This is a genomic window from Streptomyces lucensis JCM 4490 (assembly GCF_014650035.1).
GTDB classification, from domain to species: domain Bacteria; phylum Actinomycetota; class Actinomycetes; order Streptomycetales; family Streptomycetaceae; genus Streptomyces; species Streptomyces lucensis.
The window spans coordinates 343,417-395,779 of the sequence record NZ_BMUE01000008.1 but is presented as its reverse complement, the minus strand read 5'-3'; the positions used below and the strand labels follow the sequence as shown (position 1 = coordinate 395,779).

General features: G+C 73.6%; 40 protein-coding genes (1 of these 40 cut by a window edge). 25 read left to right on the top strand and 15 right to left on the bottom strand.

What is annotated here, in order from left to right:
- The 13 genes from IE177_RS20850 to IE177_RS20790 all read left to right on the top strand — a co-directional run.
- Positions 1 to 465 (top strand): sigma-70 family RNA polymerase sigma factor (locus IE177_RS20850; RefSeq protein WP_190016845.1); only part of this gene is annotated, 465 nt, incomplete at its 5' end.
- Between the two features lie 65 nt (positions 466 to 530).
- Positions 531 to 1,043, top strand: coding sequence for an ATP-binding protein (locus IE177_RS20845; protein WP_373305128.1), 513 nt, complete (start codon positions 531 to 533; stop codon positions 1,041 to 1,043).
- Positions 1,044 to 1,426: 383 nt separating this feature from the next.
- A complete protein-coding gene (locus tag IE177_RS20840; protein ID WP_229816183.1) occupies positions 1,427 to 3,013 on the top strand; it encodes a PP2C family protein-serine/threonine phosphatase in 1,587 nt (528 codons plus the stop codon).
- Complete coding sequence (locus IE177_RS20835) at positions 3,010 to 4,080, top strand: cobalamin B12-binding domain-containing protein (RefSeq protein WP_190016843.1); 1,071 nt, start codon at positions 3,010 to 3,012, stop codon at positions 4,078 to 4,080. The genes IE177_RS20840 and IE177_RS20835 overlap by 4 nt, the downstream gene beginning before the upstream one ends.
- A 47-nt stretch (positions 4,081 to 4,127) precedes the next feature.
- Entirely contained in the window at positions 4,128 to 4,472 is a 345-nt protein-coding gene (locus IE177_RS20830) for an STAS domain-containing protein (protein WP_190016842.1), read from the top strand.
- Between the two features lie 148 nt (positions 4,473 to 4,620).
- Positions 4,621 to 8,790 carry a SpoIIE family protein phosphatase gene (locus IE177_RS20825; protein ID WP_190016841.1) on the top strand — a complete coding sequence of 1,390 codons (4,170 nt, stop codon included), beginning with the start codon at positions 4,621 to 4,623 and terminating at the stop codon, positions 8,788 to 8,790.
- Positions 8,790 to 9,098, top strand: a complete 309-nt coding sequence (locus IE177_RS20820) for an STAS domain-containing protein (protein WP_190016840.1) — start codon at positions 8,790 to 8,792, stop codon at positions 9,096 to 9,098. Before IE177_RS20825 ends, IE177_RS20820 begins: the two co-directional genes overlap by 1 nt.
- A gap of 113 nt (positions 9,099 to 9,211) precedes the next feature.
- A complete protein-coding gene (locus IE177_RS20815) occupies positions 9,212 to 10,405 on the top strand; it encodes a carboxylate-amine ligase (protein ID WP_190016839.1) in 1,194 nt (397 codons plus the stop codon).
- A 235-nt stretch (positions 10,406 to 10,640) separates the two neighbouring features.
- Positions 10,641 to 12,425 (top strand): N-acetylglutaminylglutamine amidotransferase, encoded by a 1,785-nt coding sequence (locus IE177_RS20810; RefSeq protein WP_190016838.1) that lies wholly within the window; start codon positions 10,641 to 10,643, stop codon positions 12,423 to 12,425.
- Complete coding sequence (locus IE177_RS20805) at positions 12,398 to 14,722, top strand: prolyl oligopeptidase family serine peptidase (protein ID WP_190016837.1); 2,325 nt, start codon at positions 12,398 to 12,400, stop codon at positions 14,720 to 14,722. Before IE177_RS20810 ends, IE177_RS20805 begins: the two co-directional genes overlap by 28 nt.
- A gap of 51 nt (positions 14,723 to 14,773) precedes the next feature.
- A complete protein-coding gene (locus tag IE177_RS20800; protein WP_190016836.1) occupies positions 14,774 to 15,577 on the top strand; it encodes an alpha/beta fold hydrolase in 804 nt (267 codons plus the stop codon).
- On the top strand, positions 15,577 to 16,917 hold the full coding sequence (locus IE177_RS20795; protein ID WP_190016835.1) for a SpoIIE family protein phosphatase: 1,341 nt from the start codon (positions 15,577 to 15,579) through the stop codon (positions 16,915 to 16,917). The genes IE177_RS20800 and IE177_RS20795 overlap by 1 nt, the downstream gene beginning before the upstream one ends.
- Entirely contained in the window at positions 16,914 to 17,249 is a 336-nt protein-coding gene (locus IE177_RS20790; RefSeq protein WP_190016834.1) for an STAS domain-containing protein, read from the top strand. Before IE177_RS20795 ends, IE177_RS20790 begins: the two co-directional genes overlap by 4 nt.
- Before the next feature lie 272 nt (positions 17,250 to 17,521).
- Here IE177_RS20790 and IE177_RS20785 read toward each other — a convergent pair whose 3' ends face one another.
- The 7 genes from IE177_RS20785 to IE177_RS20760 all read right to left on the bottom strand — a co-directional run bounded on the left by IE177_RS20785 (position 17,522) and on the right by IE177_RS20760 (position 27,150).
- The gene (locus IE177_RS20785; protein ID WP_190016833.1) at positions 17,522 to 18,181 is read right to left on the bottom strand and encodes a DUF5825 family protein; all 660 of its coding nucleotides are present in this window, start codon (positions 18,179 to 18,181) and stop codon (positions 17,522 to 17,524) included.
- 69 nt (positions 18,182 to 18,250) lie between these two features.
- The gene (locus tag IE177_RS20780) at positions 18,251 to 20,206 is read right to left on the bottom strand and encodes a RiPP maturation radical SAM C-methyltransferase (protein WP_190016881.1); all 1,956 of its coding nucleotides are present in this window, start codon (positions 20,204 to 20,206) and stop codon (positions 18,251 to 18,253) included.
- 92 nt (positions 20,207 to 20,298) lie between these two features.
- Positions 20,299 to 20,424: a hypothetical protein gene (locus tag IE177_RS35480; RefSeq protein ID WP_268253179.1), complete on the bottom strand. Its 126-nt coding sequence runs from the start codon at positions 20,422 to 20,424 to the stop codon at positions 20,299 to 20,301.
- A gap of 58 nt (positions 20,425 to 20,482) precedes the next feature.
- Positions 20,483 to 22,276, bottom strand: coding sequence for a S9 family peptidase (locus tag IE177_RS20775; RefSeq protein WP_229816182.1), 1,794 nt, complete (start codon positions 22,274 to 22,276; stop codon positions 20,483 to 20,485).
- Positions 22,273 to 23,649, bottom strand: a complete 1,377-nt coding sequence (locus tag IE177_RS20770) for an MFS transporter (RefSeq protein WP_229816181.1) — start codon at positions 23,647 to 23,649, stop codon at positions 22,273 to 22,275. The genes IE177_RS20775 and IE177_RS20770 overlap by 4 nt, the downstream gene beginning before the upstream one ends.
- Positions 23,650 to 24,286: 637 nt before the next feature.
- The gene (locus IE177_RS20765) at positions 24,287 to 25,531 is read right to left on the bottom strand and encodes an LmeA family phospholipid-binding protein (RefSeq protein ID WP_190016832.1); all 1,245 of its coding nucleotides are present in this window, start codon (positions 25,529 to 25,531) and stop codon (positions 24,287 to 24,289) included.
- Between the two features lie 101 nt (positions 25,532 to 25,632).
- Positions 25,633 to 27,150, bottom strand: a complete 1,518-nt coding sequence (locus IE177_RS20760) for an MFS transporter (RefSeq protein ID WP_190016831.1) — start codon at positions 27,148 to 27,150, stop codon at positions 25,633 to 25,635.
- A gap of 243 nt (positions 27,151 to 27,393) precedes the next feature.
- On the opposite strand from IE177_RS20760, the gene proP reads away from it, so the two are divergent.
- From proP to IE177_RS20735, 5 genes are all read left to right on the top strand, one after another.
- Positions 27,394 to 28,890 carry a glycine betaine/L-proline transporter ProP gene (gene proP / locus IE177_RS20755; protein WP_190016830.1) on the top strand — a complete coding sequence of 499 codons (1,497 nt, stop codon included), beginning with the start codon at positions 27,394 to 27,396 and terminating at the stop codon, positions 28,888 to 28,890.
- A gap of 216 nt (positions 28,891 to 29,106) precedes the next feature.
- Complete coding sequence (locus IE177_RS20750) at positions 29,107 to 29,529, top strand: hypothetical protein (RefSeq protein ID WP_229816180.1); 423 nt, start codon at positions 29,107 to 29,109, stop codon at positions 29,527 to 29,529.
- 12 nt (positions 29,530 to 29,541) lie between these two features.
- Positions 29,542 to 30,372 carry an ATP-binding cassette domain-containing protein gene (locus IE177_RS20745; RefSeq protein WP_190016828.1) on the top strand — a complete coding sequence of 277 codons (831 nt, stop codon included), beginning with the start codon at positions 29,542 to 29,544 and terminating at the stop codon, positions 30,370 to 30,372.
- Positions 30,372 to 31,673 carry a DUF7224 domain-containing protein gene (locus tag IE177_RS20740; protein WP_190016827.1) on the top strand — a complete coding sequence of 434 codons (1,302 nt, stop codon included), beginning with the start codon at positions 30,372 to 30,374 and terminating at the stop codon, positions 31,671 to 31,673. The genes IE177_RS20745 and IE177_RS20740 overlap by 1 nt, the downstream gene beginning before the upstream one ends.
- Positions 31,674 to 31,726: 53 nt before the next feature.
- Positions 31,727 to 32,368, top strand: coding sequence for a hypothetical protein (locus tag IE177_RS20735; RefSeq protein ID WP_190016826.1), 642 nt, complete (start codon positions 31,727 to 31,729; stop codon positions 32,366 to 32,368).
- Positions 32,369 to 32,393: 25 nt separating this feature from the next.
- On the opposite strand, the gene IE177_RS20730 is transcribed toward IE177_RS20735, so the two are convergent.
- Positions 32,394 to 33,236 (bottom strand): restriction endonuclease, encoded by an 843-nt coding sequence (locus tag IE177_RS20730; protein ID WP_190016825.1) that lies wholly within the window; start codon positions 33,234 to 33,236, stop codon positions 32,394 to 32,396.
- A 246-nt stretch (positions 33,237 to 33,482) separates the two neighbouring features.
- Here IE177_RS20730 and IE177_RS20725 point away from each other — a divergent pair, with 246 nt between their 5' ends.
- Positions 33,483 to 35,219, top strand: a complete 1,737-nt coding sequence (locus tag IE177_RS20725) for a SpoIIE family protein phosphatase (protein WP_190016824.1) — start codon at positions 33,483 to 33,485, stop codon at positions 35,217 to 35,219.
- 165 nt (positions 35,220 to 35,384) lie between these two features.
- Here IE177_RS20725 and IE177_RS20720 read toward each other — a convergent pair whose 3' ends face one another.
- The 3 genes from IE177_RS20720 to IE177_RS20710 all read right to left on the bottom strand — a co-directional run bounded on the left by IE177_RS20720 (position 35,385) and on the right by IE177_RS20710 (position 37,052).
- The gene (locus IE177_RS20720; RefSeq protein ID WP_229816179.1) at positions 35,385 to 35,804 is read right to left on the bottom strand and encodes an ATP-binding protein; all 420 of its coding nucleotides are present in this window, start codon (positions 35,802 to 35,804) and stop codon (positions 35,385 to 35,387) included.
- 106 nt (positions 35,805 to 35,910) lie between these two features.
- Positions 35,911 to 36,396: a peptidase inhibitor family I36 protein gene (locus tag IE177_RS20715; protein WP_190016822.1), complete on the bottom strand. Its 486-nt coding sequence runs from the start codon at positions 36,394 to 36,396 to the stop codon at positions 35,911 to 35,913.
- A gap of 218 nt (positions 36,397 to 36,614) precedes the next feature.
- Positions 36,615 to 37,052: a GNAT family N-acetyltransferase gene (locus tag IE177_RS20710; RefSeq protein WP_190016821.1), complete on the bottom strand. Its 438-nt coding sequence runs from the start codon at positions 37,050 to 37,052 to the stop codon at positions 36,615 to 36,617.
- A gap of 268 nt (positions 37,053 to 37,320) precedes the next feature.
- On the opposite strand from IE177_RS20710, the gene IE177_RS20705 reads away from it, so the two are divergent.
- From IE177_RS20705 to IE177_RS20680, 6 genes are all read left to right on the top strand, one after another.
- A complete protein-coding gene (locus IE177_RS20705; protein ID WP_190016820.1) occupies positions 37,321 to 38,469 on the top strand; it encodes a DUF3103 family protein in 1,149 nt (382 codons plus the stop codon).
- A gap of 66 nt (positions 38,470 to 38,535) precedes the next feature.
- Positions 38,536 to 40,248 carry a serine/threonine-protein kinase gene (locus IE177_RS20700; protein ID WP_229816178.1) on the top strand — a complete coding sequence of 571 codons (1,713 nt, stop codon included), beginning with the start codon at positions 38,536 to 38,538 and terminating at the stop codon, positions 40,246 to 40,248.
- A gap of 364 nt (positions 40,249 to 40,612) precedes the next feature.
- On the top strand, positions 40,613 to 41,299 hold the full coding sequence (locus IE177_RS20695; RefSeq protein ID WP_190016818.1) for a FadR/GntR family transcriptional regulator: 687 nt from the start codon (positions 40,613 to 40,615) through the stop codon (positions 41,297 to 41,299).
- Entirely contained in the window at positions 41,296 to 42,735 is a 1,440-nt protein-coding gene (locus tag IE177_RS20690; protein WP_229816177.1) for a tocopherol cyclase family protein, read from the top strand. The genes IE177_RS20695 and IE177_RS20690 overlap by 4 nt, the downstream gene beginning before the upstream one ends.
- On the top strand, positions 42,732 to 44,579 hold the full coding sequence (locus IE177_RS20685; RefSeq protein ID WP_190016817.1) for a GMC family oxidoreductase: 1,848 nt from the start codon (positions 42,732 to 42,734) through the stop codon (positions 44,577 to 44,579). The genes IE177_RS20690 and IE177_RS20685 overlap by 4 nt, the downstream gene beginning before the upstream one ends.
- 9 nt (positions 44,580 to 44,588) lie before the next feature.
- Entirely contained in the window at positions 44,589 to 45,707 is a 1,119-nt protein-coding gene (locus IE177_RS20680; protein WP_373305126.1) for a PP2C family protein-serine/threonine phosphatase, read from the top strand.
- On the opposite strand, the gene IE177_RS20675 is transcribed toward IE177_RS20680, so the two are convergent.
- From IE177_RS20675 to IE177_RS20660, 4 genes are all read right to left on the bottom strand, one after another.
- Positions 45,697 to 47,871, bottom strand: a complete 2,175-nt coding sequence (locus IE177_RS20675) for a bifunctional serine/threonine-protein kinase/ABC transporter substrate-binding protein (RefSeq protein WP_190016816.1) — start codon at positions 47,869 to 47,871, stop codon at positions 45,697 to 45,699. The genes IE177_RS20680 and IE177_RS20675 overlap by 11 nt on opposite strands.
- Before the next feature lie 10 nt (positions 47,872 to 47,881).
- Positions 47,882 to 50,125, bottom strand: coding sequence for a bifunctional serine/threonine-protein kinase/ABC transporter substrate-binding protein (locus IE177_RS20670; RefSeq protein WP_190016815.1), 2,244 nt, complete (start codon positions 50,123 to 50,125; stop codon positions 47,882 to 47,884).
- On the bottom strand, positions 50,125 to 50,748 hold the full coding sequence (locus IE177_RS20665) for a hypothetical protein (RefSeq protein WP_190016814.1): 624 nt from the start codon (positions 50,746 to 50,748) through the stop codon (positions 50,125 to 50,127). The genes IE177_RS20670 and IE177_RS20665 overlap by 1 nt, the downstream gene beginning before the upstream one ends.
- Positions 50,749 to 51,068: 320 nt before the next feature.
- Positions 51,069 to 52,363 carry the 3' end of a helix-turn-helix transcriptional regulator gene (locus IE177_RS20660; protein WP_229816176.1) on the bottom strand. The gene runs 1,594 nt beyond the window's last position, so 1,295 of the gene's 2,889 nt are visible here — the last part of the coding sequence; the start codon falls outside the window, past its right edge — the gene reads right to left on this strand; the stop codon is at positions 51,069 to 51,071.

Below are 52,363 nucleotides of genomic sequence, written 5' to 3'. Positions count from 1 at the left end.
TGGGCGGTGCATGTGCCGCGGCGGTTGCAGGAGGCGCGGGTGCAGTTGGCGCGGGCGACGGAGGAGTTGCGCAGCCGGCTGGGGCGGACGCCGACGACGGGGGAGTTGTCGGAGTTGATGTGTCTGTCGGAGGACGAGGTGGTGGAGGCGCGGTTGGCGGCCAATGGCTACAACTCGTCTTCGTTGGACGCGGCGATCGGTGGGAGTGAGGAGGGGGAGAGTGCGCTGCAGGATTTCATCGGGTGTGAGGATGCGGCGCTGGAGTTGGTGGAGGACTTCCATGCGCTGGCGCCGATGATCGCGGAGCTGGAGGAGCGGGATCGGGTGATCCTGCACCTGCGGTTCGTGGAGGAGTTGACGCAGGCGCAGATCGGTGAGCGGCTGGGTGTTTCGCAGATGCATGTGTCGCGTCTGCTGTCGCGCACGCTCAAGCGGTTGCGGGAAGGGCTGCTGACCACCCGCTGACCCCCGCCGCCCAAGGGACGGAATCGGTGGGAATGAAGGTCACGCGCCCGGGCACAAGCAGTCGGGTGAACGTTTCGACAACGGCTCGTACGACGTCCGTGCCCCGGCTCCGCGGCAGCTGGGCGCCGGACGCCGCGCCGATCCGGACCACCGTCGCGCTGGACGGGAACGCCGGCTGCATCGCCGAGGCGCGACGCCGCGCGGCGGGCTTCCTCACCCGTGCGCGGGACGGGCACGGCCTGCCGGTGTCGGCCCGGGCGCTGGACCTGACCCAGCTGGTGGTCAGCGAGCTGGTGACCAACGCCTGCAAGTACGCCCCTGGCCCGGTCCTGGTGGACATGCTGATCACCGGCGGACTGGTCGAGCTGTCGGTGTCGGACGGGGATCCGGCGCTGCCGGTCGCCCGGGCCGCGGAACCCGGCCGGGTCGGACAGCACGGCCTGGAGATCGTCATGGCCGTCGTCCGCGAGTTCGAGGCGCGGCGCACCCCCCTGGGCAAGCGGATCACCGTCCGCGTATCCCTCGACGACGACGATTCCGGCGCTGCCGGCTCGCTGCGGCCGGGCGGAACGCCTTGACGGGGCGCCGCCCGTCTGCCCGCCCCCGCCGGCTGGACGGCTACCCTCTGCCGCCGCCGGGCCGGTCGAACAGCTGGACGTCACGACACCCTGAAAGGGGACTGATCATCCGGGACGGCGACGGTGCGACGGCCGCGCGCCGGCGAACCGCTGCTGAACGGGGGGACCGTCCGCGCACCGGCACCCCCGCCCGTGGGCGGTGGCTTGCGTTCGCAGGACCGATGCGGGACTGTTGTCGGACGGCATCATTCGCCAAGATCAGGAAGGTGGTGGGGCGCGCACCCTGCGTGCCCCTTCTCGTGTGCGCTTCTAGCGGCTCCTCTGCAAGCCCGCGCAACGCCGCTGACAAGGTCGGTGCGACGTGGGGCGAGGCCCCTTGTCCCGTGCTGGTCGTAGACCCTCACGGGGATCTGGTGCGGATCAACCGGGCCGCCCGGACGCTGCTGCCGGGAGCCGGTCACGGGGACAGCCTCCACGACGTGGTCCCGTCCTGGTTGTCCGACGCCCATCAGCGCCTCGTGCGGAGGCAGGGCGACGCCTCATCCGTCGCGCCACCGAGCGGCGCCATCGACGAGCGCCTCTTCGAAGCCCACGCCTCGGCGTCGGCCGACGGGGACGTGGTCTGGTGGCTGGTCGACGACACCGGCCGGCACCTCGCCGAACAGGCACTGCACACCGCCCAGGAGCGGACGGACATCCTGGCCCAGGTGTCCAGCGCCCTGCTGTCGACCCTGAACGCGGACCGCTGCATGGAGATGGCCGCGGCCATGGCCGCCGAACACATGGCCGAGGCCGCGGTGGTCCTCTCCCCGCCGCACGGCCGGCGCCACACCCTGACCTACGCCGTGCGCGGCGGACCCGCCACCCGGGTGAACCGGCAGATCGATCCGCGCGGCGTCCCCGGCCTCAGCGAGGCGCTGCAGGGCTTCCCGCCCGTTCCCGCCCGCTGGATCAACCCCGACGACATACCGGACTGGCTGCTCCCGGACGGCTTCTCGGCCGCCGGCTCGGTCATCGTGACCCCGCTGCCCGGCCACGGCGTACCGGCCGGAGCGCTGGTGCTGCTGCGCTCCAGCACCGACAAGGGCTTCTCCGAAGGGGAGGAGATCTTCGCCCGCCTGTTCGCGGCGCGGGCCGGAGCGGCCCTGTCCGCGGCGCGGCTGTACACGGAGCAGGCGGCCATCACGGCCACACTGATGCGGGAACTGCTCCCGCCGGTGCTGCGCCGCACCCACGGCGTGGAGTACGCGGCGGGCTACCGGCCCGCCAAGGACAACGAGCGGGTCGGGGGGGACTTCTACGACTTCCACCCCGCGGCCGAGCCCACCCAGGAGACGCTCGTCGTGCTCGGCGACGTCGCGGGCAAGGGCCTCGAGGCCGCCGTGCTGACCGGCAAGATCCGCAACACCCTGCACGCGCTGCTGCCCCTGGCCGCGGACCACCAGGAGGTACTGGACCTCCTCAACGGAGCGCTGCTCAGCTCCCATCACACCCGCTTCGCCACCCTGGTGCTGGCCTCCGTGAGCCGCCGCGCCGGACGCGTGCGCCTGCGGCTGACCAGCGCCGGGCATCTGCCGCCCCTCGTCGTCCGCTCCGGCGGCGAGGTCGAACAGGTCCCCACCCACGGCACGCTGATCGGCGCGCTCCCGGTGGTGACGGCGCGCACGGTCGAGACGACGCTCGCGCCCGGGGACACGTGCCTGCTGTACACCGACGGCATCACCGAGGCCCGCGGGGGCCCGCTCGGCGACGAGTTCTTCGGCGAACCGCGGCTGCGGCGCGCGCTGGCCGAATGCGCGGGGCTGCCCGCGGAGGCGGTTGTGGAGCGCGTGCAGATGCTCGCCTCCCAGTGGGTGGGAGCGGGGCACCACGACGACATGGCCACGCTCGCCGTCGGCGCCCCCAGGACCGGCCCGCTCACGGTGGTGGGCGGCACCGCCCGGCATCCCCTCCCCAGGAGCGGCCGGTGACCCACCCCGCCACGACGGCCGAGGTCCGCGAGCGGCTGTGGGAGGCCGTCGCCGCCGGTGACGAGTACGACGCGGTGCGCACCGTCCGCGCCGCGCTCGCCGACGGCACCGACGAGGAGAGCCTGCTCCTGGACGTCATCGCGCCCGTCCAGCACAAGGTCGGCGAGGAGTGGGCCGCCGACCGCTTCACCGTTGCCCAGGAACACGCCGCCACCGCCATCAACGAGCGCGTCGTCGCCGCCCTCGCGCACCACCGGCACTGGGACACCGGACAACGGGGGCGGGTGACGGTCGCCTGCGTGGACGGCGAGTGGCACGCCTTCCCCGCCCGGCTCGTGGCCGAGGTGCTGCGCCTGCGGGGCTGGCGGGTCGACTACCTCGGCGCGCAGACCCCCACCCCGCACCTGATCGCCCACCTGCATCACACGGACCCGCAGGCCGTCCTGCTGTCCAGCTCCCTGCCCACCCACCTGCCGAGAGCGCACAGCGCCATCACCGCCTGCCAGGCCGTCGGCGTACCGGTCCTGGCCGGCGGCCCCGCCTTCGGCCCCGGCGGCAGATACGCCCGCGCGCTGGGAGCCGACCTCTGGGCAGCCGACGCCCGCGAGGCCGCCGCGGCACTGGAGGCCGGACTCGCCCGGCCCGCCCCGTCGGCCGTGCGGCAGGTGGTCGACGACCTCCCGCACCTGGCCGACCAGGAGTACACGATGACCGTCCACTCCCGTGGACGACTGGTCAAACAGACCCTCACGGATCTGGAGGACCGCTTCCCCGCGATGCGCGGCTACAGCGACATCCAGCGGGAGCGGACCGCGGAGGACATCGCCCACATCGTCGACTTCCTGGCCACCGCGCTGTACGTCGACGACGCCGAGGTCTTCACCGCGTTCCTCACCTGGACCGCCGGCATACTGCAGGCGCGCCGGGTCCCGGCACGCTCACTCCTCGCCGGACTGGACGCCCTGATGGAACAGGCGCGTGATTTCCCCCGCACCCTCGGTCTGCTCCAGGACGGGGCTTCGGCGGTGCGCTCCCATCCCGTCCCCCGACCCGACACCCGCGTATGATCGAACATCCGCCCGCAGAATTCGGCCTCACCGTGGTGAGCGAGCCCATGACGTTGACGTTCCACGTCACGGGCGAGCTGGACTACGACACCAGCGGCGACCTGGTGCACTGCGTCGTCGAGCACATCGACCGCCATCCGGGGCCCCGTGAGGTGCGGCTGGACTTCCGCGCCCTGACCTGGATCGACTCCTCGGGGCTCTCCGCCCTGCTCATGATCCACCGGCGGGCGGGCGCCGCGGGCGCCGAACTGCGCCTGGACAACCGCCCCGGTTTCCTGGACGACCGGCTCCGCCTCACCAATGTGCTGGAGCACCTCATCGGGTGCGCGCAGCCACTCGACGCCGGCACGCCCGAGGCCGACGGCGACGCCACCAGGGCCGGCGTCACCTGAGTCCCCGCCGCCGTGCGTTCACCGCGCTTGCGGTCGTGAAGGATGGAATCCTGCGCACGGGGCAGACGGACGCGCGGGACTGCGGGTCGCGCCGGCTCAGCCGAGCCACCTGGCCGACGCGACCGTGACGGGGGAGAACGGAGCCGACATGAGTGAGAGGGCCGGCGTGGGGGCGGGCGGCGACGCGCGGCGCACCGCGGGTACGCGCGAGGTGTTCGCCGACGGCGGCCGGACCGGCGCCGACCTCGCCGCCGTCGACTGGGCGGCGACCCCACTGGGCCCGCCGGACCGGTGGCCGCAGAGCCTGCGCACGGCCGTCAGCATCATGCTCTCGTCACGGTTCCCCATGTGGATGGCGTGGGGACCCGACCTGACGTTCTTCTGCAACGCCGCCTACCGGCGCGACACCCTGGGCCTCAAGTACCCCTGGGCGCTGGGCCGGCCCGCGCGTGAGGTGTGGGCGGAGATCTGGCCCGACATCGGCCCGCGCATCGAACGGGTTCTGGGCACCGGCGAGGCCACCTGGGACGACGCCCTCCTGCTCTTCCTGGAACGTTCCGGCTATCCCGAGGAGACGTACCACACCTTCTCCTACAGTCCGCTGCGCGACGACGACGCGCAGGTCGTCGGCATGCTCTGCGTGGTCAGCGAGGACACCGACCGGGTCGTGGGCGAGCGGCGGATGGCGACACTGCGCGACCTCGGCTCCGACCCCACCGTCGTGCGCACCGAGGAGGAGACGCTCGCCTTCGCCTGCCGGCAACTGGCGCGCAACGCGCGTGACCTGCCCTTCACCCTGACCTACCTCTTCGCACCGGAGGAAGGCGCCCGGCTGGCCGGGAGCACGGGCCTGCCCCCCGGGCACCCCGCCGCCCCGGCCGTGCTGCCGGAAGGCGCGACCGGCCTGCTGTGGCCCGCGGCCGCCGCGGGAAGCGGTGAGTCCGTGTGCGTGCCGCTGACGGACGACCGTTTCGGAACCCTGCCCGCGGGCGACTGGCCGGAGCCGCCCACGGAGGCCCTCGTGGTGCCGCTGCAGCAGCAGGGCGGCGAACCGTACGGGTTCCTGGTGGCGGCCCTGAACCGCTACCGTCCCCTCGACGACGCGTACCGGGGCTTCATCGGCCTGACGGCCACGCACCTGGCCTCCGGAATCGGCAGTGCGCGCAGCTACCGCGCACAGCAGCGGCGCGCGGAGGAACTGGCCGAACTCGACCGGGCCAAGACCACCTTCTTCTCCAACATCAGCCACGAGTTCCGCACTCCGCTCACCCTCATGACCGGCCCCGCCCAGGAGCTGCTGACCCGGCTGGCGGACGCGGAACCCTCGGTGCGGCAGGACCTGGAGGCCATACACCGCAACGGGCTGAGGCTGGGCAAGCTGGTCAACACGCTGCTCGACTTCTCCCGCATCGAGGCCGGCCGGATGCAGGCCCGGTACGAGCCGGTCGACCTGGCCGCCGTCACCGCCGAGCTGGCCAGTGTCTTCCGCTCCGCCGTCGATCGGGCCGGACTGGCCTTCCACGTGGACTGCGCTCCTCTGCCCCAGCCGGTCCACATCGACCGCGGCATGTGGGAGAAGGTGGTCCTCAACCTGCTCAGCAACGCCCTGAAGTTCACCTTCGACGGCACCGTCACGGTGACCGTGCGCGAACGGGACGACGCGGCCGAGGTGCTCGTCGCGGACACCGGCACGGGAGTACCGGCCGCCGAGATGCCACGGCTGTTCGAGCGGTTCCACCGCATCAGCGGCAGCCGGGCCCGGTCGAACGAGGGCAGCGGCATCGGTCTCGCCCTCGTCAGGGAACTGGTGCTGCTGCACGGCGGCACCATCACCGCGGACAGCGAGGAAGGCAAGGGCACCTGCTTCACCGTCCGGCTGCCCTTCGGCACCGCGCACCTTCCCGCCGACGCGGTCGTCGCGGCCGGACCCCACGTGCCCGCCGTGACGGCAGCCCCTTACGTACTGGAAGCCCTGCGCTGGCTGCCGGAGAACGACACCGCGGCGCAGCAGGCGGGCGTCGGCACCGCGCCGGCGGCGCCCCCCGCACCGCAGACCGCCGGAAAGCCGGCCCACGTGCTGATCGCCGACGACAACACGGACATGCGCGAGTACCTCACGCGCCTGCTGACCCAGGCCGGCTACCGGGTGTCCGCCGTCGCCGACGGGGACCAGGCCCTGCGGGCCGTACGCGGCGCGCCGCCCGACCTGATCGTCAGCGACGTCATGATGCCCCGCGTCGACGGACTGTCGCTGCTGAACGCCCTGCGTACCGATTCCCGCACGGCGTCGCTCCCCGTGCTGCTCCTGTCCGCCAGAGCCGGTCAGGAAGCGGCCATCGAAGGCCTGCGGGCCGGAGCCGACGACTATCTCGTCAAGCCGTTCGCCGCCGCCGAGCTGCTGGCACGGGTGCGCGCCAACGTGGAGCTGGCCCGGCTGCGCGGACACCACGTGCGGTGGCGCACCGCGCTCGTGGACTCCCTGCAGGAAGCCTTCTTCGTCTGCGACGGGAACGGCGCCGTCATCGAGATCAACGCGGCCTTCTCCGACATCCTCGGCTACGGTCCCGAAGGGCTGCCGTACCGCCCCGTCCACCCCTGGTGGCCCGACGCGGCAGCGGATCCGGACGGACACCGCGCGGTCGCGGACGCCCTCACCGCCGTCCTGCGGGAGCGGCACGGCATCCGTACGGTGCCCGTCGTCCACCGGGACGGGCGCCGCCGCTGGATCGCGGTGAGCTTCACGCGCACCCAGGACCCCGACACCGGGCGCCGCGTGATCGTGGGCACCTTCCGTGACGTCACGACCGAGCACTACGCCGTCCAGCGGGAAAGCGCGCTGGCCGCCCTCGGCACCCGTCTGTCCCGGGTGACCAGCCTGACCGACACCCTCGCCGCGGCCCTCGACCAGCTCAGGGAGCTGTGGCGCGCCGACAGCGTCATGGCGGTGGTCCTCGGCTCCGGCGACCGGCCCTCCGTCACCGCCACGACCCCGGCCGACTGGCAGGAGCTGCCCGAGCCGCGCCGGCGCGCGATCACCGAGCTGCACCGGCGCCCCCTGCTCACCTCGGCGTCCGACGCCACCGGGGGAGGGATCCTGCTGGAGCACCCCGAAGGCCCGATGGCGCTGTGGGTGGAGACGGGCCGTCACCGGCCCTTCGGCGACGAGGACCAGCTGCTGCTCGCCGTGCTGGCCGGACAGCTCGCCCAGGCCCTGGCCCGGGCCCACCAGTTCGACCAGCAACGCGTCACGGCGCTGGCCCTGCAGCGTGCCATCCTCGGCCCGTCGGAACTCCCCGGCGGATTCGCCGTCCGCTACGAACCCGCCACACCGCCGCTGGAGGTCGGCGGCGACTGGTACGACACCATCGCGCTGCCCGACGGCAGGATCGGCATCGTCGTCGGCGACTGCGTCGGCCGCGGGCTCGAGGCCGCCGCCGTGATGGGCCAGCTCCGCAGCGCCTGCCGGGCCCTGTTCCTGCAGGACACCGGCCCCGGCCGCACCCTGGCCGCCCTGGACCACTTCGCCACCGGTGTCGCCGCCGCCGTGTGCACGACCGTCTTCTGCGGTGTCCTCGACCCGGGCTCCGGTGTTCTGACCTACGCGAGCGCCGGTCACCCGCCGGGCATCCTCGCCGGTCCCGACGGCGCCACGAAGCTGCTGGAAGAGGGCCGCTCGCTGCCCCTCGGCGTGCGGCCCGGACGCGTGCGGCCGGAGGCGACCACCGTCCTGCCGGTCCGCTCGACCCTCCTGCTCTACACCGACGGACTCGTCGAGCGCAGGCGGCAGGCCCTGAGCACGGGGATCCGCCGGGCCTGCGACGCCCTCGTGGCCGGCGGCGACGTCCCCCTGCAGGAACTCGCCGCTCACGTCACGGACCGGCTCGCGCCGCAGGACGGCTTCGAGGACGACGTGGCCCTGCTGCTGTACCGGTACCCGGCCCCGCTCACCCTGTCCTTCCCCGCCCGGCCGGGGCAGCTGGCGCCGGTCCGCCATGCCCTGCGCACCTGGCTGGAGAACGCCGGTCTGGCGCCGAAGGCCGCGATGGACGTCCTGATGGCGGCGGGGGAGGCGTGCGCCAACGCGGTCGAGCACGGCCACCGTGACGCCCCAGGCGCCTCCATCGGTCTGCGGGCCGAGGCCTCCGCGCACCGGGTCCGCCTCACCGTCGCCGACAGCGGGCGGTGGAAGGAGCCCCAGCCCGAGGCCAACCCGCTGCGCGGCCGGGGAATCAGCCTCATGCGCAAGCTGATGGACCACGTGACCATCGAGCCGGCCCCGGCCGGAACCACTGTCGACATGCACACGAGGATCCGCTGATGCCCACTGCGCTCACCATCACTCCGCAGAGACGGCGCGACGGCACCGTGCTCCTTACCGTCGCGGGCGAGATCGATCTCAGCAACAGCGCGGAGCTGGCCCGGACACTGGACCGGTTCTCCGGCGGCGTCGTGATCGATCTGACCGCCGTCGACTACCTGGACAGCGCCGGTCTCAACGTCCTGTTCGCCCACGCCGAGCGCCTGGAGCTGATCGCACCGCCGCTGCTCCAGCCGATCCTGACCGTCTCCGGACTGGCGGACCTGAGCACCGTGCACGCCCCGCCCGGGGACGGCCCGGCGGCCTGACATCGCTCACGCACCGGCAATGCGTACTAACGTATGAATTGTCACGCTTGCCAAGAGCAACTCTGGGAACTCGGGGCTCATGGACCGCCTGTCAATGTCAGGGGAGTGATGTCGTGACAGCGCGCCTCGGGGCCGAGGAAGAGTTCCATGTCGTGGACGTGGAGAGCGGGCATCTCGTACCACGGGCCCACGAACTGCTCGGCCGTACGGACAGACCCGGTTTCACCGGTGAACTGCAGCAGTCGGTGGTGGAGAGCAACAGCGGTGTGCACGACACCCTCGACGGGCTGTGGAAGGACCTCGCCTCGTCCCGGCGCCGCCTCGACACGGCGGCGACCGCCCTCGGCCTCGCGGTCGTGGCCGCCGGGACCGTACCCCTGGCCGATGTCGCCTCCCAGCACGTCACCGCCGATCCCCGCTACCGGCGCATGGCCGACGACTACCGCCGGCTCTCCGACGAACAACTCATCTGCAGCGCCCAGATCCATGTCGACGTACCCGACCGGGACACCGCCGTCCGCGCGATGTGCCTGGTCTCGCCCTGGCTTCCGCCGCTGCTGGCCCTCTCGGCCAGCTCGCCGTTCTGGCTGGGCTCCGACACCGGCTACGCCAGCTGGCGATCCATGCTGTGGCAGCGGTGGCCGACCGCGGGGCCGGCCGGCTGCCACCGGGACGCCGCCGACTACGACAGGTCGCTCGCGGAACTGATCCGCTCGGGCGTCATCAGCGACGCCGGCATGATCTACCACGACATACGCCCCTCGGCCCACCAGAGCACCCTGGAGCTGCGGATCTGCGACGCCTGCCCCCGGGTGGAGACCGTGGCGCTGGTCGCCGGGCTGTTCCGCGCCCTGGTGCACCAGGCCCGAGAGCGCCTGGAACGTGCGGACGGACCCCTGTGCGACGGCCGTCACGACTGGCTGAGGGCCGCCACCTGGCGGGCCGCCCGCTCCGGCCTGGAGGGACACCTGGTCGACCCGGTGACGCGCCGCGCGGCGCCGGCGCCGGCCGTGCTGACCGGCATGCTGGCGAGGCTGCGCCCCGCGCTCGAGGCGACCGGCGACTGGGAGAGCGTGCACGCCCTGCTGGAGGAGGCACTGGCCGTCGGTACGGCGGCGCACCGGCTGCGCCGGGCCACCCGCACCGACGACCTCCTCGCCGGCGTCGACCTGATGGCGGCCGAGACCCGCGGTGAACGCAGGACGCCCCGCCCGGCGGCCCGCTCCCGGCGCCCGGCCGCCCGGCCGGACACCCTCGGCGCCCATCCGCACGCCGACAGGTCCGCCGCCGCGACACCGAGCTCATGATGTGCCCATCCGACCGGCGGTCCCATGACGGGTCCCGCCTCGCGCCCCGGACGACCGCCGGTCAACGCCCGATCGAGGAAAGCCACTTCCCCATGCTCACCAAGCAGGATCCCCTGACACCCGGCCATCCGCTCCCGGAACACCGCGCGTGCGGGACGGGGCCGCCGCCCGGACGACGCGGCCGCCGCGCGCGCCGCACGACGGGCCAGGCGATCCGGGGAAGGGGAAGCAGCTGATGTGCGGACTGAGCGGAGAGATACGGTTCGACGCCGAGCGGCCGGACGTCGCGGCGGTGGAACGGATGACCGACCGGCTGGCACCGCGCGGACCCGACGGCCGGGGCGTGTGGTCGCAGGGACCGGTGGCCCTGGGACACCGCCGCCTGAAGATAATCGACCTGTCGGAGACCGGCGCCCAGCCCATGGCCGACCCCCGTGCGGGGATCGTCGGCGTCTTCAACGGCTGCGTCTACAACTACCGGGAGCTGCGCGCGGAACTCCGCGCGCTCGGCCACGAGTTCTTCTCCGGTTCCGACACCGAGGTGGTGCTGCGGGCCTACCAGCAGTGGGGCGTCGACTGCGTCCGGCACTTCCTCGGCATGTTCGCCTTCGCCATCGTGGAACTCCACAGCGGACGCGTGGTGCTGGCCCGTGACCGGCTCGGCATCAAACCGCTCTACCTGGCGCAGACGCCCGACCGGCTGCGCTTCGCCTCCTCGCTGCCGGCCCTCCTGGCCGCCGGCGACGTGGACACCTCCCTGGACCCGGTGGCCCTGCACCAGTACTTCAGCTGGCACGCCACCGTGGCGGCACCCCACACCGTCCTGAACGGCGTGCGCAAGCTGCCTCCGGCCACCGTGCGCGTCGTCGAACGGGACGGCACCCACCGCGACCACCGCTACTGGCAGCCCCCGTACACGCGCCGCCCGGAACACGCCGGGATGAGCGCGCAGGACTGGACGGACGCGGTGCTGGACGCGCTGCGCACCGCCGTACGCCGCCGGATGGTGGCCGACGTCCCGGTGGGCGTGCTGCTGTCCGGCGGTCTGGACTCCAGCCTCATCGTCGCCCTGCTCGCCGACGAGGGACAGCACGACCTGGCGACCTTCAGCGTCGGATTCGAGTCCGAAGGGGGCGAGGAGGGGGACGAGTTCGTCTACTCCGACCTCGTCGCCCGCCACTTCGACACCCACCACCACCAGCTCATGGTGCCGTCCGACCGGGTGTCGGGGGCACTGGAGTCGGCGGTGCGCGCCATGAGCGAACCCATGATGAGCCATGACGTGGTGGCCTTCCACCTGCTGTCCGAGCAGGTCGCCAAGGAGGTGAAGGTCGTCCAGAGCGGCCAGGGCGCCGACGAGGTGTTCGCGGGATACCACTGGTACCCGGCCATGGCCGGCGTGCCCCGGCAGCGGGCCGCCCAGGCGTACGCCGACACCTACTTCGACCGCTCCCACGCCGAGCTGGCCCGCATCCTCGAGCCGCCTCACCTGCCGGAGCGGGACACCTCCACCGAGTTCGTCCGCGCCCACATGGCGGCCGACGGGGCGGAGACGGCCCTGGACGCCGACCTCCGCCTGGACACGCACGTGATGATGGTCGACGATCCCGTCAAACGCGTGGACAACATGACGATGGACTGGGGCCTGGAGGCCCGGGTGCCCTTCCTGGACCACGAGCTGGTCGAGCTGGCCGCGGCCTGTCCGCCCGAGCTCAAGCTCGCCGACGGCGGGAAGGGCGTCCTCAAGGCCGCCGGGCGCAAGGTCCTCCCGCGCAAGGTCGTCGACCGGCCCAAGGGTTACTTCCCGGTCCCCGCGATCAAGCACATGGCAGGACCGGTGCTGCAGCGGGTCCGCGAGGCGCTCACCGCCCCGGAGGCCCGGAAACGCGGCGTCTTCCGCCAGGAGTACGTCGCAGAACTGCTCGCGGCGCCCAACGCGCACCACACCCGGCGAGGAGCGAACGCACTGTGGCAGGTAGCGCTGCTGGAGACATGGCTGCAGACGCACGGCATCCACTGACCCCGACGGTCCGGGGCGAGGAGGGGACGGGGACCGCGCCCGCCGCCGCACCCGCCCCGGACACGCGACCCCCCGGCCACGAGTGGCCCCAGGCCGCCGCCCGGCCGCGCGGCCGGGCGCGGCCGGAGCCGGCCGGGGGACCGCCGGCACCGCATCCGCCGCCGGAAACAGCCGGGGGAGCCACGGCCCCGGCGGCCCAGTCGGCGCCGGAGCCGGTGGCCCTGCCGGACTCGGCCGCCCCGCACGACGTGCCGCAGCGGCTCGTCGCCCACGGCTGCTGGTACCCCTCGACGGACCCCGACGGCCGGTACGTCGCCTTCATCTGCGACCGCACCGGAGTACCGCAACTGTGGGCCGGACCCGTGGACGGGGACCAGCCGCACCTGCTGGACGCCGACCCCGACCCGGTGACCGAGGTGTCCTGGTCTCCCGACGGCCGCTGGATCGCGTACACCACCGCACCCGGCGGCGGTGAACTCACCCGTGTCCTGTGCGTGCGCCCCGACGGCACCTCGCGCCGTCTGCTGGCCGGCGGCGAGCCCGGCGTCTCCGCGCACCTGGGCTGCTGGTCACCCGACAGCTCGGCCGTCGCGGTCACCATGACGGAGCCCGCGCCCGCCGGCCTCGCGCGCACGGGCCCCGACCGGCCGGCCGCCACGACGGAGCCGCCGGTGCCGGCCCACTCCGGCGGCTGGACGGAGCGCGACGGCCGCGCGGTCCTGCTGGGCGCCGCGCCGCTCGCGTCCGTGCCCCACCAGGAGCCGCAGCGGACGGTGCTCCACGGCGGCCTCGGAGCACCCCCGGACGAACAGGAGCACAGGACCCTCGCGGCCTACCTGGTCGACCCAGAAGGCGGAGCCGCACCGGTGCTGGTCGCGAGCGAGGGCGGGGCGCCGACCCTGCGGGTGTGCGCACTGAGCCGGGACCGCTCGCTCGCCCTGGTGCGCCGGGGACCGCGAGGCCGCCGCGAGGCACTCGTCGTACGCCTGCGGGACGGCACGGTCACCGGCTCCGTCCGCGTCGCGGACGGCGACCCGTGGATCGGCGGCTTCGCGCCGGACGGCCGCACCCTGTGGCTGCGCAGCGACGCCGGGCGCGAGTTCGCGGCACTGGTCGCGGTCAGGCTCGGCCCGCGGGGGCAGTGGCTGGGTCACCGGGCCGTCGCGGCCCGTCCCGGCTGCGATCTGGAACTGCTGGCCCTGGGCAGGGATGGGCGCAGCGCCGTGCTGTCGTGGAACGCGCGGGGTGTCAGCGAGCTGGAGATCGTCCCCCTCGATCCGGCCGCACCGGCCGTGCGGGGCACGGGCCCGCACGAGCCGTCCGCCGCGACGGGCCCGGCCGTCGAACTGCCGCACGAGGTGATCACGCGGCTGGTGCCCACCCCGTCCGCCGACGGCCCCGTGCTGGCGCTGTCGGGCTCCCGGCGCCGGCCGGGAGTGTGGTGGCTGCACCAGGGCGCGGCGCTGCGCACCCCCTGGTCCTCGCGCGACGAGGACGCCGTCCCGCCCGGCCGCCCACCCGTGCGGCCGGTGCCCCTGCGCCCCGTCGCCCGGGACGGGCTGCCCCTGGGCGGCTGGTACTACCGGGCGCCGGGCCGCTCCGCGCAGGAGCCGGCCCCTTGCGTCCTGCACCTGCACGGCGGCCCCGAGGAGCAGGAACGCCCGATGCTGGATCCGCTCTACCACGAACTGCTCGGCCGGGGACTGGACGTCTTCGCCCCCGATGTACGCGGCTCCTCCGGATACGGCCGCTCCTTCGTCGACGCGGACCTCGGCGAGGGCCGCTTCGCCGCGCTCGACGACGTCGCCGACTGCGCGGCCCACGTGGTGGTGGCGGGGCTGGCCGACCCGCGGCGCCTCGCGGTGATGGGGCGTTCGTACGGCGGCTATCTGACGATGGCCTCTCTCGTGTGGCATCCGGAACTCTTCCGCGTCGGTGTCGCGGTGTGCGGGATGTCGGACCTCAACACCTTCTTCGCCGGCACCGAGCCCTGGCTCGCCGAGTCGGCCGCGCACAAGTACGGGCACCCCGAACGTGACCGCGACCTGCTGCGGGCCCTGTCTCCGATGAGCCGTGTCGACGCCCTGCGCGCCCCCGTGCTGGCCGTGCACGGCGAGCACGACACCAACGTGCCCGTCCGGGAGTCGGAGCAGTTCGTCAGGGCGGCGAGGGAGCGGGGGCTGGAGGCCGAACTCCTCCTGCTGCACGAGGAGGGCCACGAGTTCCGCCGCGCGGACAACCGCCGCCTCTTCCGCCGCTCGGCCGCCGACTGGATCCAGCGGCATGTGGCGGTCTGACGCGTGAGGCCGGTATCCGGGCGACCGGAGCCGGATGGCACCATGGTGGTCATGGACGTTCAGCGCCGCAACAACATCACGGTCACCGGTCCGGCCGACGCCCCCGCGGTGGTGCTCGCGCACGGGTTCGGATGTGACCAGAACATGTGGCGCCTCATCGTGCCGGCGCTGGCCGCGCGCCACCGCGTCGTGCTGTTCGACTACGTCGGCTCCGGCGGCTCGGACCTGTCGGCCTGGTCCGAGGAGCGGTACTCCTCGCTGGACGGCTACGCCCAGGACGTGGCCGACGTCTGCGAGGCGCTGGACCTCGAGGACGCGGTGTTCGTGGGGCACTCGGTCAGCGCCATGGTCGGGGTGCTGGCCGCGCGGATCGTGCCGGAGAGCATCGGCGCGCTGGTGATGGTCGCCCCCTCGCCCTGCTACATCGACGACGAGGGCTACCGCGGCGGCTTCGCCGCGGAGGACATCGACGAGCTGCTGGCCTCCCTGGAGTCCAACTACCTGGGCTGGTCCTCCGCCATGGCGCCGGTGATCATGGGCAACCCGGACCGGCCCGAGCTGGGACAGGAGCTCACCAACAGCTTCTGCGCCACCGACCCCGACATCGCCCGCGTCTTCGCCCGCACCACCTTCCTGACCGACAGCCGGGGCGACCTGGAGTCCGTGACCGTGCCGACCCTGGTCCTGGAGTGCGCCCAGGACGTCATCGCCCCGCGCGAGGTCGGCGCCTACGTGCACGCCGCGATCCCCTCCTCCCGCCTGGTCACCCTCGACGCCATCGGCCACTGCCCCCAGCTGAGCGCTCCGGAGGCCACCGCCCGGGCGATCCTGGACTTCCTGGACACCCGGCCGTGATGTGCCGCACGGGCGACTCGCCCGACCCGGCCGGTGCCGGAGGCCGCGCGCGCACGGCGGCCGCCTTCAGCGCGCTGCTGGAGGACAGCGCCGAGGAACTGTACGAATCGGCGCCCTGCGGGTATCTGTCCACGCTGATGGACGGCACCATCGCCAAGATCAACCGCACGTTGCTCGACTGGCTCGGCCTGGAGCGCGAGGACGTCGTCGGAAGCATGCGCTTCACCGACCTGCTGACCGTCGGCGGCAAGCTCTACCACGAGACGCACTTCGCTCCGCTGCTGCGGATGCAGGGCGAGCTGCGGGGCATCGCCCTGGAGATCAGGAAGGCCGGGGGCGGCCGGCTGCCGGTGCTGGTCTCCTCCGTGGTCAAGTACGGCACCGAGGGCCAGCCGCTGCTGATCCGCACCACGGTCTTCGACGCCTCCGACCGGCGCGCCTACGAGGAGGAGCTGCTCCGCCGCCGTCAGGACGCCGAACGAGCCCGCGCCGAGGCCGAGCGGGCGCGCGCGGAGGCGGAGGAGGCCCACCGGCAGGCGGAGGCCGACCGGCTGCGGCTCGCCGACGCGCTCGCGGTCCTGCAGCAGTCGCTGCTCCCGGAGATCCTGCCCGTCGTGCCCGGCGTGGAGACCGCGGTCCACTACCACACGGCCTCTCCCGACCAGCTCGGCGGCGACTTCTACGACGTGTTCCCCGTCGACGGCACGAGGTGGGCCTTCTTCCTCGGCGACGTGTGCGGCAAGGGCCCCCAGGCGGCCGCCCTCACCTCGCTGACCCGCTACACCCTGCGCGCCGCGGCCCACCACAATCCGGTGCCGGCCGCCGCGCTGACCACGTTGAACACCGTCCTGCACGACCGGTACACCGCCGGCGGCGACCCCCGGTACTGCACGTGTGTCTTCGGCATCCTCGAACCCGGTGCCGACGGAAGCGCGGCCGTGCACCTCGCCTCCGGCGGCCACCCCCCTGCCATCGTCCTGAGGGCCGACGGCAGGGCCGAACTGCTGCCCACTCCCGGCGGACTGCTGGTCGGCATCCTGCCCGACGCGCCGTTCGTCACCGCCACGGCCACGCTGGCGCCCGGCGATACGATTCTGCTCTACACCGACGGGCTGACCGAGGCCCGCACCGGTCCCACCCGTGACCACCTCTACGGCGAGGACGCGCTGCTCGCCTTCGCAGCCGATCAGGCGCCCGCGGCACCCGGAGAGGTGATCGAAGCGCTCACCGACCTGCTGCGGGGCTTCGGCGACGGCCTGGACGACGACACCGCCCTGCTGGCCCTCGGCGTCCCCGCCACCCCGTCTCCCACCGGCCCGGCAACGAATCACTCACGATGACTCCGCTGAACATCACACACCGCGACGCCGCCACCGGCCCCGTTCTGCACGTGGCCGGCGAACTCGACTACGACCAGGCCGCCGCCCTGCGCCGTCAGGTCGAGGACGTCGGCCTCGGGCCGGGACAGTGCCTGACCCTCGATCTGGCCGGCCTGGAGTTCTGCGACTCCACCGGCATCACGGTGCTGCTGGCCGCCTGGCAGCACGCGCGGTCCGCCGGCGCCGACATCGTGCTGGCCGCCGTCCCGTCCAGTCTGCGGCGCGTCTTCACCATCGTCGGCCTCGACCAGGTCTTCAACCTCGAGGCCGGCACCGACGCGTCCGGTGCCTGACGCGGACGGGCCACGCCGGCACGGCCCCCGGCGGCCCGTCCGAAGGGCCTGTCCGACGATTCCCGCCCGCCCCGCGGTGCCCGGCCCCAGGGCCTCTCTTCCGGATCTTGCCGGCGTCGCGGGGTCCGGCACGCACACCTGCGGCGTTGTCGTCACTCGCCGACGCTCCGCGTCGACTCCCTCCTCCGCCTTGCAGCCGCACGCACCAGACCCCGCTCGGGTCGGTCGGAAGTCGCCGTCGACCGGAGCCGGCCTGATCCGAAAGAGAGACCCTAAACGGCCATCGCCTCCTGCAGCCATCGGGTGACGCGGTAGGGGAGCCACCAGACCAGGTCGTCCGCCCGCAGGACGAGGTGCTCGGCGGTCAGCTCCGCCAGGATGTCGGCGGCGATGTCCGAGTGGCGGGCGCCCCGGTCGAGCCGGGCGACGGCTTCCGGGTAGCGGGGGTCGTCGGCGGTGAAGCGGCGCAGGTCGCCCCAGCGCCGGTCGCGGATCTGCAGGAAGCCAGGACCCTGGCGCCACACCAGCTTGCAGAGGTAGTGGCGGGTCCGCCAGGCGTGCAGTGCGGTACCGGCGTCGGCGGGACCCGTGACCGTATGGGGCGGCTGCAGGTGGGACAGCACCTTCCAGGTCTGTTCGGCCCTCCCCGGCGGCAGGCGCAGGTCCCAGTCGACCTGGACCGCCCGTGCGGTCAGGTCGCGGACCAGGCACAGTCTGTCGATCGCGGCCCGGGCCGCGCCCGGCCCGGGCGTGACGAGGTCCACCGGGCTGTCGAGTTCGGCCCGGCGCGCGCCCATGGCCCACAGCCGTTCGGCGGCGCCGGGGTCCGCGGCGAGCGGAACGCGGCCCAGGGACATGCCCGGCAGCGACCGGGCCTGGGCGTCGTGGTCGCGCCAGGCCAGGACGGCCGGGGACGGTGTACTGGAGGACATGGCGGCTCCTCTGGGCTGACCGGGACGTGGGCGGTGTCGGGGGAGAGGACGGGGCGGCGGCCGCGGGCCTCAGGGCAGGGCGGGAGCCGGGGCGGGCCGGGCCGTCGTGGCGTGCCCCTCGGCCGGTGCCGGCGCGGGGCGGGCGTGCAGGTGGCTCATGTAGTCGAGGCGCAGCAGGTCCTGGTTGACGGAGGCGGGCGCGATGTGGACGTACTGGCCGGCGTCGGTGAAGGTCACGCCCAGCGCCGACCATTCGTCCAGGAGTTCCCGCACCTGCCGCGCGGTGCGGTCGGCGAACGCGGGGTCGGCGGTGGCCTTGCGGTGCAGCGCGGCGGGGGAGTGCGGCTGGTCGAGGAGCCGGAAGACGGCGACGCCGAACGGGTCCGTCAGGCGCTTCGTCCGCCACTGGAACGAGTGCCGCCGGCTGACCAGGACGATCTCGTCACCGAGGTCGGTGTGGGTGAGCCGGGCGTCGGTGTGGTGCTTCTTCCACGCGGCGATGGCGTCGTTCAGCCGGGTCACCGTGTCCTCGCCGATGCCGCGTTCGGGCGCCTGGAAGACGTAGGCCAGGTCGTGCAGCTCCTCCTCCGGCAGGTCGTAGGTGAACAGGTAGTGCTCCTCCGGGCGCAGGCCGGTGAAACCCAGCTCGGGCCGGTCGAAGTAGGGGCTGAAACGTTCGATGGCGATCCGCGCCGACAGGTCGACCGGCGGGTTCAGGTGCTCCAGCGCGGGCAGCTGGCCGATCACGGGGTCGTAGTCGGCGTCCGTCTCACCCGGGAAGCCGTGCAGGTAGTTCCAGGAGACCGACAGCCCCGTCTCGGCCGCGTCCCGCAGCATCCGCACGTTCTGGCAGCCGCTGACCCCCTTGTCCATGAGGTCGAGCACCCTGCTGTTGAGGCTCTCGATGCCGGGCTGGACGTAGATGAGGCCGGCGTCGGCGAGGACCTGCAGCTGCGGTCGGCGCATGTTCGCCTTGATCTCGATGTGCATGCGCAGGTCGTAGCCGCTGTCGATGATCCTCGGCAGCACGGTGGACAGGTACCGCATGTCGAGGATGTTGTCGACCACGTACATGTCCAGGACCCGGTGGCGCTCGGCCAGGTCCATGATCTCCCGGTAGAAGGTGTCGGGGCTCTTGCTGCGGAACTCCATGAACGAGCCGTTCAGACCGCAGAACGTGCAGTGGTGCTTCTCGCCCCACCAGCAGCCGCGGGCGCCCTCGACCACCAGCTTGGGCTCCACCCAGTTGCGGGCCACGGACGCGGCCAGACGCTCGAAGTAGCCGCTGTAGTCCGGAGGGAGGATGGCGGCGGGGGGCAGGGGGCCGGCGGGCATCGGGTTGGCGACGGACGTGCCGTCGCTGCGGTGGCACAGCCCGGGTATCCCGGCCGCCGCGCCGGTCGCCGATCCGTCGCGCAGCGCCTCCAGCAGCCGCGGGAAGGCGTCCTCGCCCTCACCGCGCACCACGAAGTCGACGAAGGGGAAGTTGCGGTGCACGGCCGCGCCCTGTTCCGCGTCGCAGTTGGCGCCGCCCATGACCGTCACGACCTGCGGGGCGAGCCGCTTGATGTGCCGGGCCACCGCCAGCGCGGCCGTGTTCTGCTGGAAGGTGGACGTCAGCCCCACGACGTCGGGGGCGAGGTCGGCCACCCGCTGCGCGATCTCCTCCACGAACTCCGGAACGACCGCGTGCAGCCGGCGGGTCATCCGCATCCGTGAGGAGCGCAGCCTGCCGGTCATCACCTCGGTGAACTCGGCTTCCTTCCAGGCGGGATCGTCGTAGAGGGCGCTGGAGAACACCCAGTCGCCGCAGCCGAGGAAGTAGGAGGACAGCGCGTAGTACTCGTAGTCCTCGGCGGAGAACTCGGTGCGCCGGGTGATCCAGTCGGTGAACTCGAGGTTGGCGTGCAGCACTTCACAGGTCGCGCCCGGGACACGTTCGTCGACGCTGCGTTTGAGGATGCCCAGGGCCAGGGAGGGCAGGTCGATGGGCGACCACGGCATGTTGAGCAGGAGAACGCGCACGGACGGCTCCTTGGATGAGAGCGCGGGCGGAGGGCGGGGAGGGACGGCGAGCCCGGCCGGCCCGCGAGGAGGCGGGCCGGCCGGGCGGTGCGTCACTCCTCGGTCTCGTCGCCCTCGTCGGCGTTGCGGAACGGAACGGTGATGGTGATGCCGATGCCCGGCTTCCGGTTCTCCTCGTCGCCCGCGAGCGGGTCGTTGTGGATGATGTCCTTCTGCACGGTGCTTCTCCTTCTTTAGGTGGTGGGAGTGCTGTGCGCACCCGGTCCCGCTGTGGTCTCAGCGGGGCCGGGGTCCTCCCGCCGGTCGGGGAGGACGTCCAGGGGCGCGGGGGGCCGGGTCGGGCAGCCGCGCGCGCAGGAAGGACAGGGCCCGGCGCAGGACGGCGACGTGCGCCGCGCCGTCGTACCCGTCGTGACCGGTGTCGAGCCACATGGCCTCGTGCGCCACGCCCGCGGCCGTCAGCGCGTCGAGGTAGGTACGGATCTGTCCGGGCGGGCATTTGGTGTCGCGGGTCGCGCCCACGACGAGCAGCGGATCCGTCACGCAGGCCGCGTAGGTGAGCGGGGAGCTGCCGGTGTAGCGCTCGGGCACGTCGTCCGGGGTGCCGCCGAACATCCGGATGTCCAGGGCCCGCAGCGCCGGTGTGGTCGCCCGGTGCGCGGCCGCCCAGTCCGCCACCGGTTTCACCGCCACACCGGCCTGCCACAGCCCGGGCCGGCGGCCGAGGGCGAGCAGCACCAGATAGGCGCCCCAGGACACCCCCCACAGCGCGGTGGCGTCGCCGGCGACCAGTCCGCTGGAGACGAGGTCGGCGCGGACCGCGGCCAGGTCATCCACCTGCGTGTGCCCCACCCCGGCGGGAGAGGCGCGCCGCCAGCGGGGTCCGTACCCGGTGGAGCCCCGGTAGTTGACGCGGACGACCGCGTAGCCCGACGCGACCAGCGAGTGCACCGTGCCGTCGTAGGCGTCCCGGTCGTGGTCGGCCGGCCCGCCGTGGACCAGGAAGACTGCGGGCGGCGGAGCGGTGCCGGCCGGCTCGGGCAGGCTCAGCAGGGTGTGCACACGCCCCCATGGCGTGTCCGTCCAGCGGTCGGTGTGCCGGCCGGGAACGACCACGGCGGGGGCGGCGGGCGGCAGGGCCACGCCGTCCGTGGCGCACAGGACCGGTGAGCGGGCGGTGCCGGTCCACAGGTAGTCGACCGCTCCCAGGGCTCTGGGCGCGGCGTCCAGCAGGGTGCCGGCGGGCGTGGGCACGAGGGCGCGGCGCCGGGAGCCGAGGTCGACGCGGTGCAGCAGGGAGCGGCCGTGGCGGTCCTGGCGCACCAGCACCTCCCGGCTGTCCGGGTACCAGCGGGCGGTGATCTCCGTGTCGAACGCGCACCAGCGATGGGTGCGCAGCCCGCGCCCCCGGGTCCAGGTGGCCAGGGCGTACCGGTCGCCGAGATCGCGCACCAGGAGCAGCTCGCCGTGCCCGGCCACGGCGGTGAAGCCCTGGCACCACAGCCCGGCTCCGGCTCGGCCGGGGCCGGGCAGGGTGGCGACGGTCCGGCCGTCGCGCGCGACGACCGAGACGGCCGCCTCCTCGCCGGCCGCCGCGGCGAGGGCGATCAGTTCGCCGTCCGCGCTGATGCCGCCCAGCCGGTACGACCGGGGCATCCGCAGCACCGCGTCGGGGGCGCGGCCGCGCCGGCCGACCGTCACCACGGTCCGCTCGCCCCGGGCGACCGCCGTGGCGACCGTCCCGTCCGCGCTCACGCCCAGCCCGCGCGGCGGGCCGGCCGGTGCGCCGGGCAGGCCCGGCAGCCGCGGGCCGCCGTCGAAGTGCCGGAACCACCAGCGGCCCTCTCCCGCCGCGTCCTCGTCGAACCACCACACGTACCCGTCGGCGTCCATCGCCCGGTGGACGGTGCCCCCCGTGCTGTCGGTCACCTGCTGGACCCGGCGGGTGACGGCGTCCCACGTGAACACCTCGCAGCGGCCGTCGGCGTCCCCGGTGAAGACCATGCGGTGCCGGTCGGCCGGGCACACGTCCGGCAGGGTGGCCACGAAGACCTGGTACGCGTCGGTCATGGCCGGCCCCCTGGAGCGGACCCGCCCGCAGGGGCGCCGGCCGCCCGCCCGTCCCCCGGCGCGGGCGGGCGCAGCACGGCGGCCCCGCAACGCTGGGTGTGCACGGCCAGCACGGCCAGCACGGCGCCACAGGCGAGCGCCGCGGCCCTGCCCCCGCCCCAGTGCACCAGTGCGGCCGCGCACGCCGGTGCCAGGGCCGCGGCCATGGTGGCGCCGGCGGCCAGTACGGCTCCTGCCCGCGACTGCAGCTCCGGGGGTGCGGCGAGGACGGCCGCGGCGCCGAGCACCACCGTGACGACGGGCAGTACCGCGCACAGCGCGGAGAAGCTCAGCGCCCACAGCCACGGCCCCCCGGCCACCGACAGGGCGGCGCACGGCACCAGGAGCAGCCAGGTGGCCGCGACCAGCGACCGGCGCGCCCCCAGGCGCCGCACCACGCGCGCCGCCACCAGCGAACCGGCCAGTCCGGCGGCTCCGGAGGCCGCGAGCACGCCGCCGGTGACGGCGCCGCCCGAGCCGTCGCCGAGCACGAACACGGCGGTGTAGAAGAGCAGGGCGAGCACGCCGCTCGCCACCGACGACCACAGCAGCACCAGACGCAGCGCGGGGGAGCGGACCACCACCACCAGACCGGCCCGCAACTCGCCCGTGAACACCCGCCGGGGCGCGTCGCCGGTGCCGCCGGACGGCCGCCGCGCTCCGGCGGCCGGCCGGGCGGACACGGCCGGCCCGTCGAGCCGGCCGCGCAGGGCCCGTGCCCCCAGCGCCGCCACCGCGTAGGTGACCGCGTCCACGGCGAACGGCAGGAAGCGGCTCACGCCGAACAGAACACCGCCCAGCGCCGGCCCGGCCACCAGCGCCGCCTGATCGCCCGCCTGAAGGCCGGCCACCGCCCGCGGCATGTCGTCCGCGGCCGCCAGCCGGGACAGCGAGCCGCGCGCCGCGGCCTCGTACGCCGTGGCGCACAGTCGCTCGGTGAGGGCCAGGCCCAGCAGGGCCCACAGCGGCGGGTGCCCGAGGCAGGCGACGGCCAGTGCGGCCATGGCCAGCGCCGCCACTACCGCCGACGCGGTCATGACGGCGCGCCGGTGTCCCCGGTCGGCCGGCACGGCGACCAGCGGCCCCAGCAGCACGCCGGCGACGGCGGCGGCGCTGGCGAACACGCCGGCGGTTCCCGGGCCGTTGCCCAGGTCCAGCAGCAGGAGCGGGAACACCAGACCGGACGCCTGACTGCCGAGCCCGTCGACGGCGTTGACGAACCACAGCACGGCTGTGTCGCGGCGGCTTCCCGCGCCGGCCGCCGGCTCCCGCATGTGGGGGACGGCCACGGGCGAGGGCGGCTCGCCGTCGGCGCGCCGCGGTAAACCGGACACGTCGATGCCCCCCACCTCCCTGAGTGCCCGGCAGCCACCGCCGGGGGCGTCCGGCGGGGTGCCTGCGAAAGCCGATGGCGTCCCGAGAAGTCGACCGCCATGTGTGAGAAATGTGTGCGACGTGCGAAAGCGGGCTGGAGCCTAATCACCCAGGCGCCGGGGGAACAAGGGCCCTGAACATTCCTCGAGTTCCCGTGACGCCCGGAAGATGGCCGACACACGACTGGCCGTCGGGCACGCCCCGTCACCGCAGGACGGCGCCCCGGCAGCCCGGGCGGGCGCCGCCGCGGACGGACGCGGCGCCTTCGCGATAGCGCACCCCGTACGCCTCCGGGGACCGCGGTGCGGACCCCGCGACGGCGGCTCGTACGGGTGATGCCCGCACGCCCGTACGGGACCGGCGGATCGCCGAGGACCCCGCGACGGGGCCGCACCCGGGCGTTGCGTGTGAAACCCGAGGTTCCGCACGCGCGCAGGCGCGGCCTCGTGCGGACCCGGCCGCCACGCCGCCGGTCAGGCCGGCGACGCGCCCGGTGGAGGCCGTGGAGCCTGTTTCACTTTGGCCGACAACAGGCCCGGCCGAAGCGTCGAGTACGGCCCGCGGCGGCCGCCGAGGGAGCGGCCCGGCCGTCGCGCCTCAGCGTCCCAGCAGCAGTCCCGTCCCCCGCACCTCGGCGTGGATGCCGTCCTCGCCCACCGTCACACGCTGCAGGCGCAGGGCGCCCGCGGGAGGCTTCGGCAGTCGGAAGGAGAAGGAGAAACGGTCGGCGATCCGCGGCCGGGTGAGCTTGGTCAGCTCGTCGAGGAAGGACAGGTCCAGCCCCAGCCGCTTCAGCACGGCCGGGTGGGCGAGTGCCGTGTCCACGAGGTTCACGCGGGTCAGGGCGTGCACCAGACGCGGTGCTCCGGTGAGCCTGTGCAGCGCGTCCTCGTCGCGCAGGGCCGTGCGCACCACACTGTCCGGGAGGCCCAGGCGGCGCACGATCTCCGGCACGCCGAGCAGGGCCTTGACCTTCCGCGCCTCCCGGCCGAGCCGGCGCGCCGAGGCGCGGGTCAGGTGCAGGCCCTCGGCGGGCCCGGTCCCGGGCCGGTACGTCGCGAGGTCGCCGACGTCCAGCCGCATGCCGTCCACGGAGGTGGCGATGCCGCGCTCCCCGTCCCGCCGGATGCGCACGTCGGCCCGTACGCGCACGTCCCGTCCCGCGACGCGCAGCGAGCCGAGGGCCCGGATCCCTCCCGGGCCGTGCGGGGTGAAGGCGACCTGCGAGGCGCCGAGTTCGCGGTTCATGTCGGCGAAGGACAGCAGGACCCGCCCGCGCACCTGGTGGACGAGCGCGCCGCGCACCGCGGTGGGCCCGTCGCCGTCGATGCGGATGTCGTGTGCGGTGGCGCTGACCCGGGTGAGGGTGACCCGGTGGGCCGGGACGTCCGGCACGGTGACCCGGACCGAGTCCAGGCGCCGTGCGGCCAGCTGGGTCAGGAACGGGAACCCGCCGATCCGCACCTCGGGGGCGGCCGCGAGGTGCAGTTGGTCCTTGAGCCGTTCGGACGCCTCGCGTTCGGCGTAGAGCAGCGCCCAGCGGTCGGCGAGGGCCGCGAGGCAGGTGAGGGCGAGCGACCAGGCCAGGACCCTGACCACGACGGGCAGGCCGGTGGCGCGGTTGCGGCGGCGGCCGCCGCGCCTGTGGTTCGGCGGTGCCCAGGGCTCCTCGGCGTCGTCGTCCCGCACGGCCGGCGTGCTGTCCCCGGCGGTCAAGTCGTCCAGTGGGCCGTCGGCCAGGGCCGCCAGTTCGTCGTACGGGTTGCGTGGGGAGGGAACCCGTTCGGCGGGAGGTCCGTCGGACGGAGAGGGATGATGCGTCTGTATGTGGGGGGTACGCATCGGCAGATTTGATCATATGGTCCCACCCGGCTCGCAAGTCCCGCCCGAGGCAGGGTGCGAATCGAGCCACTGTGTGACTGGAACCCGTCGCCTCGGACCGGTCAGGAGTGCCGGGCGTGCACCGGGCTGTTGGCCACCTCGTCCGGGCACTTCCGGTGCGGCCGCCGCTTCTCGCGGTCGCGTCGCCAGTCGAACGCCGCGAGGGCCAGGGACGCCAGCATGCCCGCGAGCGCGGACGCCAGCGCGACGCCGAGCGCGCCCCGGAAGTCGCTGCTCCTGCCCAGCACCACGTAGAACAGGCCGGGCAGAGCGGCGGTCCCCACCGCCGCGCCGAGCCGCTGGCCCGTCTGCAGGGCGCCGCCCGCCGCTCCCGCCATGCGTACGGGCACGTCCCGCAGGGTCATGGTGATGTTGGGCGAGACCACGAAGCCACTGCCGACGCCGCCGAGGAGCAGGACCGGGGCGGTGAGCCAGACGGCGGTGTCCAGGGGCGCGAAGCGGAGCAGCAGAGCCGTACCGCCGAGGCCTGCGATCACCCCCGCCAGGCCGCACACGGTGAGCACCCGCCCGAACCGGTCGACCAGCCGGCCCGCGACCACGGCCGCGCACGCCGAGCCCAGGGCGAACGGCGTCACGGCGAGGCCGGAACGGAGCGGGGAGTAGCCGAGGCCGCGCTGGTAGAAGAGGGCGAACACCAGCCAGACGCCGCTGAAGCCGATGAAGTACAGCGTGCCGACGCCGGCTCCGACGGCGTAACCGCGCACGGTGGTGAACAGGCGCGGGTCGAGCAGCGGCTGGATGCCGCGGGCGACGAGGCGACGTTGCCACCGCACGAAGACGGCGAGCAGGGCGACACCGGCGGGGAACAGCCACCACAGGTGCCCGATGCCACCGGAGTCCGCCTGGACGAGCGGGTACATGAGCGCCAGGACCCCGAGACCGAGGAGCAGGACGCCGGGCACGTCCACGTGCCCCCGGCCGGACTGCCGGGTGCGGGGCAGCAGGCGGCGGCCGAGGAGAACGGCGAGGATGCCGATGGGGACGTTGACGTAGAAGATCCACCGCCAGCCCTGCTCGCCGGAGGCCAGGGCGAGGATGGCGCCACCGGTGACGGGGCCGACGGCCGAGGAGATGCCGACGGTCGCCCCGAAGAACCCGAAGGCGCGCCCGCGCTCGGCACCCCGGAACATCTGCTGGATCAGCGCGGAGTTCTGGGGCGCCATGAAACCGGCCGCCAGACCCTGGGCGAGCCGGGCCGGCACCAGCAGCGTGATGTCGGGGGCCGCCCCGCAGGCAGCGCTGAAGACCACGAAGGCACCGAGCGCCAGCAGGAAGATGCGGCGCCGGTCCAGAGCGTCGCCGAGGCGTCCGGCGGTGACGAGGGCGAGGGCGAAGGCGAGGGCGTACCCCGACACCACCCACTGCACCTCGGCGGGCGAGGCGTGCAGGTCGCGCTGGATCGTGGGCAGGGCGACGGCCACGATCGTGACGTCCAGCAGGCTCATGAAGCCGGCCACCAGCGTGACCCACAGGGCACGCCAACGACGGGGGTCCGGCTCGGGCCGGGTCTCCCCGGCACCCGGGCCCGGACCGCCTGTCGCCGACGCCGACGTCGTCACTCGGGCTCCTCTCACCGGTGCGGCACCCGAGTGAACCAAGTTCCCCCGGCGGGGTGTGGGCACACGCCGCGGCCCGCGTCCGAAACCCCCCGGGGTGGCTCAGGCACTGCCGCTCACCAGGCATCCCGGCATTTCCGTCACGCCGAGTAGCGACTCGGGCGCCGGGTGAAGGCACCCGTTTGAGCCGGCGATAACTGCGCAGGTGTTGTTCCTGGTGATACGAACGGCGAAAGGAAATCCGTCATGGCGGCGACCGACAACGACGACTCGGTGGACCTCGCCGCGGTCAGCCGCCACAGGGTGCTGTTCCGCGCCGTCGAGAGGCGGCGCAACCCCAAGCTGCGGCGCGGCGACATCACCGTGACCGATGAGGCCGCCGTGAAACGGGCCACCAAGGCCGCCGCCCTCGGCAACGCCATGGAGTGGTACGACTTCGGCATCTACAGCTATCTCGCCGCCACCCTCGGCAAGGTCTTCTTCCCCTCGGGCAACGACACCGCCCAGCTGCTCAGCTCCTTCGCGACCTTCGCCGTGGCGTTCCTGGTGCGTCCCGTCGGCGGAATGGTCCTCGGGCCGCTCGGCGACAGGATCGGCCGCAAGCGCATCCTCTCCCTCACCATGATCATGATGGCGGTGGGGACCTTCGCCATCGGGCTCATCCCCTCGCACGCCGCCATCGGCCTCTGGGCCCCGGCCCTGCTGATCCTCTTCCGGCTGGTACAGGGCTTCTCGACCGGCGGTGAGTACGGAGGCGCCTCGACGTTCATCGCGGAGTACGCGCCGGACAAGCGGCGCGGCTTCTTCGGAAGCTTCCTGGAGTTCGGCACGCTCGCCGGATACGTGGGAGCATCCGGCCTCGTCGTCATCCTCACCAGCGTCCTCGGCGAGGACCAGATGCTGCAGTGGGGCTGGCGGGTCCCCTTCCTGGTCGCGGCGCCGCTCGGCTTCATCGGCCTCTACCTGCGGCTGAAGCTGGACGAGACGCCGGCCTTCCAGAAGCTGGAGGGCGGCCAGGCCGGGGCGGGCGAGGCCGCCGACGCCGTGGAGGCCTCGGCCACCGGCGACCTCGGCAAGATCTTCACCCGGTACTGGCGGCCGCTGCTGCTGTGCCTCGCGCTCGTCGCGGCGTACAACATCACCGACTACATGCTGCTGTCGTACATGCCGACGTACCTGTCCGACGAACTGGGCTACGGGACCAACCGCGGCCTGCTGATCCTGCTTCTGGTGATGGTCCTCCAGATGTGCGTCCTCAGCCGGGTCGGCCGGCTCTCGGACCGCTTCGGACGCAAACCGCTCCTGATGACCGGCATGCTCGGCTTCCTCCTCCTCTCCGTGCCCGCCTTCCTCCTCATCCGGCAGGGCGACGTCGTCCTCATCACCGCGGGCCTGCTGCTGATGGGACTGTCCCTGGTGGCGATGCTCGGCACCATGTCGGCGGCGCTCCCGGCGATCTTCCCCACCCAGGTCCGCTACGGTTCGCTCTCGGTCGCCTACAACCTCTCCACGTCGGTCTTCGGCGGCACGACGCCCCTGGTGATCACCGCCCTGATCAGCGCCTTCGGCACCAACCTCATGCCCGCCTACTACGCCACGGCCGCCGCGGCGGTCGGCGTCGTCGCGGTCCTGTGCATGAAGGAGACCGCCAACGAGCCGCTGGCCGGCTCCCCGCCGTCCGTCGAGACGGAGCAGGAGGCCGCCGAACTCGTCCGCGCCCAGTCCCCGTTGCCGAAGTTCTGATCCCGGTCGACGCGGAACTGTCCGCGAGAGCCCTTCCGGGTGAACCTGTGCCGGTCCCCGGCCTGGGCCCAGCAGCCTCAGGCTCGTCCGTCAAGTACCTGGCGGCATGTCATGTCCACCGTGATCATCGCCACGATCGAGAATATTACTGAGCGGTTCGGCAGGTCCTTACGTAGGCTGACGATCGACCAAGTACTCCTGCTTACAGGGGAATTCATGCAGAAGAGGTTCACGGGGAAACGCAAGCTCGCGGTCGTCGGAGCGCTGACCGCCGTCGCCATCGCAGTGCCCGCGGCGGGCGCGATCGCGGCGGAGATCAACGGCAGCAGGCTTCCGTTCTCGATCGCCACCGGCGGCAGCGACGAGGACGGTGACCGCTGGAAGGGACCGGGCAGCGGTCACGCCAAGGCCTGCGGTGACGTTCCGGTCAACGACACGCGGACGTTCAGCGCTTACATCTACCAGGACAAGAGGCTCCGCCCCGACCCGCAGATCGCCAGCACGTCCCGCAGCTACAGGCAGGCCTACGGCTGCGGTTCGTACAAGGGCACCAGCACGAGTGGCAAGTACTACACCAAGGTCAGCTGGGCCGGTATACCGGGCAGCCGGGCCTATGGTTACGTGAACGCCCAGAACTGACTCAGGAATCACGTGACCACTCATCACAGCGCCGCCGCGACCGGCTCCCAGCCGGTCGCGGCGGTCGCGGGCGTCAGCGTGCGGTACGGTCCGACGACCGCTCTGGACGACGTCTCCCTCGAATTCCCTCCCGGCGTCACCGGTCTTCTCGGGCCCAACGGGGCCGGGAAGAGCACCCTGTTGTCGCTGTTGAGCACCGCCCGCAGGCCGAGGACCGGAAGTGTCACCCTGCTGGGGGAGGACGCGTCGGGACGGGCGCGCGTGCAGCGTCTCAGGCGGCGGATCGGGGTGCTCCCGCAGTCCTTCGGATTCTATCCGCGCTTCACCGTACTGGAGTTCACCGAGTACGCCGCATGGCTGCGCAAGGTGCCTGCCGCTCAGCGGCGCGAACGGGCCGTCGAGGCGCTGAGCCTGGTGCAGATGGAGAAGTACACCGGCCGCAGGATGGGCGCCCTGTCCGGCGGCATGCTGCGCCGCGTCGGCATCGCCCAGGCCATGGTCAACGAGCCGTCCCTGGTCCTCCTCGACGAGCCGACGGTCGGTCTGGATCCCGCCCAGCGGGTCGGCTTCCGGAGCCTGATCAAGGATCTGGGCGACCGGTGCGCGGTCGTGATGAGCACACACCTGGCCGAGGACGTGGCGCACGTGTGCGACCGGGTCGCCGTCCTGCTGGAAGGCACGGTCCGCTTCACGGGAACGGTCGCCGAGCTGTGCGCCCTGCCCGGTGGGGGAGCGTCCTCCGGGGACGCCGGTTCTTCCGGTCCGGTGGCCCCTCAGATCGACGGGAGGGCCGTGGAAGCCGGATACCTGCATCTGGCCGGACCGGAGGCGGTGGCGACGTGATGCGCATCCTGCTGACCGAGATGCGGCGGGGCGAGGCGAAGTGGGCCGCGGCCCTCATGGGCGGCGCCGGCGTCTACTACTTCAACGCGGAGAGCCCCGGCGACAGCGACTGGATCGGCTGGTGGACGCAGACCAGCCTTCAGGTCCAGCTCTTCTCCGTGATCGTCATGGGCTCGGTGATGAGCGCCGCGGCCGCCTGGGGAGCGGGCCGGGCCTTCCGTCACCGCACGCGGGCCTGGGCCGACACGGCTGCCCGGAACGGATGGTCGCAGGCGCTCCTGCTGTGGCTCGCGGCCTGGCTCTGGGCCCTGATCGCGTACGCCGTGTTCATCGCCGTCGCGTTCTCGCGCACCGCGGCGGTCAGTGACGTCAGCGAGCCGGCCTGGACGCCGCTGCTGCTGGGCGCGAGCATGATGGGCCTGGAGATCGCCGCCGGCGTCGCCATCGGCTCGGCGCTGCCGTCGCGTGTGGTCGCACCGTTCGCCGGAATCCTGTGGTACGGCCTGTTCGTGTTCGTCGCATTCGTTCCGGACACTCCTCTCGACAAGCTGTTCCCCGCGATCGACGAGTTCTGGAGCTCGGAGTTCGAGCCGAACAGGACCCGCATGCTGATCGCCGTCGCCTGGTGCCTGGCCCTCGGCCTCGTGCTGACCGCTCTGCCCGCCCTGCGGCGCCGCGCGGCGCTCGCGCCCCGGCCCCTGACCCTGTCCGTGCTCACCCTGGTGGCGCTGGTCGCGGGCGGCACACTCGTGGCGTTCCGCACGCCGGTGCCCGACTCGTACTGGGCCGTGCGCAAGGGGCAGCCCGCACACCCGCTCTGCGCGGCCAGCGGCAGGACCAATGTGTGCCTCTGGCCCGAGGACCGCCACCTCCTGCCGGAGGCCCGCGCCGCGGTGAGGACCGTCGACTCGGGGCTCGGCCCCCTGACCGGCTTCAACCGCGAGTTCTACGCCAGCGGCCTCGACCGCCCGGCGGCCGGCACCGCCGAACTGCCCGTGATGTCACCCGCCGAAAGCCGGACCGAACTGACCGACGCCATGTTCTCGGCTGCCCTGCCGCAGCCCGCGGCGCCGGACTGCCGACCGCACCTGCTGAAGGAGATCGGGGGCTACCCCGACACCTTCCTCTTCGAAGCCGCGGTCCGCACCCGCGTCGGCGCACCCGGCGAGTACTACGGTGAGAGCTTCGGCCGGGCACTCGACCGGATCACGAGCGCACCCCGCGCGCGGCAGGACGCCTGGATCGAAGGGGCGGCCAGGAACATTCGCGCCTGCAGGCCCGTGCCCGGACTTCCCGGGTGAACCCCGTGTCGCCCGAGCCGAACGCGCCGGCCGGCCGCCTCCGGAGCCGTCGCGTGAGCCTGGCGGGCAGTCCCCGGCACGGCGCCGTGGCCGCCTTCGTACGCTGCCGCGGTCTGCCCCGGGCCGCCGGTGCCGCGCTGCTGGTCGCCCTGGTGGCCACCGCCTTCGCGGGACAGCGTGTGGCGGTGCCCCAGTTCAGGTACCTGGTGGACTTCAGCGTGCCGGTCGCCGAAGTCGTGCCGCTCGCCCACGCGGTCATCCTGGCCACCACGCTGTTCTCGCCCATGGCCGACCTCGAGGAGACCTCGGCCCAGCCGATGCGGCGCCACCAGGGGACCTACCTGGTGACGCTGCTCGTCCTGGCCCTGGGCCTGAGCGCACTGCCGCTGCTCGCCGGTGCGACGGGGGAGGTGTGCACGTCCGCCGCCCGCAACGTCGTCGGCTACCTCGGGCTCGCCATGATCAGCGCCCGCCTCTTCGGCAGCGGGCTGGCCTGGCTGCTGCCGCTCGGCATGTTCGGGCCCACCCTGTTCCTGGGCGTGAGCAGCGCCAACACTCCCGAGCCCTGGGCCTGGTCGCTGCATACGGCAGCCAGCGTCCCGGCAGCGGTCCAGGCCGCTGCGCTCTGGACGACCGGTGCGTGCGCGGCCGCGACGGGCCGGCCCCGGCAGACGGAGCGGGCCGAGCACACCTGACCGGTACGCACGGCCGGGCCCTCGCTCACGGCTCGATACCCACTCGGTCCCACAGGCTCGGCCCCGAGCCGTCGCGCCATGCCTCCAGCTCCTGACCGCTGACACACACGATCCCGCACTGATCCGCGTACTCCAGCGCGGGTGCGGTGAAGTCGCTGGTGGTGACGACCACCGCGACGTCGGCGCCGTGAACGGTGAAGCAGGTCCCCCCGAAGCGCTGCAGGTCCTGGGAGCCGACCTTGTTGCCGTCACCGTACTGCTTGCACTGGATGACCACTCGCCGCCCCTGTGAGGTGACGGCGGTGACGTCCGCCCCCAGGTCACCAGGCCCTCCCACCGTTTCCACCGCACGACAGCCGTCCCGGGTGCACAGCTCGGCCACGGCCTGCTCGAAGCCGTCGGGGTCGAGTGCGGCGTAGTCGGTCACGAGGGCGAGGGCGGTGGTCTCCTCCCCGGCGCCCGGAGCCGGCGGCACGGTGGCGACCGGCGTCGACTCCGGTGCCGTCATCTCGGCGGGCGGGCCTCCTGGTGCGGCGGCCCCGGCGGGGAAGACGGCCGCCTCGCCGGCGCGGAGGCTGTCGGCAGCCGTCTCGGCCCCCGCCTCCAGCGCCCGGGCGGCCCGGCGCGCGCAGCGCGCCGCGGAGAAACGGCGCCACCTGTCCCGGAACATCAGTGCGGACGCGCCGCCCAGCAGCGCCAGCGCCACGGCCCACAGCGGGCGGTGTTCGACGATGCCCGCCGCCGTGCGGGCCAGGAACGACACGACGCACAGGCTGATCGCGAGCAGGAGGAAGAACAGAGCGGTCGTGCGCAGATCGAAGCGGCGGCCGCGGTTCACACGTCGGACACGGCGCACGGGTATGGTCATGCCGGCTTCCTCCTGGACAGTGACGACGAAGATCACTCGTTACCACTGCCCCGAGATCGCCGAATGCTGTCGGTGCCCCTACCGGTCATGTACGCGACTGCCACGCTTGGGCGGCGGGTGCGCCGCATCGGTCGTCACCGGACCTGCTCACTTTCACGGCGCCGGGGAACACGGAGATGTGCACACGACGACCCACGGCGCACACGGACCGTGGCGAGGCAGACAGCCCGATCTGGAGGCGAGGACATGGCGGGGCCGGAGTCCACGAAGAGCGACCACGAGCAGTCCCGGACAGCACCGCGAACCAGCCTGGAGCTGGAGGCGGTGGGTGCCGGAGCGTACATCGTGGACGAAGAGGGCCGCATCGTCGCCGTCAACAGCCGCGCCGAGCACCTCCTGGCCCGGTCCGCCGAGGATCTCGTGGGCCAGGACGCCCATGAGCTGCTGCACCGCGGACCCCAGGGTCAGCCCCTAACCGCGACGCAGTGCGGCATGCGGCAGGCCTTCCACGCCGGACGTCCGGCCCAGTCCGCAGAGGACTATTTCGCCCGGGGAGACGACTCCCTCCTGCCCGTCTCATGGATGATCACCCCGTACCAGGTGCGCGACCACGAGTCCGGCACGCTCGTGATCTTCCACTCCGCCGGACAGGCCAGGGCCGCCGGGCCGCGCCAGGAGCATGCCGCCGAGACGCTGACCGACTTCGAACGACTGGCCCTGCTGGCCGAGACGACCACTCAGCTGACCTCCACCCTGGACGTGGACGAGGCGCTGCGCCGGCTCGTCGGCCTGGTGGTGCCGCGGCTGGCGGACTGGGCCGTGATCGACCTGATCACCGAGCGGGACGAGGTATGGCGTACCGCGGTGGTCCAGGCCGACGGGGACGGTCTCGTGTACCACGAGGACCTCCAGGGGCCGATGCCACCCGTACCGGAGAGCAGCCCCATGCCGCTGTCCCGGGCCCTGCGCGGTGTCGCGTCCACCCTGGCCGGCCCCGAGACCTACCAGCAGGCCCCGGATTCCGGCATCGCGGTCGAGCAACGCCGTCTGTTCGAGGCCACGGGCATCCGTTCAGCGGCCATCGCCCCGATCCGCAGCACCCGTGCCGTCCTCGGGGCCCTCACCCTGGGACGCGCCACCAAGCCGGGGAACTTCACCGTCGCCGACCTTCCCCTGTTCGAGGACATCGCCCGCCGCGCCGGCCTGGCGCTGGACAACGCCCGTCTCTACCAGCGTCAGCGCGCGGTCGCCGAGACCATGCAGAACCACCTCCTGCCCCAGATGCCGCGCGTGCCGGGCCTGGAGATGACGGTCCGGTACCTGCCCGCCCCCGACGCCTCGCAGGTCGGCGGCGACTGGTACGACGCCTTCACGCTGTCCGACAGCGCCACGGCCCTGGCCGTCGGGGACGTCGTGGGCCACGATCTGGAGGCCGCCGCCGGGATGGCCCAGCTGCGCAACATGCTCCGTGCGTACGCCTGGTCGGAGCGAGAGCCCTGCAGCCGGATCGTGGAACGTCTCGACGAGGCGATCATGCCCATCACCGACGTCGCCATGGCCACCCTGATATTCGCCAGGATCCTTCACTGCGACGGTCACTGGCAGCTGTCCTGGACCAACGCCGGCCACCTCCCCCCGCTGCTCGTCAGCCGCGACGGCCTCGCCCAGTACCTCACCGACGGGCACGGTCTGCTGCTGGGCACCGGAGTGAACGCCTCCCGCCCGGACGCCACCGCGCTGCTGCCGCCCGGCTGCACCCTCGTGCTCTACACCGACGGCCTGGTCGAAGCACCCGGCCACACCCTCGACGAGGGCCTGAACAGACTGCGCCAGCACGCCGCCGCCCTCGCCCACCGCCCTCTGGAGTCCTTCACCGACCAGCTGCTGCGGCGCGTTCACCCACCCGGCCACGACGACGTCGCCCTCCTGGTGCTGCGCACACCGCACACCGGCGGGCACCAGCCCGGCCTCGCCGCGGAGTGACCGCCCCGCCGGTTTCCGCGCCGCGCCGACGCCCGGAGCGCGTCCGCGCTCTCCACTCCCCGGTGTCGTGGAGCGACTTGGATGGCGGGTCCCTCTCAGCCGAGGGCGCGACGGGCTCGCGTGAACGAATCCACGCGGCCTCGTGCCACGTCGCCGCCCTCGGCGTCACACCTCGCCGTTCCCGCCGGACCGGGCGTCGGCGGGCGGCTGGAAGCAGGCGGTGACGTCCTTGCCGCGCGGGCAGCGGTGGGCCTTCCAGTCGTCCGCCAGGGCGTCGACCAGGACCATCCCGCGTCCTCCGAGGGCGTCGTCTCCGGCCTGGCGTTGCTCGGGCAGCCGGGACGAGGCGTCATGGACGGTCACGTGCAGGCACTCCTGATCCCAGGTGAGGATGAGCTGTGCCGTGCTGCGGGCGTGGACGTGGGCGTTGGTGACCAGCTCGGAAACGGCCAGCACCACCGAGTCCACCAGATCCGGTGCCGTCCGTGCCCAGCCGAGCGTCGCCAGGTGCGCCCGCGTCCAGTCCCTCGCCACCTTCACGCCGCTGCTGACCGGCAGCGAACGCGCCCATCCGACAGCTCTCATCGACGAGTCCTGCGTCACTGTCGCTCCTTCGGCTCGACCACGGTGCTCGTCCCGTCTGCCCCGGTATCGGCGTCCTCAACCCGGGCGGGCCACCGGAACGGTCACCTCACAGTCCCTTGGACGCGTAGTCGTAGCGGTCGTTGTAGCGGACGTACGCCTTGCCTCCCTCGAAGGGCTCGAAGGGGTCGGGCTGGTGCGCCTTGGCGTCCTTGAGGAAGTAGTTGCCGAGTTCGCATCCCCCGCGTGCGCGGAAGGAGGACACCTTGTTCTTCCAGTAGTCGGTGAACTTGAACTTCTTGCAGTGCGCCTTGGTGGTGCTCCACTGGGCCATGGCACCCCGGAAGTTGCTGTGTTCCCAGACGCAGTACCAGCCGGCCCGGCACGATGCCCTGGTCGCGGACATCAGCACACGGACCTGCCCGTTCTCGTAGGAGATCTCGTTGCTGCTGAGCTTCTTGCCGTGGGGGACCGCGGCCATGTAGGCGTCGGCCTGTGAGGATCCGGAGGCCGCCTGGGCCGGCAGCGCGGCGAACCCACCCGCGATCAACGTACCTGCACTGAGGGCGACAGCGGCCTTCTGCCGAGTCTTCATCGGGTCGTCTCCTCTCGTTTGCGAGCTGAGGCTTCAGCACACGCACGAAGCTACGCGCGGCGATCCCGGCGGACATCCGGCACAGGTTGATTTCGGGATCACCCCGACGCGGTAGCCGGCGGCGGACTACGTCCGGGTGTCTACGGCGCCGGTTTACCCAGCCGGACTCCCGGCACCGGCGCACGCCGGCGGTGCGTGCGCCGAACGGGGCGGCACGCCTACCCCCCGGCCGGACACCGGTAGACGGTGGACTGCCGGGCCTGGAAGCCGAGACGCTCGTACAGCCGGTTCGCCGCCGCACGATCCGGCCGGGAGGTGAGGTCAACCGTTCGGGCGCCCGCCTCCCGGGCGATCCGCAGGGCCTCCCGGATGAGGAGACCGGCGACGCCACGTCCTCGCGCCGCGCCGTCGACGACCACGTCTTCGACGCGCGCCCGCAGGCCGGACGGCAACGGCAGCAACACCAGGGTCAGGGTGCCGACGATCGTGTCGGGCATCCGCGCGACGAGTACGGTGCTGGTGTCACACGACACCAGCCGGCCGACCGCCGCTTCGTCCAGAGGCCTGGCGGTCGCGGACAACTGCGGAAGCAGCCGCTCGAAGGCGTCGACGAGTTCCCCACTCGCCTCCTGGACGATCTCCACCCGGATATCCATGCCAGGACCCTATCGGCCGGGGCGCTGCCGCTGCCGGAAGCGCGTCTGCCGGCGTCCTCCGGGCCGTGCCTCCCCGAGGCCGCGCCGCAGAGGTGGGCAGCCGACGGCACTCCTCCCAACGGGCTTTTCTCGTACGGTAGTTGACGCAGTCAACGCCTACTGCTTCACTGCATCAGTGGCTGATCCACTGGTCCACTGAACCACTCGTACTCTGACCTGTCGGCGCCGCACCCCACGAAGGTGCGGCGCCGGCCAACGCAGAAGGAGCATGGTGAGCAGACCCTCGAAACGGCGCGGTGCCCTGATCGGCATGATGCTGTGCGTCGTCGCCGGCACCGCCCAGCCGGCGATCGCCTCGACGGCGGCGCACCCGAGTCAACGGACACCGGTGTCCCGTCCCTCCCCGGTCCAGGCGACGGAGCAGGGGGTCGCGCGCTCACTGGCCTCCTCGTTGCGGGATCCGCGGTGGAGGGAACGGGTCCGCACGGCCGCGCTCGGCGCGGCACGAGACGTGGACCTGCAGAACCTGGCCGCCACGGCAGGGAACCCGGCGGGGAAGGAACTGGGCACCTCGGTCGCCGCCGCGAACCGGCGCATCCTGACCCTCAAGGGACTGCCCGCGAGCACCGGGCCGCTGCTGCGCGTGCGCCTTGCCGCGCCGGCCATGCGGCCGCGCCTGAGCACCGGTGTCACCCCATGGGTCGCCGTCGCGGCAGCCGACGACGACGCCAAGACCCTCACGGCATACGACGCCCGGGGCCACGTCCACGCCGTGAACACCTCCCGGACACCCGAGCGCCCCCTCTACATCCTGGACGTCGACGTCTCCAAGGCCCATCGGGCGGGGTTGGCGGTGGTGCGCGAGGCACTCGCCGGCAAGGGGCTCGCCGCACCCGGGAACGGGTCGGCGAACACCTCCGCAGCGGGCGGCTGGTGGGCCACCAAGGTCACCGCCGTGGAGGTGAAGGACGACGAGGAGCCCTGGTTCAAGGGCGCGGCCGAGATGTTCTCGCTGGTGACCGGTTTCGGACCGGACGGCAAGGCGCGCGTCGACTCCGTCGACATGCCGTACCTGGGCTACGACGGCACCATCTACCACCCGAACCAGATACTGGTCAACTGGTCGAACTACAAGTACGACCTGGCCGACGTCGTCATGATGGAGGACGACGACGGCACCAACTACAAGGCGCTTGCCCAGGCGCTCACCACGGCCCTGCTCACCGTGACCGATCAGGGGGCCTACATCCCCCTGGTGAACGCGGTCCTGAGCGCGATGCCCGACTCCTGGTTCACCGACGACCCCGACTACGTGGAATCCTGGTACACCCTGTCCAGGAACTCCACGGGCCGGATCGACGGTGCCTCGGGCAACGGCTGGATGACCGTCGAACCGTACTTCGTCCAGCAGTTCTGACCGCCCCGACGGCCGTGCCGGGGGCCGTCACCACGGCCGTCGGCGGCGGCAACTATGCTCCCGCGCATGAGCGATGCGGGCGACGGCAGCAGCGGCAGACGGGTTGTCGACGGGCGGTTCGAGCTGCGGAAACGGCTCGGCGGTGGCGGCATGGGCATGGTCTGGACGGCCCAGGACCTCGTCCTGCACCGGAGCGTGGCCGTCAAGGAGGTGCGGCCACCCGATCCGGACCTCGCCGAGTACGACCCGGAAGCCGCCCTCATGCTGCGGGAACGGGTCCTGCGGGAGGCGCGCGCCCTGGCCCGGGTCGAGCACCCCAACGTGGTGACGATCCACCACATCGTGGACGGCGGCCCGGGGACCTACCCCTGGATCGTCATGGAACTGGTCACCGGCGGTTCCCTGGCCGACCGTCTCGCCCGCGGCCCCATGGATCCCGGGGAGGCGGCGCTGCTCGGACGCGAAGTGCTGGCCGCGCTGCGCGCGGCGCACGAGGCGGGCATCCAGCACCGTGACGTGAAACCGGCCAACGTCCTGCTGCGCCCGGACGGCCGTCCGGTGCTCACCGACTTCGGCATCGCGGCGATCCGCGAGGCGACCACCCTCACGGCCACCGGGTCGGTCATCGGCACCCCCGACTACATGGCCCCGGAACGCGTCGCCGGTCACGAGGGAGGGCCCGCCTCGGACCTGTGGTCGCTGGCGATGATGCTCTACACCGCCGTGGAGGGCCGTCACCCCCTGCGCAGGGGCACCACACTGGCGACGCTCGCGGCCGTCCTCAGCGAGCAGGTGCCCCCACCGGTCCGGGCCGGTGCGCTCGGCGACGTCCTGGTCCGGGTTCTCGTCCGCGAGCCCTCGGCACGGCCCGGTGCCCGGGAACTGGACCGGATGCTGGAGGCCGCGGCCCACGACTCCCGCACACCCACCTCCTACCCCCTGCAGCCCCCGCCCGCCGTACCGGCACCGCCGGCCACGGCGAGCACGGCGGCACCCGGCTTCGGGCCGCCGCCCGGAATGCGCCCCGGGCCGTACGACGCCCGCCCCGCACACACGGTGCCGTCGAAGCCGGCGGACACCCGTCCCTCCTCCACGACCGTGCCCGTGCGCCGCGGCCGCCGCGGGCGCTGGGCGCCGGCCGGCCTGCCCGCCGTGGTGGTGGCGCTCGCCGGCACGCTCGTGTGGACGCTCTGGCCCGATGGCAGCACCCGGGCCTCCGGTGCGTCGGGGTCCCCGGCCTCCACAGGTCCGGCGGCCAGGACACCGTCGGGGGCCGGACCGGCCTCCTCCGCGTCACCCGAGAGGACTGCGGGGGCCGGCACGAAGGACCTGCTGACTCCGGCCGGTATCCGCACCGCCGTCCAGGCGTTCGAGAAGGAGACCGGCCGAAGCCGTTTCGGGAGCCTCACGGTGTACCCGCAGTACATCGACGCCGAGCTGATGGTGAAGGGCAGTGACACCAAGTACGACACGTACACCTACCGTGCCGGTGAGGGCGTGAGGAAGGGCATCATCAGCTCCACGCTGCCCGGCAACCAGACACCCGTCACCCTGGACGGGTTCGACTGGGACGCGGTGCCCGCGCTGCTGCGCGAGAGCGTCAGGAAGCTCAAGGTCGACCACGTCACCTCCCGCTACCTGCTGCTGAACACGCCGGACAAGATCTTCGGCACGCCCGCGGGGATGTCCGTGTACCTCAGCGACAAGTACGGCGAGGGCGGCTATGTGCAAGCGGATCCCAAGGGCAGGGTGCTGAAGGTCGTGGCCAGCGGCTCCTGAGACAGGACCCTTCGCGCGGACGTCCCGCCTTACGAAACGGTGACCCGGCGGGCGTGTGCCGTGCGCTCGCCGCGGCCACGCGCGATGGTGGTGCGGCTCGGCGCCGGTCATGCGGGCGTCGCCGCGGTACAGGGAAGCGGCTGCCGCGAGTGGGCGCCCCGGGCCGATCCCGGGGCGCTCGGCCGTGTTCCGCGTACCCGTCAGCGCGTCCCCGCACCGGAACCCCGCGCCGGAACGCCGCTCTGACCATGCCTCAACCTCTCGCACACGGACGGGAGTCCGGCGGCGAACTCGTGCCGAGGGCATTGACTCACCGGACTCCCACTGGTTGAGTGGCTCATCCACTGAGCCACTGGAGGACGGCGTGGAGTCCCTGCCCCGCGAAACCCTCGTAGACGCCCTGGAGAGCCGGCTGCGTGAGGACATCCTCACCGGGCGCCATCCGGCGGGCGGCTATCTGCCGCCCGAGCGCACGCTCGCCGACGGCTACGGAGTCACCCGCACCACCCTGAAGCACGCGTTCGGGCGTCTGATGCAGGCCGGACTCCTGGAGACCCGGCACGGCGTCGGCACCCGCGTGCGCGACTACCTGCGCCTGGGCGGCGCCGACCTGCTGCCGATGCTCGTACGGCACAGCCCCGACTGGCTCGGGGAGGTGTTCGAAGTGCGTCGTAGCATCGGAGCCCTGATCGCCGAACGCGCGGCGGGCCGGGCGAGTGAACGGCAGCGCACCGAACTGGCCGCCCTGCTGGCGGCCGTGGGGGAGGCGGCGGACGCGGACGCCGTACAGCTGGCGGACGTCGAGGTCCACCGGGCCCTGGCGCGCGCCACCGGGAACCGCGTCTACGTCCTGCTCACCAACACCCTCTTCAACGCCTACCTTCCCGTGCGCGCCGCACTGAGGGCACCGTTCACGGACGCCGGGGTGGCCCGGGGGCGCCTGGAGCCCGTGGTCGCCGCGGTGCGGTCCGGCGACGAGGCCGGCGCCCGGCGAGCGGCCGAGCAGTACCTGACCGTCACCGAGCGGATCATGCTGGAGGGCCTCGCGTGAGCGCGGCCACGACCTCACGCACCGGCACCGACGGACACCCGGCCGGGCGCGGCACCGTCTTCAGCGAGACGATGCTCGGCACGCTGCGGCTCGACGACGAGCACCGGGTCCGCCGCGTCCGCCTGGACCTCACGGTGTCGGCGGACCGGGTCATGCGGCTGTGGGGCACGACCGAGGCACGGGCCGAAGGCCGGGTACGGATCAGCGGCTGGTCCGACGACGCGGGCGCGCGGGGAGAGCTGGAGATCTCGCCCCTCGCCCGGCGCCGCATCCGCTACCGCGTCGAGTTCACCGCCGACGGCCGCCGCCTCACCCTCGACGGCTGGAAGTCCGTCTCCGCGCGCAGGCCCGTGGCCTCGATGACCGTGCTGCCGTACACCCTCCACGAGGACGGCACGCCGATCGGCACCGGTACTCTCCGCTTTCCGCTCGGCACACAACTCCTGCCGTTCCTGGCCAGTTTCCGCTTCCCGCGGTCGCGGCGGCCGGGCGCGTTCGTCAGGCCCCGCTGGCGCGGTGAGCCCGGCCGCACAGAGGTCTGGTACACCACCGTCACCGACCCGGACACCGGCAGCGGACTGTGGCTGCACCACGAACTGACCGCGCCCGCCGACGGTTCGCAGCCGTACGCGCACGGCTGGGCCGCTGTGTTCCCCGAGGACGGCCCCGTGCGGCACGCCCGGTTCGGCCCCGCCCGGTGGTCTCGCGCGGAGAGCGGCTTCAGAGCCGGCGAGGTCACCGTCCGGCCCGGGCGCCTGTCCGGATCGGCGGACGAAGGCGCCCTGCACTGGGACATCGCCGAACGCCCCGGCGGCGCGCCGCTGTTCACCTTCCCCCGCTGGTGCTGGCGCCACCCGCTGCTGCCCGCCGCGCACATGCTCCCGGCCGCGCGGTCCCGGTACGACGGGACCTTCACGCACGACGGCAGGACGCTGACGCTCTCCGGGGCCCCGGGCGCGTCGGCCCGCATCTACGGCCACGGCAACGCCCGCCGCTGGGCCTGGCTGCACGCCGACCTCGGCGGCGGGGACGTGCTGGAGATCGTCGCCGCCGTCTCCACGCGTCCGGGACTGCGCGGGCTGCCTCCCGCGGTCTTCCTCCGGCTGCGCCGCCACGGCCGCGACTGGCCCCGCCGCCCCGAGCGTGCGGCAGCCGGCTGGGCCGGAGCGGGGCGCTTCCGGGCCGACACCACCCTGCCCACGTGGACGGTCACCGGCCGCACCGCCCTGCGCCGCATCCGGGTGGAGGTCACCCAGCCCCCCGACCGCACCCTCGCGCTGGACTACACCGACCCCGACGGCGGGCACGCCACCTGCCGCAACAGCGAGCGCGCCGACGCGCACGTCCTGCTGGAGAGGTGGTGGCTCGGCGGCTGGCGCACCGAGGCCGAGTGGACCCTGGACGGCACGGCGCACGCGGAGGTGGGCACGCGATGAGTCACACCGGCCTCGTGGCCGCCCTCATCGCCGACGACGGCACGACCGACTGGCCCCGCCGGGTCCCCGACCGCCTCGAGACGGTCCTGTCCGCGATGCCGGCCGCCGCCCGGGCGGGCTTCCTGGCCGCGGCAGGCGCGGTGGACGCCTACGCCCTGGCCCGTACGGGGCGGACCCTGGCCCGGCTCACCGCGCTCGAACGGCAGTCCGTGCTGGCCGGACTGGCCGCACGACCGGCGCTCCTGCCGCTGCTGGACCTCCTCAAGGTGCCCGTCCTGCTGTCGGCCGGTACCGAGCGCATGCTCGACGGCGGACCACCGGCGGGCACCCTCACGCGCGCGGATCCCCCGCTCGACCTGACGCCCGCGTCCGCCTGGCCGTCCCGCTCCACCGCCGACGCCGTCGTCATCGGCTCGGGAGCGGGCGGGGCCGTGGCCGCGCGGACCCTGGCCAGGGCGGGACTCGACGTCGTCGTTCTCGAAGAGGGGAGCCACCACTCCACCGAGTCGTTCGGCCGGCGCGCGCCCCTGGACCGGTTCACCGAGCTGTACCGGGACGGCGGAGCGACCTTCACCATCGGCAGTCCGCCGCTGCTGCTGCCGGTGGGCCGCGCCGTCGGCGGCACCACCCTCGTCAACTCCGGCACCTGCTACCGCACCCCTGACCACGTCCTGTCCCGGTGGAGCAAGGACTTCGGATGGACGCCGGCCGACGACTTCGGCCGTCACCTGAACGAGGCCGAACGCACCCTGCGGGTGGCCACCCAGCCCCTCGACGTCCTGGGTGCGAACGGCCGCGTCGCACTCGCCGGCGCCCGCGCACTCGGCTGGCGGGCCGCGCCGCTGCGACGCAACGCGCCCGGCTGCCGGGGCTCCTGCCAGTGCGTGGTCGGCTGCCCGACCGGCGCCAAACAGAGCGTCCAGCTTTCCGTGCTGCCCGACGCCTGCGCCGCCGGGGCCCGCATCGTCACCGAAGCGCGGGTGGAGCGCATCCTCGTCGACCCGGACCGCCCCGGAGGCCCTCGCGCGGCAGGGGTGCGCGTCAGGCGGGAGCGGGACGGCGGATTCGACATCCTCGCGCCCCTGGTCGTCGTCGCGGCGGGTGCCCTGCAGACCCCGCAGCTCCTGCGCCGCTCGGGACTGGGCGGACACCCCCGCCTCGGGCACAACCTCAGCGTCCACCCCGCCACGAGCGTCGCGGGGCGCTTCGCCGAACCCGTCACGGCCTGGCAGGGCGTGCTGCAGAGCGTCGGCGTGGAGGAGCACCACGACGCGGGCATCCTCATCGAGGCCACCGCCACCCCACCCGGCATGGGCTCCTTCGTCCTGCCCGGAGCGGGCGGCGAGCTGCGCCGCGAACTGGAGGACGCCGGCCGGCTCGCCACGCTCGGGGCGATGATCGCCGACAGGCCCGGCGGCCGCGTCCTGGGCCGCCACGGCACCGCGGTCCGCTACCACCTGGACCGCCGCGACGCCGGCCGTCTCCTGCGGGCCGTCCTCGCCATGGGCGAGCTGCTGTTCGCCGCGGGCGCCGAGGAGGTGCTCACCGGTATTCCGCGCACGCCCCGCGTACGGAGCCTCACCGAGCTGCGCGACGTGGTGGCCGGCACCGGTGCGCGCCGGCTCCACCTGTCGGCGTACCACCCCACCGGCACGGCCGCCGCGGGCGCGAGCCCGCAGCGCTTCCCGGCCGATCCGCAGGGCCGGCTCCGCGGTGTGCACGGCGTGCTGATCGCCGACGCGTCGGTGCTCCCCAGCTGCCCGCAGGTCAACCCCCAGCTGACCGTCATGGCGGCGGCCATGGCGATCACAGAGAATCAAACGAAGGCCATTATGTCCCGATAAGATACCTTTGTGATCAGCACCGGACGGCTTCGCCGTCACCGCACTGCGTACGGTGGCCGACGCGAGACGGTACCGCTGTCCCCGATGATCCTCGCGGTCGTCATCACCTGCCTGGCATTCGCCACCCCGAGGGAGATCGCCTTCAGCCGCCTGCTGCCCGCCGCGCCCGCCCTGGCCGCCGCGATGTGGCCCGTGGTCCCGACGATCCTGCTGGGCGTGTTCTGCCTGCTCGCCATGGTCAGCCTCAGCCTCTTCTACACCGACCTGGGCACGCCCTACACGGCCGCCGCGATCGTCGTCGTCACCCTGGTGGCCGCCTACACGAGCCGTCTGCGGCTCCACCGGGAGGAGATGCTCCTCCAGGTCCGGCTCGTCGCCGACGCGGCGCAGAAGGTGCTGCTGCGCCCGCTTCCGTGCCGCATCCAGGACGTCGACATCGAGTCGCTGTACCTGGCAGCCCAGGAGCAGGCCCGGATCGGGGGCGACTTCTACGAGGTCGCCGACACCCCCTACGGGGTCCGGCTGCTCATCGGCGACGTGCGGGGCAAGGGGCTGTCGGCGGTCGGGGCGGCCGCGGCGGTGATCAACTGTTTCCGGGAGAACGCCTACGACCAGCCCGACCTGAAGAGCGTCATCCACCGCCTGGAGACCAGCATCCGCCGCTACAGCGTCTCGAGCCTCGACCCGGACCGGCCGGAGCATTTCGCCACCGCGCTGATCGCGGAGATCCCGCCCGGCGGCGGACAGGTCAGGATCCTCAACTGCGGACACCCACCGCCGATGCTGATCCAGGACGGGAGGATCCGGGTCCTGGAGCCCACCGCCGCCTCGCCGCCCCTCAACCTCGCGTCACTCCTCGGGGACGACTACTGCGTCGACACCGTCTCCTTCGCCCCGGGCGACCAGATACTGCTCTACACCGACGGGGTGACGGAGACCCGGGACCGCACCGGCACGTTCTTCCCGCTGCCGGACTGGATGCGGCGGACCGGTCCCGCGCCTCCCCGCGAACTGCTGGACCGCCTCCACCGGGACCTGCTCCACTACAGCGGCGGACGGCTCGACGACGACATCGCGGCCGTCGCGGTGCGCCGCAGGCACACCGGCATGCACGGCATCACCCGGTGACCGTGGCTTCCTCGTACTGGCCGAGGAAACGGAAGCGGCCGCCCGCCGTCCGGTAGAGGTACAGCGCCCGCATGGTGTACCCGGTGCTGGACGAGGTGTAGCGCAGCCGTTTGGTGATCCCCCGGTAGTCGGTCTCGCGCAGCCGTCCCGCGATCGCCCCCCGCTCGGCACGTGACGCGCCCAGCGCCGCCATCGCGCCGGCCACGAACAGTGTCGCGTCGTAGGCCTCCGCGGAGTACCAGGGCGGAGCGGCACCGAAGCGCTCCCGGTAGGCGGCGACGAAGGGCTTCGCGGCCGTCACACGGGCCGGGTCGAGGAAGGCGGCGGCGAAGACCCACCCGTCGGCGGCGTCGCCGGCCGAGGCGAGGAAGCGCGGGTCGAGGGCGCGCTGGGTGGCCAGCCGGGCCCCGGAGAAGCCGGCGGCGCGCAGCGCGCGCGCCAGCTCCGCCGCGCGTGCGCACCCGCCGGCGAACACCACCGCGTCGGCCTCCGCGGCGGTCACCGACTCGGCGAGAGCGCGGAAGTCGCCGGCCCCGTCCGCCCCGGCGGCGAGGGTGCGCCGGATCGTGGTGCGCCGTGCGGACCGGAGGCCGTCGGCGACGCCGGCGCAGACCTCCCAGCTGAAGTCGCCCTCGGCCGCGTCGTCGATCAGCACTGTCCTGCGTGTCCGGACGGTGCGGACGAGGTAGGCGACCAGCGGTTCCGGCAGGTTGCGGTCGGGGGGACGGGTGGCCGCGTACGCCCGGTACTCGCGGGCTGACGCCCCGTCGAGCCCGACCGACACGCTGACCATGGGGAGCAGCGCTCGCGTGTACTGCTGGAGGACGGCCTCGGCGCACGCGTCGGTGGTCGGCCCGATCACGGCGCGGACCCGGGCGTCGGCGGCGAGCTGCCGCGCGATCCGCCGCGCCCGGGCCGGGCTGCCCCCGTCGTCGTGCACCTCGAGGGCGAGGCTCAAGCCACGGTCGGCACGGGCGTTGAAGTGGTCGACGGCCAGCCGGACGCCGTTCTCCTGCGCCCGCCCGGCCGGCTTGTCGCCCCCGGTCAGGTCCGCCTGCAGGGCGAGCACCAGTCGCGGAAGCGGTGTGCCGCCGCCTGGCGCCGAGGCGTGGCCGGAGCGGCCCGCCGTCAGCCGCACCGCCGTGGCCCCCGCCGCCACCACCCCGGCGACCGTGCCCAGCACCAGGAGGCGGCGCCGCGTGGCTCCCCTCGGCGGATCTTCCCAGCCGGGCACCGTGTCGACGCCCGCGGGTGTGCCGGACACCTCGGTCGCGTCGACCGCCGGCAGGGCGAGGACGGCGGCCGAACGGCGCGCGATCAGCCCGGTGAGCGACTCGGGCAACCAGCCACCGGCGCCGCCCCCGCCGTCCAGAGCCGTCTGTATCCCGGTCACGGTGGGGCGCGCGCCGGGCTCCTTCGCCAGGCAGTCCCGCAGCAGCGACAGCAGTGACGCCGGTACGCCGTCCAGATCCGGTTCGTCGTGGACCGTACGCACCAGCACCTCGGCCGCGGAGTCCCGGCCGAAGGGGCGTACGCCCGCCGCGGCGAACGCCAGCAGACAGCCGAGGGAGAAGACGTCGCTGGCCGGCCCGATCTCCCTGCCCCGCCCCTGGGCCTGCTCGGGGGAGAGGAATCCGGGGGAGCCGACCACCATCCCGCTGGCGGTCAGCGCGGTGTCCTCCGGCATCCGCGCGATACCGAAGTCGATCATCCGGGGCCCGTCGACCGCGAGCAGCACATTGCCGGGCTTGACGTCCCGGTGCACCAGACCGGCCCCGTGCACGGCGCCCAGCGCCTGCGCGAGCCGGGCGCCCAGGAACCGCACCGAGGCGCCCGGCAGCGGACCGTACGCCTCGACCGCCTCCGCCAGTGAGGGGCCGGGCACGAAAGCCGTGGCGAGCCACGGCGACTCCGCCTCCGGGTCCGCGTCGAGCAGCGGCACCACCCAGGGGCTCCGGACCCGGCCGGCCGTCTCCACCTCACGGCGGAAACGGGCCCGGAAGCCCGGGTCGCCCGCGTGCGCGGCGCGGATGACCTTCACCGCGACCAGCGAACCCCCCGCGGACCGGGCCAGGTACACCACACCCATGCCCCCCGTGCCGAGCCGGCGCACCAGCCGGTAGCGCGCGATCCGGGCCGGGTCGGCACCGCGCAGCGGCTCCATCAGCGGCCCCTCAGGCGGACGCCTGGAAGGGCGCCACGCCCTGGTACGCGAACCGGCCGCCGACGACCTTCCACAGATAGACCCCCGTGCCGTCGACGGCCAGGCGCCCGGTGGCCTTGTCGAACGCGAAGTTCCTGGTGATCCCCCGGTACGTCGCCGAGCGCAGCGCCGCAGTCAGGTTCCGGCGGGTGACGTGCCCGGCGGTCAGCGCGGCGAGACTCCGCACGGCCAGCCGCGCGACGTCGTACGCCTCGACGGCGTACCGCTCCGGCTCGGTGTCGAACCGCTTGCGGTAGGCGGCCGCGAACGCCTTGGCCTCGGGCGCGACGGACGCGTCCATGACGGGGGCGACGACCACCCAGCCGTCGGCCGCGTCCCCGGCGGCCGACAGGAACCGGGCGTCGAGCACTCCCTGGGCGCCGGCCCGGGCTCCGGGGAAGCCGCGGCCGCTCAGTTCACGGGCGAGCAGCGCGGCCCGGTCGTGGTAGCCGGCGAAGACCACCGAGTCCGCGCCGCCGTCGAGCAGGGCGTCGAGGGTCGGCCCGAAGTCGGTGCGCAACGCGCTGACCACCTTCGGCACGGCAGGCCGTCCGTCCTTCCGCAGGATCGTGGTCAGGGTACTGCTGAGCTCCCAGGCGTACGCGTCCGCCGCGCGGTCGTCGACGATCCCGACCGTGCGGGACTTCGCCGTGCCACGCAGGTACGCGTTGAGATAGAACGGCAGGATCGTGTCCGTCACGCGGGCTTGGAGGAGGGAACGGCTGCCCGTCACGGTCAGCGCGGTGGCGCCGGGCGACACCGCGATGAGAGGCAGCGACGCGGCGTCGTACGTGGCGAGCGCGGCCAGGGCGGTGGCATCCGTGGTCGGACCGATCACGGCCAGCACGGAGGGGTCGGCGACCAGCCGCCGCGCCGCGCCGGGCGCCCTGGCCGGATCGCCGCCGTCGTCCTCGGCCCTCACCGCGAGGGTGAAGGGCCTGCCCCTGCGGGAGTTGAACTCCTCGACCGCGAGCCGCAGGCCCCGCTCCTGGGCCCGTCCGGTCGCCCGCTGATCGCCGCTCAGGTCGGCGTGCAGGCCGATCGTGTGCACGGTCGCGGTGGCCTTCCCGCCGGTGGCGGAGCCGTTCCTCCTCCCGTCACCGGAGAGCGCGGCCCAGGCGATCAGCCCGCCTGCGGCTGAGACGGCCACCGCGCCGCCGGTCAGGAGGAGGAAGCCGCGCCTGCCGGCGGCCCGGTCCGACGGCGCTCCGGCCGCGTCGTCCGCGACCGTGGTGCCGCCGGACACGGAGTCGATCTCCGTGTCGTCTGCGGCGGGCAACGCGAGCCCGTGGGCCGACCGTTCGGCGATCAGCCTGGTCAACGGCTCGGGCAACCAAGCCTCTTCACCGGGCCCCTGTTCCCCGGGTTCCGCAGGACGCACCGCCCGCAGAACCTCCCTCGGGTCGGGAGGTGCGGTGGCCGCCAGAGCCTGCGACACCGCCTCGGCAGTGGGCCGCAGCCGCGGATCCTTCTCCAGACAGCCGCCCACCACCTCGGCGAGTGCCTGCGGGACGCCCTGGAGATCCGCGGCGTCGTGCACCGTGCGGTACAGCAGAGCGGCCGGCGAGCCGGTACCGAACGGGAGCCGGCCGGTGGCCGCATGGGCCAGCAAACAGCCCAGCGAGAAGATGTCACCGGCCGGCCCGGGCTCCCCTTGGCCCCGGGCCTGTTCCGGTGCCAGGAAGCCCGGGGTGCCGACCACGACACCGGTCGAGGTGAGCGCGGTGTCCCGGGGGTCCCGCGCCACACCGAAGTCGATCAGCCGGGGGCCGTCGACCGCCAGCAGCACGTTGCCCGGCTTGACGTCCCGGTGCACGAGACCGGCGCCGTGCAGGTCCCGCAGCGCCTCGGCGAGCCGTGCCCCCAGCACACGCAGGCTCCGCACGGGCAGCGCACCGTGCTCCGCGACGGCCTCACCGAGCGAGGGTCCGGGCACGAACTCCGCGGCCAGCCAGGGCTGCGGCGCGTCCGGGTCCGCGTCGACGAGGGACGCCACCCACGGGCTCGTCACCCGGCGCGCCGTCTCCGCCTCCCGCCGGAAACGTTCCCGGAAGTCGCCGTCCTCGGCGTGTTCCGCCTGGATCACCTTCAGCGCGACCAGTGCGCCGCCCGCCGAGCGGGCCAGGTACACCACACCCATGCCGCCCGCGCCGAGGCGACCGAGCAGCCGATGACCCGCCAGCCGCGACGGGTCCGAACCGAGCAACGGCTCCATCACTTCTCCTTCAGCCGCTGCTTGACGCGCGCCAGCATCCGGCCGAGGGCGGTGCTTCCCAGCTCTTGCAGGTCCTGCGCGGCGTTTCCCCTGGCGCCGGTCACGGAGACGGCCACCACGACCGTCCCCAGCCGGGCGACCATCCACTGGTACGGCTGCGCGGCGCCGCCCCGCTCGACGTAATGACCGGTCTCCAGCACGGAGTCGTCGGCGTACTGCTGCTCGCGGGCGCCGAACGGGGTGCCGAGGGAGCTGAGGCCCGTGATCCGCGCGTCGTCCCGTGGCCGCTGTTCCGGGCAGCGCAGCGCTTCCTCCAGGGTGGTGCTGAGCTGTTCGTCGGCGCCGACGGCGGAGGAGTGCACGGTGGCCGCGGCCGTCACCCTGACCGCGCCCTCGCCCCTGTCCTTGCCGTCGCCCGCGGGCCGCAGGCTGTAGCGCGACAGACTGGCGAGAACACCGCGGGGAGCCTTACGCCGTTCCCAGCGGCAGCCGTCGTCCAGCACGGCCCAAGTGCCCGGGGCGCTCGCGGCCGGGTCCTGGGCCACGTAACCCCGCCCCCAGTCGTCCGGCGCGAACACCACCGAGTCGACGAGGCGCTGCCCGTCCTCGGAGGTCCTGGGCACGAGGGAGGCGTCGGGGGTGAAGACGGGAGCGGGCGGGGAGCCGCCCGGCTGGTGTCCCGCTGAACCCGGCGGCGCGGTGCGCGCGGGCGCCCCGTTCCGCCGCGCGGACCCGCCGTCCGCTCCCGGCGCCGAACAGCCGGCCATCAGACCCCCCGCCACCAGGACGGCCACCCAACTCGTCCGCACACCCCCGGTGTTGCCTCTCACACAGTCCCCTCTGCACCGCTCGATCCGTTCGACTGACCGAACATAGACGGCGGCAGGAGAAGCGGCCTCAGTGAAAACACGTAACCGGCTACGTGTCGCACACCGGGCACGGTTCAGGAACCGGTGCCCAGTCCGACACGGTTCAAGAGGCCGGCGAGAGCCGCACGGGACGGCACGGACGCCTTGCGGTAGACCGAGGACAGGTGGGTCTCGACGGTGCGCCGGCTGAGGTGGAGCCGGGCGGCGATGTCCTGGTTGCTCAGCCCCCGTGCCACCAGCTCCGCCACTTCCAGCTCACGGGCGGTCAGCTCGGCGAGCTGCGCCGGAACCGCAGGCGTGGGCCCCGCCGCCATCACCTGGGGGCGGATCAGCTCGGCCAGGTCCACCAGCAGGCGGGCGCCCCCGGCCACGGCGAGCCGGTGGGCCCGCTGCCACATCGCCGCGGCGCGCGCCCCCTGCCCGGTGCGCTGCACGAGCGGCGCCGCCCGCAGCAGGGAGTACGCCTCCCACAGCGTCTGGCCGCAGCGGGCGTACTCCTGCGCCGCGGCGTCCAGGAGCCGCACGGCCCTGCCGGTGTCGCCCTCGTGCTCGGCCAGCGTCGCCTCGGCGCGCAGGGCGGCCGCGCGCTGACCGCCGAGGCCGAGCCGGTCGGCCTCACGCGTCGCCTGCGCGACCCAGCGGCCGGCCGCCGCGGTGTCACCGGCGGCGAGCGCCGCCGCCGCGAGGGTGTCGAGCTGGCCCGGACGGATCGACGGCTGCAGCAGGGGCAGTCCAGGGCCGCCGCCCGCCGTGGTGATGGCCTCCTGGGCACCGTGGGGGTCGCCGCTCACGAAGGTCGCGTGCCCGAGCATGCACCAGGCCAGCGACGACCACCAACCCCGGCTCCGGCCCGCCGCGGCGGTGGCCTCGGTGCCGGCGGACAGGGCGCTGCCGTCCCCCAGCGGGCGGGCCAGCAGCAGTGCCAGCGTCTTGATGGCCAGAACGAACCCGAGGAGGTCGTCACTGCCCGCGGCCCGGGCGATGGACTCCGCCTCCTCGGCCGCCTCCAGCGCGGACGGCAGACGGCAGGTGGTGACGTGGAGGAAGGCCTTGCATGCCAGCAGATGCGGCAACACGTGGAGCTGCCCGCCCCGGCGGGCTATGCCGAGCCCTCGCACGATGTGCCGCTCGGCGTCACCGTAGCGCTCCAGCACGGTTTCCGCCCACGCCAGCCAGACCAGCGCCTCGCACAGGTCCGCGAGACCCGGGTCGGTCAGCGCGTCCGCCAGGGCTCCGGCGGCGTCGGCGAAACGGGTGGCCGCCTCGGTCTCGCCCTCGTAGGCCTCGCCCAGGGCGGCCAGGGCCAGCGCCGCCGCCTCAGCGGCGGCGTCGTCGTCGGCCCGTGCGACGGCCACGGCCCGCGCGACGT

Coding starts and splice junctions, on each gene's coding strand:
- IE177_RS20830 (WP_190016842.1), top strand. CDS start 4,128: ATGACGTTGACGTTCCACGTCACGGGCGAGCTGGACTACGACACCAGC.
- IE177_RS20825 (WP_190016841.1), top strand. CDS start 4,621: ATGAGTGAGAGGGCCGGCGTGGGGGCGGGCGGCGACGCGCGGCGCACC.
- IE177_RS20820 (WP_190016840.1), top strand. CDS start 8,790: ATGCCCACTGCGCTCACCATCACTCCGCAGAGACGGCGCGACGGCACC.
- IE177_RS20810 (WP_190016838.1), top strand. CDS start 10,641: ATGTGCGGACTGAGCGGAGAGATACGGTTCGACGCCGAGCGGCCGGAC.
- IE177_RS20805 (WP_190016837.1), top strand. CDS start 12,398: ATGGCTGCAGACGCACGGCATCCACTGACCCCGACGGTCCGGGGCGAG.
- IE177_RS20800 (WP_190016836.1), top strand. CDS start 14,774: ATGGACGTTCAGCGCCGCAACAACATCACGGTCACCGGTCCGGCCGAC.
- IE177_RS20795 (WP_190016835.1), top strand. CDS start 15,577: ATGTGCCGCACGGGCGACTCGCCCGACCCGGCCGGTGCCGGAGGCCGC.
- IE177_RS20790 (WP_190016834.1), top strand. CDS start 16,914: ATGACTCCGCTGAACATCACACACCGCGACGCCGCCACCGGCCCCGTT.
- IE177_RS20785 (WP_190016833.1), bottom strand. CDS start 18,181: ATGTCCTCCAGTACACCGTCCCCGGCCGTCCTGGCCTGGCGCGACCAC.
- IE177_RS20775 (WP_229816182.1), bottom strand. CDS start 22,276: ATGACCGACGCGTACCAGGTCTTCGTGGCCACCCTGCCGGACGTGTGC.
- IE177_RS20765 (WP_190016832.1), bottom strand. CDS start 25,531: ATGCGTACCCCCCACATACAGACGCATCATCCCTCTCCGTCCGACGGA.
- proP (WP_190016830.1), top strand. CDS start 27,394: ATGGCGGCGACCGACAACGACGACTCGGTGGACCTCGCCGCGGTCAGC.
- IE177_RS20750 (WP_229816180.1), top strand. CDS start 29,107: ATGCAGAAGAGGTTCACGGGGAAACGCAAGCTCGCGGTCGTCGGAGCG.
- IE177_RS20740 (WP_190016827.1), top strand. CDS start 30,372: ATGCGCATCCTGCTGACCGAGATGCGGCGGGGCGAGGCGAAGTGGGCC.
- IE177_RS20730 (WP_190016825.1), bottom strand. CDS start 33,236: ATGACCATACCCGTGCGCCGTGTCCGACGTGTGAACCGCGGCCGCCGC.
- IE177_RS20725 (WP_190016824.1), top strand. CDS start 33,483: ATGGCGGGGCCGGAGTCCACGAAGAGCGACCACGAGCAGTCCCGGACA.
- IE177_RS20720 (WP_229816179.1), bottom strand. CDS start 35,804: ATGAGAGCTGTCGGATGGGCGCGTTCGCTGCCGGTCAGCAGCGGCGTG.
- IE177_RS20715 (WP_190016822.1), bottom strand. CDS start 36,396: ATGAAGACTCGGCAGAAGGCCGCTGTCGCCCTCAGTGCAGGTACGTTG.
- IE177_RS20710 (WP_190016821.1), bottom strand. CDS start 37,052: ATGGATATCCGGGTGGAGATCGTCCAGGAGGCGAGTGGGGAACTCGTC.
- IE177_RS20705 (WP_190016820.1), top strand. CDS start 37,321: ATGGTGAGCAGACCCTCGAAACGGCGCGGTGCCCTGATCGGCATGATG.
- IE177_RS20700 (WP_229816178.1), top strand. CDS start 38,536: ATGAGCGATGCGGGCGACGGCAGCAGCGGCAGACGGGTTGTCGACGGG.
- IE177_RS20685 (WP_190016817.1), top strand. CDS start 42,732: ATGAGTCACACCGGCCTCGTGGCCGCCCTCATCGCCGACGACGGCACG.
- IE177_RS20675 (WP_190016816.1), bottom strand. CDS start 47,871: ATGGAGCCGCTGCGCGGTGCCGACCCGGCCCGGATCGCGCGCTACCGG.
- IE177_RS20670 (WP_190016815.1), bottom strand. CDS start 50,125: ATGGAGCCGTTGCTCGGTTCGGACCCGTCGCGGCTGGCGGGTCATCGG.